General features: G+C 72.6%; 50 protein-coding genes and 1 tRNA gene (1 of these 51 only partly in view). 22 read left to right on the plus strand and 29 right to left on the minus strand.

Features of this window, described 5'->3' with window-relative positions; translation table 11 throughout:
- The first annotated feature begins 11 nt into the window (after positions 1-11).
- Together AB0L33_RS13960 and AB0L33_RS13965 are read left to right on the plus strand one after the other, a co-directional pair.
- Positions 12-611, plus strand: coding sequence for a TetR/AcrR family transcriptional regulator (locus tag AB0L33_RS13960; RefSeq protein ID WP_365680948.1), 600 nt, complete (start codon positions 12-14; stop codon positions 609-611).
- Positions 612-614: 3 nt separating this feature from the next.
- Positions 615-983 carry a DoxX family protein gene (locus AB0L33_RS13965; RefSeq protein WP_365680950.1) on the plus strand — a complete coding sequence of 123 codons (369 nt, stop codon included), beginning with the start codon at positions 615-617 and terminating at the stop codon, positions 981-983.
- A gap of 50 nt (positions 984-1033) precedes the next feature.
- On the opposite strand, the gene argJ is transcribed toward AB0L33_RS13965, so the two are convergent.
- Entirely contained in the window at positions 1034-2227 is a 1194-nt protein-coding gene (gene argJ, locus AB0L33_RS13970; protein ID WP_365680952.1) for a bifunctional glutamate N-acetyltransferase/amino-acid acetyltransferase ArgJ, read from the minus strand.
- Between the two features lie 350 nt (positions 2228-2577).
- Here argJ and AB0L33_RS13975 point away from each other — a divergent pair, with 350 nt between their 5' ends.
- The 3 genes from AB0L33_RS13975 to AB0L33_RS13985 all read left to right on the plus strand — a co-directional run bounded on the left by AB0L33_RS13975 (position 2578) and on the right by AB0L33_RS13985 (position 6572).
- Positions 2578-4377, plus strand: a complete 1800-nt coding sequence (locus tag AB0L33_RS13975) for a cellulase family glycosylhydrolase (RefSeq protein WP_365680954.1) — start codon at positions 2578-2580, stop codon at positions 4375-4377.
- A 312-nt stretch (positions 4378-4689) separates the two neighbouring features.
- On the plus strand, positions 4690-5973 hold the full coding sequence (locus AB0L33_RS13980) for a phosphatase PAP2 family protein (RefSeq protein WP_365681411.1): 1284 nt from the start codon (positions 4690-4692) through the stop codon (positions 5971-5973).
- Between the two features lie 110 nt (positions 5974-6083).
- Positions 6084-6572, plus strand: coding sequence for a flavin reductase family protein (locus AB0L33_RS13985; RefSeq protein ID WP_365680956.1), 489 nt, complete (start codon positions 6084-6086; stop codon positions 6570-6572).
- 12 nt (positions 6573-6584) lie between these two features.
- Here AB0L33_RS13985 and AB0L33_RS13990 read toward each other — a convergent pair whose 3' ends face one another.
- The gene (locus AB0L33_RS13990) at positions 6585-7016 is read right to left on the minus strand and encodes an SRPBCC family protein (RefSeq protein WP_365680958.1); all 432 of its coding nucleotides are present in this window, start codon (positions 7014-7016) and stop codon (positions 6585-6587) included.
- Between the two features lie 46 nt (positions 7017-7062).
- Positions 7063-7443 (minus strand): VOC family protein, encoded by a 381-nt coding sequence (locus AB0L33_RS13995; RefSeq protein WP_365680960.1) that lies wholly within the window; start codon positions 7441-7443, stop codon positions 7063-7065.
- 192 nt (positions 7444-7635) lie between these two features.
- Here AB0L33_RS13995 and AB0L33_RS14000 point away from each other — a divergent pair, with 192 nt between their 5' ends.
- From AB0L33_RS14000 to AB0L33_RS14015, 4 genes are all read left to right on the plus strand, one after another.
- On the plus strand, positions 7636-9351 hold the full coding sequence (locus AB0L33_RS14000; protein WP_365680964.1) for a diacylglycerol kinase family protein: 1716 nt from the start codon (positions 7636-7638) through the stop codon (positions 9349-9351).
- Positions 9351-10304, plus strand: coding sequence for a YihY/virulence factor BrkB family protein (locus tag AB0L33_RS14005; protein ID WP_365680966.1), 954 nt, complete (start codon positions 9351-9353; stop codon positions 10302-10304). Before AB0L33_RS14000 ends, AB0L33_RS14005 begins: the two co-directional genes overlap by 1 nt.
- Positions 10305-11075 (plus strand): phosphatase PAP2 family protein, encoded by a 771-nt coding sequence (locus AB0L33_RS14010; RefSeq protein ID WP_365680968.1) that lies wholly within the window; start codon positions 10305-10307, stop codon positions 11073-11075.
- 386 nt (positions 11076-11461) lie between these two features.
- Complete coding sequence (locus AB0L33_RS14015; RefSeq protein ID WP_365681413.1) at positions 11462-12310, plus strand: GH25 family lysozyme; 849 nt, start codon at positions 11462-11464, stop codon at positions 12308-12310.
- A 99-nt stretch (positions 12311-12409) separates the two neighbouring features.
- On the opposite strand, the gene AB0L33_RS14020 is transcribed toward AB0L33_RS14015, so the two are convergent.
- Together AB0L33_RS14020 and AB0L33_RS14025 are read right to left on the minus strand one after the other, a co-directional pair.
- Positions 12410-13729, minus strand: a complete 1320-nt coding sequence (locus tag AB0L33_RS14020; RefSeq protein ID WP_365680970.1) for a VWA domain-containing protein — start codon at positions 13727-13729, stop codon at positions 12410-12412.
- Between the two features lie 51 nt (positions 13730-13780).
- A complete protein-coding gene (locus AB0L33_RS14025; RefSeq protein WP_365680972.1) occupies positions 13781-14719 on the minus strand; it encodes an aminoglycoside phosphotransferase family protein in 939 nt (312 codons plus the stop codon).
- Between the two features lie 92 nt (positions 14720-14811).
- On the opposite strand from AB0L33_RS14025, the gene AB0L33_RS14030 reads away from it, so the two are divergent.
- Complete coding sequence (locus AB0L33_RS14030) at positions 14812-15624, plus strand: methyltransferase domain-containing protein (protein ID WP_365680974.1); 813 nt, start codon at positions 14812-14814, stop codon at positions 15622-15624.
- A gap of 7 nt (positions 15625-15631) precedes the next feature.
- Here the strand turns inward: AB0L33_RS14030 and AB0L33_RS14035 are convergent, their stop codons facing one another.
- From AB0L33_RS14035 to AB0L33_RS14065, 7 genes are read right to left on the minus strand one after another with little or no spacing between them, the layout of a single operon-like run.
- Positions 15632-17050 carry a condensation domain-containing protein gene (locus tag AB0L33_RS14035; protein WP_365680977.1) on the minus strand — a complete coding sequence of 473 codons (1419 nt, stop codon included), beginning with the start codon at positions 17048-17050 and terminating at the stop codon, positions 15632-15634.
- Positions 17047-17307, minus strand: a complete 261-nt coding sequence (locus AB0L33_RS14040; protein ID WP_365680979.1) for a phosphopantetheine-binding protein — start codon at positions 17305-17307, stop codon at positions 17047-17049. The genes AB0L33_RS14035 and AB0L33_RS14040 overlap by 4 nt, the downstream gene beginning before the upstream one ends.
- Complete coding sequence (locus tag AB0L33_RS14045) at positions 17304-17513, minus strand: MbtH family NRPS accessory protein (protein WP_365680981.1); 210 nt, start codon at positions 17511-17513, stop codon at positions 17304-17306. Before AB0L33_RS14045 ends, AB0L33_RS14040 begins: the two co-directional genes overlap by 4 nt.
- Positions 17510-20542, minus strand: coding sequence for an amino acid adenylation domain-containing protein (locus AB0L33_RS14050; RefSeq protein WP_365680983.1), 3033 nt, complete (start codon positions 20540-20542; stop codon positions 17510-17512). Before AB0L33_RS14050 ends, AB0L33_RS14045 begins: the two co-directional genes overlap by 4 nt.
- Positions 20539-22029 carry an AMP-binding protein gene (locus AB0L33_RS14055; protein WP_365680985.1) on the minus strand — a complete coding sequence of 497 codons (1491 nt, stop codon included), beginning with the start codon at positions 22027-22029 and terminating at the stop codon, positions 20539-20541. Before AB0L33_RS14055 ends, AB0L33_RS14050 begins: the two co-directional genes overlap by 4 nt.
- Complete coding sequence (locus tag AB0L33_RS14060; protein ID WP_365680987.1) at positions 22026-27572, minus strand: amino acid adenylation domain-containing protein; 5547 nt, start codon at positions 27570-27572, stop codon at positions 22026-22028. Before AB0L33_RS14060 ends, AB0L33_RS14055 begins: the two co-directional genes overlap by 4 nt.
- A complete protein-coding gene (locus AB0L33_RS14065; RefSeq protein WP_365680989.1) occupies positions 27569-30757 on the minus strand; it encodes an amino acid adenylation domain-containing protein in 3189 nt (1062 codons plus the stop codon). The genes AB0L33_RS14060 and AB0L33_RS14065 overlap by 4 nt, the downstream gene beginning before the upstream one ends.
- Positions 30758-31155: 398 nt before the next feature.
- Here AB0L33_RS14065 and AB0L33_RS14070 point away from each other — a divergent pair, with 398 nt between their 5' ends.
- A complete protein-coding gene (locus AB0L33_RS14070) occupies positions 31156-31758 on the plus strand; it encodes a hypothetical protein (protein ID WP_365680991.1) in 603 nt (200 codons plus the stop codon).
- Positions 31759-31837: 79 nt separating this feature from the next.
- Here AB0L33_RS14070 and AB0L33_RS14075 read toward each other — a convergent pair whose 3' ends face one another.
- Positions 31838-32041: a cold-shock protein gene (locus AB0L33_RS14075; RefSeq protein WP_018552900.1), complete on the minus strand. Its 204-nt coding sequence runs from the start codon at positions 32039-32041 to the stop codon at positions 31838-31840.
- A gap of 729 nt (positions 32042-32770) precedes the next feature.
- Between AB0L33_RS14075 and AB0L33_RS14080 the strand changes: the two genes are divergently transcribed.
- Positions 32771-33601 carry a helix-turn-helix domain-containing protein gene (locus tag AB0L33_RS14080; protein WP_365680993.1) on the plus strand — a complete coding sequence of 277 codons (831 nt, stop codon included), beginning with the start codon at positions 32771-32773 and terminating at the stop codon, positions 33599-33601.
- A gap of 111 nt (positions 33602-33712) precedes the next feature.
- Positions 33713-34762 (plus strand): PhlD, encoded by a 1050-nt coding sequence (locus AB0L33_RS14085; protein ID WP_365680996.1) that lies wholly within the window; start codon positions 33713-33715, stop codon positions 34760-34762.
- Positions 34763-34771: 9 nt separating this feature from the next.
- Here the strand turns inward: AB0L33_RS14085 and AB0L33_RS14090 are convergent, their stop codons facing one another.
- Positions 34772-35389, minus strand: coding sequence for an NUDIX domain-containing protein (locus AB0L33_RS14090; protein ID WP_365680997.1), 618 nt, complete (start codon positions 35387-35389; stop codon positions 34772-34774).
- Positions 35390-35493: 104 nt separating this feature from the next.
- On the opposite strand from AB0L33_RS14090, the gene AB0L33_RS14095 reads away from it, so the two are divergent.
- Positions 35494-35566, plus strand: a tRNA-Asp gene (locus AB0L33_RS14095).
- Positions 35567-35634: 68 nt separating this feature from the next.
- Positions 35635-36075: a GNAT family N-acetyltransferase gene (locus AB0L33_RS14100; RefSeq protein ID WP_365681000.1), complete on the plus strand. Its 441-nt coding sequence runs from the start codon at positions 35635-35637 to the stop codon at positions 36073-36075.
- A 65-nt stretch (positions 36076-36140) separates the two neighbouring features.
- On the opposite strand, the gene AB0L33_RS14105 is transcribed toward AB0L33_RS14100, so the two are convergent.
- The 4 genes from AB0L33_RS14105 to AB0L33_RS14120 all read right to left on the minus strand — a co-directional run bounded on the left by AB0L33_RS14105 (position 36141) and on the right by AB0L33_RS14120 (position 39838).
- On the minus strand, positions 36141-37289 hold the full coding sequence (locus AB0L33_RS14105; RefSeq protein WP_365681002.1) for a S1 family peptidase: 1149 nt from the start codon (positions 37287-37289) through the stop codon (positions 36141-36143).
- A gap of 189 nt (positions 37290-37478) precedes the next feature.
- Entirely contained in the window at positions 37479-38960 is a 1482-nt protein-coding gene (locus AB0L33_RS14110) for a carboxylesterase family protein (RefSeq protein WP_365681005.1), read from the minus strand.
- Positions 38961-39071: 111 nt separating this feature from the next.
- Entirely contained in the window at positions 39072-39341 is a 270-nt protein-coding gene (locus tag AB0L33_RS14115) for a hypothetical protein (RefSeq protein WP_365681008.1), read from the minus strand.
- A 35-nt stretch (positions 39342-39376) separates the two neighbouring features.
- Positions 39377-39838, minus strand: coding sequence for a MarR family winged helix-turn-helix transcriptional regulator (locus AB0L33_RS14120; protein ID WP_365681010.1), 462 nt, complete (start codon positions 39836-39838; stop codon positions 39377-39379).
- A 56-nt stretch (positions 39839-39894) separates the two neighbouring features.
- Between AB0L33_RS14120 and AB0L33_RS14125 the strand changes: the two genes are divergently transcribed.
- Positions 39895-40302 (plus strand): VOC family protein, encoded by a 408-nt coding sequence (locus tag AB0L33_RS14125; RefSeq protein ID WP_365681012.1) that lies wholly within the window; start codon positions 39895-39897, stop codon positions 40300-40302.
- 16 nt (positions 40303-40318) lie between these two features.
- Here AB0L33_RS14125 and AB0L33_RS14130 read toward each other — a convergent pair whose 3' ends face one another.
- Together AB0L33_RS14130 and AB0L33_RS14135 are read right to left on the minus strand one after the other, a co-directional pair.
- Positions 40319-40870 (minus strand): glycoside hydrolase family 25 protein, encoded by a 552-nt coding sequence (locus tag AB0L33_RS14130; RefSeq protein WP_365681013.1) that lies wholly within the window; start codon positions 40868-40870, stop codon positions 40319-40321.
- 147 nt (positions 40871-41017) lie between these two features.
- Positions 41018-41890 (minus strand): oxidoreductase, encoded by an 873-nt coding sequence (locus AB0L33_RS14135; RefSeq protein WP_365681015.1) that lies wholly within the window; start codon positions 41888-41890, stop codon positions 41018-41020.
- A gap of 115 nt (positions 41891-42005) precedes the next feature.
- Between AB0L33_RS14135 and AB0L33_RS14140 the strand changes: the two genes are divergently transcribed.
- Positions 42006-42890, plus strand: coding sequence for a LysR family transcriptional regulator (locus AB0L33_RS14140; protein WP_365681017.1), 885 nt, complete (start codon positions 42006-42008; stop codon positions 42888-42890).
- 4 nt (positions 42891-42894) lie between these two features.
- Here AB0L33_RS14140 and AB0L33_RS14145 read toward each other — a convergent pair whose 3' ends face one another.
- Positions 42895-44262: a radical SAM protein gene (locus tag AB0L33_RS14145; protein WP_365681019.1), complete on the minus strand. Its 1368-nt coding sequence runs from the start codon at positions 44260-44262 to the stop codon at positions 42895-42897.
- Positions 44263-44481: 219 nt separating this feature from the next.
- On the opposite strand from AB0L33_RS14145, the gene AB0L33_RS14150 reads away from it, so the two are divergent.
- Complete coding sequence (locus tag AB0L33_RS14150) at positions 44482-44988, plus strand: SRPBCC family protein (protein WP_365681022.1); 507 nt, start codon at positions 44482-44484, stop codon at positions 44986-44988.
- A gap of 3 nt (positions 44989-44991) precedes the next feature.
- On the opposite strand, the gene AB0L33_RS14155 is transcribed toward AB0L33_RS14150, so the two are convergent.
- Positions 44992-45846, minus strand: a complete 855-nt coding sequence (locus AB0L33_RS14155) for a pentapeptide repeat-containing protein (RefSeq protein ID WP_365681024.1) — start codon at positions 45844-45846, stop codon at positions 44992-44994.
- Between the two features lie 136 nt (positions 45847-45982).
- On the opposite strand from AB0L33_RS14155, the gene AB0L33_RS14160 reads away from it, so the two are divergent.
- The gene (locus AB0L33_RS14160; RefSeq protein WP_365681026.1) at positions 45983-46468 is read left to right on the plus strand and encodes a hypothetical protein; all 486 of its coding nucleotides are present in this window, start codon (positions 45983-45985) and stop codon (positions 46466-46468) included.
- 89 nt (positions 46469-46557) lie between these two features.
- Positions 46558-46785 carry a hypothetical protein gene (locus AB0L33_RS14165; protein WP_365681028.1) on the plus strand — a complete coding sequence of 76 codons (228 nt, stop codon included), beginning with the start codon at positions 46558-46560 and terminating at the stop codon, positions 46783-46785.
- A 36-nt stretch (positions 46786-46821) separates the two neighbouring features.
- Here AB0L33_RS14165 and AB0L33_RS14170 read toward each other — a convergent pair whose 3' ends face one another.
- Positions 46822-47892, minus strand: coding sequence for an enoyl-CoA hydratase/isomerase family protein (locus tag AB0L33_RS14170; protein WP_365681030.1), 1071 nt, complete (start codon positions 47890-47892; stop codon positions 46822-46824).
- Between the two features lie 189 nt (positions 47893-48081).
- Here AB0L33_RS14170 and AB0L33_RS14175 point away from each other — a divergent pair, with 189 nt between their 5' ends.
- Entirely contained in the window at positions 48082-50253 is a 2172-nt protein-coding gene (locus AB0L33_RS14175; protein WP_365681033.1) for a SpoIIE family protein phosphatase, read from the plus strand.
- 86 nt (positions 50254-50339) lie between these two features.
- Here the strand turns inward: AB0L33_RS14175 and AB0L33_RS14180 are convergent, their stop codons facing one another.
- From AB0L33_RS14180 to AB0L33_RS14200, 5 genes are all read right to left on the minus strand, one after another.
- Positions 50340-50969, minus strand: coding sequence for an LAETG motif-containing sortase-dependent surface protein (locus tag AB0L33_RS14180; protein ID WP_365681035.1), 630 nt, complete (start codon positions 50967-50969; stop codon positions 50340-50342).
- 176 nt (positions 50970-51145) lie between these two features.
- Complete coding sequence (locus AB0L33_RS14185) at positions 51146-51634, minus strand: GNAT family N-acetyltransferase (RefSeq protein ID WP_365681037.1); 489 nt, start codon at positions 51632-51634, stop codon at positions 51146-51148.
- Positions 51635-51664: 30 nt separating this feature from the next.
- Positions 51665-52870, minus strand: a complete 1206-nt coding sequence (locus AB0L33_RS14190) for a DUF6397 family protein (protein ID WP_365681039.1) — start codon at positions 52868-52870, stop codon at positions 51665-51667.
- Between the two features lie 122 nt (positions 52871-52992).
- Entirely contained in the window at positions 52993-53406 is a 414-nt protein-coding gene (locus tag AB0L33_RS14195) for a roadblock/LC7 domain-containing protein (RefSeq protein ID WP_365681041.1), read from the minus strand.
- A 118-nt stretch (positions 53407-53524) separates the two neighbouring features.
- Positions 53525-54925, minus strand: coding sequence for an LCP family protein (locus AB0L33_RS14200; RefSeq protein WP_365681042.1), 1401 nt, complete (start codon positions 54923-54925; stop codon positions 53525-53527).
- 443 nt (positions 54926-55368) lie between these two features.
- Between AB0L33_RS14200 and AB0L33_RS14205 the strand changes: the two genes are divergently transcribed.
- Positions 55369-55944 (plus strand): TerD family protein, encoded by a 576-nt coding sequence (locus AB0L33_RS14205; protein WP_018105010.1) that lies wholly within the window; start codon positions 55369-55371, stop codon positions 55942-55944.
- 66 nt (positions 55945-56010) lie between these two features.
- Here the strand turns inward: AB0L33_RS14205 and AB0L33_RS14210 are convergent, their stop codons facing one another.
- A protein-coding gene (locus tag AB0L33_RS14210) for an MMPL family transporter (protein WP_365681045.1) crosses the window boundary here: on the minus strand, positions 56011-56047 show its 3' portion. It continues 2075 nt past the right edge of the window; 37 of the gene's 2112 nt are visible here — the last part of the coding sequence; its start codon lies beyond the right edge, outside the window; its stop codon occupies positions 56011-56013.

Raw genomic sequence — 56047 nt, forward strand, 5'->3', positions numbered from 1 at the left:
CATTGGTGAACATGTTCGGTGAACACGTTCACTCAACCCGCGCGGAGCAGAAGCGGCGGACCACCGCCCGCATCGTCCGGAGCGCCTCCCGGCTCTTCCACGAGCGGGGGTTCCAAGACACGACGGTGCGCCAGATCGCGGCGGACGCCGAGGTCTCGGTGGGTGCGGTCATGGCGGTCGGGGACAAGGAGTCGTTGCTGGGCCTGGTGTACGACCAGGCCATCGCCGACCGCATTCCCGCCCCGCCCGAACCGGCGAAGGCCGGCGCCGCACCGCACGCCGTCGACTATCTGGCGCATTACTTCGATCCGTTCCTGGCCCTGTTCGCCGAGAACGACGACCTGGCCCGCGCGTACTTCCGGAGCCTGGCCCGGGGCAGGCCGGAGAACGCCGCCCTGGGCACACTCCGCGCCCTCTCCGAGGACAACCTCACGGCCGCGATGGTGAACGACGGGATGGGCGAGGCGCGCGCCAGGCTCGGGGCGCAGGTGATGTTCGCCGGATATCTCGGCGAACTGATGCTGCTCGCCGCCGGAACGACCGAACCCCAGCAGACGGCGGCGAGGCTCGGGGCCATCGCCGCCTTCGTCACCGAGCAGGAAGGGAACTGACCCATGTCGCTCCTCGAACTCCCCTCCCCCGTATGGCCGGTGGTGGTTCTGCTCGTCATCCAGGCCGGTGACGCGGCGATGATGCTGCGCCCGCCGAGGTTCATCGTGGACTGTCTGGAGGGCGTGCGGCTGCCGCGCGAGTGGTGGTGGGTGCTGACCACCGCCAAGACCGCCTCGGTCGCGGGTCTCGTCGTCGGTTTCTGGGTGTCCGGTGTGGCCATGACGACGACCGCGGCGATCGTGGTCTACTTCCTCGCGGCCGCCGCCGCACACATCCGCGCACGGGCGCTGAACATGACGTTCTGGGTGAACTGTCTGGGCCTGCTGGTGGTTTCGCTGGCCGTGCTGGTCGGGTGCTTCGTACGGCTGTGACCCCGTCCGTCGCCGCGGCACGCGTACACCGCGGCGACGGGGCGGGGCGGTCAGGTGGTGTAGTCGGCGTTGACGCGGATGTACTCGGCGGACAGGTCACAGCCGTACACGGTCGCCTCGCCCTCGCCGATGCCGAGCGTGACGGCGATGTCCACCTCGTCCCGCCGCATGAGCTCCACGAGTGTGTCGAGGGTGTCCGCCTCGGGCTCGTCGGGATACACCTCGGTGTCACCGAACTTCACGGTGACGCGGTCCGGGACGATGTCGGTTTCGTCGGTGTTCTTCCCGATGGCCATGAGCACGCGCCCCCAGTTGGGGTCGGCGCCATGGACGGCGGTCTTGACCAGGGGGGAGTTCACCACGCTCTTGGCGACGCGCTTCGCCTGCGCGTGGTCGCGGGCGCCGCCCACGGTGACGCGAAGGAGCTTGGTGGCGCCTTCGCCGTCGCTCGCCAGTTGCAGGGTGAGGTCCAGGCAGAGGCCGGTCAGCGCCTCGGCGAACAGCGCGGGATCGACCGGTCCGGCGGCGCCGTTGGCGATGACGGCCACGGTGTCGGAGGTGGAGGTGTCGGTGTCGACGCTCAGGCAGTTGAACGTACGGTCCACGGCTCCGCGCAGCGCGGCGTCCAGCTCGTCCGGTGACAGCGCGGCGTCGGTGAACACGTAGGCCAGCATCGTGGCCATGTTGGGCTCCAGCATGCCGACGCCCTTCGCCACGGCCACGATGCGCGCCTGCCCGACGGTGCGGGTGGCCGTCTTGGGGCGGGTGTCGGTGGTCATCATGGCGCGGGCCACGTCCTCGGGGGAGGCCGTGAACGCGTCGAGGCCCCGCTCGGCGGTCCTGTCGAAGTGCGGGAGGATGGTGGACATCGGCAGGGGGCGGCCGATGACACCCGTGGAGCCGATGAGCACGTCGCCTTCGGGGACACCGAGGATGCCGGCCACGCGCCGGACGACCTCGGCGGCGTTCTCCGCACCCCGGCGGCCGGTCGCGACGTTGGCGTTCTGGGCCAGGGTGGTCACGGCCCGGAGGGCGCGCCCCGCGGCGTGCCTGCGACTCAGCAGCACGGCCGGACCGGCGAACAGGCTCTGCGTGAACACGGCGGCACTGGTCGCCGGCAGGTCCGAGGCGACGATCGAGATGTCGTCCCCGTGTTCGCGCATCCCGCCGTGGCCGGTGTAGCCGCGAAACCCGGTGGGCCAGGTCAGCCGGCCGCCCGTCAAGAATGCATGATCATGCGTCATGTGGCATATCTTTGCAGCGCGAGGAGTCGCGCGTCCACCCCATTTCACGGCCGAACGGCGTTCGCACCACCCCTCGGACCTCCCCGCGAACAGGACGAGCCACGGGAAGCACCGACGGGCGCGCGCCCGCGTTCAACACATGAACACAGCCCGTCCATTGACATGCTCATTGCTCTATCGCTTTTATTGCGCCGGGTCGCGACCCGCCCGGCTTCGGGCGAGCGAGCGGGAGCGGCGACCCCGCACCCCCTATCCCCCATGTCACAGGCGGGGCGGCGTACGGCGCAGGATGGGAGCGCTCCCATCCCGGATCGCTCCCTACATCGCTCCCCGAGAGAGGAACCAGCACCGTGCTTCACCCTCTCCGCACCTTCCGAAGAGCCGCCAGGACCGTCGCCGTCGCCGCGGCGGCCCTGCTCCTGCCCCTCGCCGGCGCTCACGCGGCATCGGCCGACGAGGCCACCGCGACCGCCGCGGGCTCCGGCTACTGGCACACCAGCGGACGGCAGATCCTGGACGCCGGCAACCAGCCGGTCCGCATCGCCGGCATCAACTGGTTCGGCTTCGAGACCGCCAACTACGTACCCCACGGACTCTGGTCCCGCGACTACAAGAGCATGATCGACCAGATGAAGTCGCTGGGCTACAACACCATCCGGCTGCCCTACAGCGACGACATCTTCGCCGGCACCGAACCGGCGAGCATCAACTTCTCCGCCGGGATGAACACCGACCTGGCGGGCCTGAACTCGCTCCAGGTGATGGACCGCATCGTGGACCACGCGGGCAGCGTCGGCATGAAGGTCATCCTGGACCGGCACCGCCCGGACTCGGCGGGCCAGTCGGCGCTCTGGTACACCGCGGCCGTCCCCGAGTCCACCTGGCTCGCCAACCTCAAGTCGCTGGCCGCCCGGTACGCGGGCAACGACGCGGTGGTCGGCATCGACCTGCACAACGAGCCCCACGACCCCGCCTGCTGGGGCTGCGGTGACACCACGAAGGACTGGCGGCTCGCGGCGGAGCGCGGCGGCGACGCCGTGCTGTCCGCCAACCCGGACCTGCTGATCTTCGTGGAGGGCGTGCAGACCTTCGACGGCGTGTCCGGCTGGTGGGGCGGCAACCTCATGGGCGTCGGGCAGTATCCGGTGGAGCTGAGCGTGCCGCACAAGGTGGTGTACTCGGCGCACGACTACGCCACCAGCGTGGCCCAGCAGCCCTGGTTCACCGACTCCTCGTTCCCGGACAACATGCCCGGCGTCTGGGACAAGTACTGGGGCTACATCTTCAAGCAGAACATCGCCCCGGTGTGGGTCGGCGAGTTCGGTACGACGCTCCAGTCCACCACCGACCAGAAGTGGCTGAAGGCCCTGGCCGACTACCTTCGGCCCACCAGCCAGTACGGGGCCGACAGCTTCTCCTGGACCTTCTGGTCCTGGAACCCGAACTCCGGCGACACCGGCGGCATCCTCAAGGACGACTGGACCTCGGTCGACACCGTGAAGGACGGCTACCTCGCGAGCATCAAGGCGCCGGACTTCGGCAACGGCGGCAGCGGCGGCGATGACGACACCCAGGCGCCCACCGCCCCGACCGGGCTCGCCGTCACCGGGACCACCGGCACCTCCGTCTCCCTGTCGTGGAAGGCCGCGTCCGACGACACCGGCGTCACCGGCTACGACGTCTACCGGGGCTCCACCAAGGCCGGCACCGCCACCGGCACCACGTTCACCGACACGGGTGTGACGTCCGGCACCTCGTACACGTACACCGTCCGGACCCGCGACGCGGCGGGCAACACCTCCGCACCCTCCGCCTCCGTCACCGCCACCACCACGGGCTCCGCCGGCGACACCGGCTGCAAGGCCGTCTACACGGTGAACGGGGACTGGGGTAGCGGCTTCGGGGTGGACGTCACCGTGACCAACACGGGCACCGCGCCCGCCACCGGGTGGAAGCTGACCTGGACCTACGGCGGCAGCCAGAAGATCACCAACATGTGGAACGCCTCGTACACACAGAGCGGCGCTTCCGTCACCGTCACCAGCACCGGCTACAACGGCGCCCTCGCCGCGGGGGCGCACACCAGCTTCGGCTTCCAGGGCACACCGGCCGCCGGCGCCGTGCCGACCGTGAGCTGCACGCTGTCCTGACCGCTCCGTCCACACGTCCCGATCCGGAAGGAAGCGCCGTAGCCCGCCCGTCGTGGCGGGCTACGGCGCATTCGGGACACCGATTTCGAACGAGGACACGACCACCGAAATAGGCGTCGAAACCACTCGGCTAGCATGATCCCACCCCGGCGACCACCCTCATCGCCCGCACACCATGCCATGTGGCATGAAAAGCGACCTATTTGACCAAAACCCAGGACATCGGCCAGAGAATTGATATCTAGAGCATCGCGGGTGCTTTCGCGAATAGACCGCCGAATACCCTTCGCCGCATGGCGCCGGCCACGGGCGATCCTTTGGACTGCGGCCGCGGTGGTGACACTCGCGTTCCTCGTCGCACTGGAGATCGCCGCACGCCACTACGGCCTGCCGGGACCGGTCACCACCCAGGTCCAAGAGGTCGTGATCGCCCCCAAATCGGGCTTCCTGCTGTACGCCAGCATGGGTCTGATGATGGTGGTCCTCACCTGGCGTCAGCGGTTCGTCGCACTCGGTGTGGCCGCGGGCATCGACGTCGTCATCGCCTTGATCAGGCTGGTGGCCGATGCCCCCGTCAAGGAGGGACACCCCTTCGGAAACGGCGCGTTGTGGGTGATCATCGGGGTCACGGTCATCGCCCTCACCCGCCGCACGGGCCAGGAGCGCATGCTGCTCCTCAAGGGCGTCGGTCTGGGGCTGCTGCTGGTGGCCGGGCGGAAGACCGGTGACACCTGGCTGGTCATCACCTCGAAGACCCGCCCCGATGTGCTCGACCAGTACATGGCCAACGCCGACCATGCGCTCGGCAACCCGTCCTGGGTGGTCGGGCGGCTCGTCGAGGCGACCGGCTCGGTCGGCGCCCACCTCCTCAACGCCGTCTACGCGCAGCTCGCGGTCGCCGCGGTCTGCGTGGCGGTGTACCAGCTGCGCAACGTGGCCAGGGACCGGCGCTTCCCCGCCCACCACCTGGTGCGCACGTTCCTGGTGATCGGGCTGCTCGGTCCGGCCATCTACATGATCTTCCCGGTGGTCGGCCCGATCTTCGCGTTCGGCGCCGACGGCGGCCACTGGGCCGTGGCCGACATGTGGCCCGACACCGCCGTGCCGATCGGCACCCCGCACCACATGCCGTTCGACGAGATCACGCCTCGCAACTGCATGCCCAGCCTGCACACCGCGTGGGCCACCGCGATCTTCATCCACTCCCGCAAGGGACCGAAGTTCCTCCGGTACGCCGGCACCTTCTGGCTCGTCGCCACGCTCGCCGCGACCCTGGGCTTCGGCTACCACTACGGGGCGGACCTCGTCGCCGGTGTGGTGTTCACGCTGACGATCGAGACGGGCATGCGCGCGCTCGACCGCGGCTGGGACCGCCCGGCCGTCGGTCTGGTCGCCTACGGCACCGTGGTCTTCGCCGCGCTCCTGGTGTCGTACCGCTATCTGTCGCTGGAGATGGCCCACCACCCGTGGGTGTTCGGCCCGCTGGTCGTCCTGGCCATGTGCTCGGTGATCTACGCGTACGTACGCATCGACCGGCGCTGGGAGCCGAAGGAGGCGGCCGTTCCGAAGCTGGAGCCGCAGCCCGAAATGGCCTGAGCGGCCGTCCACGTCCTGGGTAACGTGTGGCCACGGAGCACCCCGCCGGTTCGCGAACCGGCGGGGTGCTGCCGTCAGAGACCCGCTAATCCGGCAAGGAGCGACCCGCCGTGCACGCATTCGACCGGTTCACCGACGCGCTGGACTATCCGATGTACGTGGTGACCGCTGAAGCGGACGGTGAGCGGGCCGGCTGCCTGGTCGGCTTCGGGTCCCAGTGCTCGATGCGGCCGCCCCGGTTCATGGTGTGGCTGTCGGAGCTGAACCGGACCTGCCGGGTCGCCGCCCGCGCCGACCGGCTCGCGGTCCATCTGCTCCGCCGCGAACAGGACGCCCTGGCCCGGCTCTTCGGCGGTGAGACCGGCGACCGCACGGACAAGTTCGCGCGGGTCGCCTGGCACCCCGGCCCCGGCGGGGTGCCGGTGCTGGACGAGGCGCCCGCGTGGTTCGTGGGCCGCGTCCTACGGCGCGTCGACGGCGGGGACCACGTCGGGCATCTGCTCGCCCCGGAAGAGATGTGCCACCCGGCGGACGGGGGTTTCCCGTTCCTGTCGGTCTCCGGGGCCATCGGCATTCCGCCGGGGCACCCCGTGGACTGAGCGCCGGGGCTATCAGAAGTCGCCCCGCGCGGTCCGCTCGGCCAGCTTCTGGAACTCGCCGAGGTCGTAATTGGCCAGCACCGAGTCCAGGTTGGTGAGGGCGCCCAGGTATTCCACAAAACCCTGCGGGTCGTACTCGATCTGGAGGGCCACCCGGCTCGTCTCGTCGTCCAGCCGGTGGAAGGTGACGACCCCGGCGTGCTGGACGCCTTCGATGGTCTTCCAGGCGATCCGGTCCTCCGGGATCACCTCGGTGAGTTCGGCGACGAACTCCTTGTCGGCACCGGGGAGGGAGAGCTGCCAGGCGAACCGGCGCGCATCCAGCGGGTCGACCCGACGGACGTGGCTCAGAAAGGCGGGCCAGCGGGCGACATCGCTCCACAGGGCCCAGCTCACGGCGACCGGGGCCTTGATGTCGACGGTTTCGACGATCGAGGAAGACATGGGAACTCCTAGTCGTAGTAGGTGTGAGTAGCGCCGCCGACACGTCCTAGGGGCGTGTCGCCAGCGTGAACGGGTGTCCGGCCGGGTCGGAGTAGAGGCGGGCGTCGCGTGCGCCGCCGTTGTTCTTCGTGTCGAGGGGACGTGCGCCGAGGCCGACGGCCTCCCGTTCCGCCTCGTCCATGTCCTCGCGGGCGACCAGGATGCGCAGGTGGGCCTGTTGCGAATCGTCGGGCCTCGGCCAGCTCGGCGGTGCATAGCCGTGGTCCGTGCGGATGGCGAGGTGGATTCCGGCCGCGCCCACCACCTCGATGACATCGAGGTCGTAGCCGGGGCGGACCTCGGCCCCGAGCAAGGCGGCGTAGAAGTCCGCCAGCTCCTGGGGTTCGGCGCAGTCCAGCACCAGCAGACCCGTCTTGGGCACCGCCATGACCGTCCTCCTGTTCGCGGTTGCTCGTTCCTCCGGACGCAGCACCGCGTACCCGCGCCGCCCTCGGTCACACCCGGTCACCGGCGGTTCCGTGGCCGGTGCCGACGGCATGCCTGCCCGGCGGATTACGGGGCAGACGGCGGTGCACCGGAAGGACCGAAGCCTTCCCTCGCCGCCGAACAGGGGGAACCCATGTCCGCCACCCAGCCCGAAAGACCCGTCCGGCCGACGGAGCACCGCACCCACGCCCGAGCGGGCCGCTCCCCCGCCCTGACGACCGGCCTCCGCACGGCGGGGCTGCGCCTCGCCGCGCTCACCGTCGGCCAGGCGGCGCTGATGGTGGGGCTCGGGCTCCTGATCACCGGGCCCGCCGGGGCGATCTGGCCGCTGAATGCCGAGGACGAGGTCAACGAGGGCTTCGAGCAGCTGCGAACGGGGCCCCTGACCGACGTGTCGTTCGTCGCGTCGGAGGCCGGCAACACCCTCACGATCATCGTGATCACGGTCCTGGTGTGCCTGGGCCTCGTGGTGCTCCCCCGGCTCCCGAGGTGGCGGCAGGCCGTCTTCCTCGCCGTCGGCGTCTCGCTCCAGTCCCTGGTCTTCCTGGTCATCACCATCTGCGTGGACCGCGACCGGCCCGACGTGGACCGGCTCGACGCCTCGCCGCCGACGGCCAGCTACACCTCCGGCCACACCGGGGCTGCGACGGCCCTCTACGCAGGGCTGGCCGTGCTGGCCCTCCTCCCCGGCGGACGCGGCCGGGGCCGCAAGGTGCTGGCCGGGCTGCTGCTGCTCATCCCGCTGCTCGTGGGGCTCGCCCGGCTCTACCGGGGGATGCACCACCCCACCGATGTGCTCGGCGGCATGCTGAACGGCGCCCTGTCGCTGCTGGTGGCGGGCCGGGCCCTGCTGGCCGAGGGCACCAGCCCGGCACCGGTCCCTTCGAGCGCCATGGAGATCGCCCAGGAGGCGGCGGCCGAGCGTGCGGAGCGGATCGAGGGCCGCACGGTGGTCGTCGTCAACCCGACGGTCACCGACGAGGAGCGGCGCGAGACGTTGCGGCTCGTCCTGGAGCAGCACGGGCGGCACGCCGCGGAGTTCGTGGAGACGACCGCCGACGATCCGGGCGGCGGGCAGGCGGCGGCAGCGGTGCGCTCGGGCGCGTCGCTGGTCGTGGTGTGCGGCGGCGACGGAACGGTCCGGGCGGCGGCCGACCGGCTGGCCGGGACGGGGGTCCCGCTGGCCGTCGTCCCGTGCGGCACGGGCAACCTGCTCGCCCGGAACCTCGGTCTGCCGGTGGGGCCCGCCGAAGCGCTGGCCGCCGCGCTGTCGGGCACCGAGCGCCGGATCGACCTCGGCCGGATCGAGGGCGACGGCCTGCCCGCCACCCACTTCACCGCGATGTCCGGGGCCGGCCTGGACGCCGCCATGCTGGAGAACACCGGCAGTGCGGCGAAGGCCGCGATCGGCTGGCCCGCCTACGTGGTCGCCGGGCTGAGGAGTCTGCGGGCGCCGCGCATGTCGGTGTCCGTCCGGCTGGACGACGGACCGGTGCTGCGTCGTACGGCGCGGATGGTGCTGCTCGCCAACATCGGGGACGTACAGGGCGGGGCCACGCTGGTCCCGTCCGCCGAGCCCGACGACGGGCTGCTGGATCTGGCGGTGTTCGACCCGCACGGCCCGGGAGGCTGGCTGCGCGCCGTCGGTGCGGTGCTGCGCGGGCGTCCGGAGCCGAGCGGTTCCGCGGGCTCAGCCGTGGAGTACTTCACCTTCCGCCGCGCCGAACTCCGTTTCGCCTCACCGCAGTCGAGGGAGCTGGACGGCGACCCGGTCGGCCGGGGCCGCCGGCTCGTCGCCGAGGTGCGTCCGGGGGCGCTCACCGTCCTCCTGCCGTCGGAGGGTGAGTGATGGGTACGGCGACCCGGGTCCCGCAGACCCGCGACATGACGGGCGACGAGCTGACCGCGGACGAGGCCCTGGCCTCGCTGCGCCGCTACGGGCGCTGGCCGCTGATCCGCGACTCGTTCGTCCGTTTCCGCTACGCCGACGGGTTCAGCCACTCGCGGGCGCTGGCGCTGCAGACGGTGCTCGCGGTCATCCCGCTGGTGATCGCGTTCGTCGGGCTCTCGGCCTCGCTGCACACCGAGGACGTGGGCAGGCTGGCGGAGCTGACGATCCACCGGATCGCGGCGGGGCCGAGCGCCGATGTGGTGGACGACGCGCTCGACCGCAGCCGCCGGCGGGCCGGTGAGGGATCCCAGCTCACGCTCTGGTTCGGCCTGTTGTTCTCGCTGGTCAACGTGACGACGGCGATGTGCCAGATAGAGCGCGGGGCCAATCGCATCTACGGGGTCGAGCGCGACCGGCCGTTCCACCAGAAGTACTTCCGGGGTCTGGTGATGTCGCTGACGGCCGGCATCCCGCTGGGGCTCGGCTTCATCCTGATGGTCGTCGGCGGCGACCTCGTCACGGCAGCCGCGACGGTGTACCACCTGAGCGACACGGCACGGACCGCCTGGGACCTGCTGCGCTGGCCGTGCGGGCTGCTCCTCGCGCTGATGTCGGCGAGCGCGATCTTCCGCCGCTCCCCGCGCCGCAACCAGCCCGGCTACACCTGGCTGGCGTTCGGCGCGGCCCTGTATCTGGTGCTGTGGACGGCGCTGACCTATCTGCTGAGCCAGTACCTCTCCCTCAGCGGTTCCTTCGACACCGTCTACGGTCCGCTGAGCGCCTTCATGTCGCTGCTGCTGTGGGCCTATCTGACCTCCATAGCCCTGTTCCTCGGGCTGTCCTTCGCGGCGCAGCTGGAAGCCGCCCGCGCCCGCCGGCCCGGTCCGATACAAGCCGATCCGGGAGCTTGAATGGTTGTACGAGCCACCACACGACTGCTGCGGGAGCACCGGCGCCGGTCGGCGGACCGCGCGTTCGGCATGCGCCTGCTCGGAGCGGCGGCCGTCGCGGCGGTGTCCGCGGTGCCGTTCGCACTGGTGCTGGTCCTCGTGGAGGGCCACTGGCGGCCGTTGCGCGCACTGGACTCGGGTGCGGCGGGCCGGCTGCACCGCACGGCCCTGGATCACCCGGCCTGGACGAGTGCCCTGCGTTTCCTGTCCGACCGGGTCTGGGACCCACTGACGCTGCGCTGCGCGGTCGCGCTGCTGACCGGCTGGCTGCTGTACCGGCGGGCCTGGCGGCTGGCGGCCTGGTCCGCCGTCACGGCGGTGGCCGGGGGCCTGACGGGCCTCCTGGTGAAGGTGGTGGTCGAGCGGGCCAGGCCGTCGTTGGAGGATCCGGTGGCGCGGGCGCCCGGCTTCTCGTTCCCGTCGGGGCACGCGATGACCGCCACGACGACGTTCGCGGTGCTGTTGCTCGTGCTGCTGCCGATGGTGCCCCGGCGCGGCCGGGTGGTGTGCTGGGCGGTGGCGGTGCTTTCGGTGCTCGGTGTCGGCTTCACCAGGGTCGCGCTGGGCGTCCACTGGTTCAGCGATGTGGTCGGCGGCTGGCTGCTGGGGCTCGCCGTGGTGGCGTGGACGGCCTGGGCCTTCGAGGCGTGGCGGGCCGAATCCGGCAGGGGACGCAGCGAGGTGACGGAAGGTCTGGAGCCCGAGCTGACGGGCTCGGCCCCAGAAGGCTGAAGCGCCGGGCCCCCGCCGTCTGCCGGGTCTGTACGCGGCCGTGGTGTCCGCCTCCCGGACCGCCGGGCGCGCGCCGGAGTTTCAGCGGAGTGAAACTTCTCACCCGGTTGGCGGTGTTGCCCCAGCTCGGCGGCTTCTTCACTGGACTGGACCACAGAGACCGATCCAAAACCCTTTACGACGCAGTGGTGTTCATGCGTCACTCGTGGCGTGCCCTCGTCAAGAGAGTCGCCCCTCCGCGCTCCGTGACAGGCCATCCCCCGCACCCGCCGCTACGCTCGGAACCGCTCCACATGCTACGCGAGTAGACCCCACCTTCGCGCCGCTCACCCCAGGAGGCTCCCGTGTTATCGATCCGCAGCCGCAGACCCGCACTCCGCAAGCTGATGGCCCTCGGAGCCGTCGGCCTCGGCATGGTGGTGGTGCCCACCGTCACCGCCGCCCCGGCCTCGGCGTCTCCGCAGCCGCCCACGTCGTCCAGTGGGGCCATCCCGCTCGGCGACGGGTACATGGGTGCCGGCTACCTCGCCGACGGCGACACGTTCGCCCCGGACGACCGACACGTGGACCTCACTCCGGAGAGCAGCGCCTCCATCCAGGCGACGACGCTCCCCGGCATCGACGTCTCGCACTACCAGGGCTCGATCAACTGGTCGTCGGTGAAGTCGGCGGGCATCAAGTTCGCCTACATCAAGGCCACCGAGGCCACCTCGTACAAGGACCCCAATTTCAACGCCAACTACCTCAACGCCTATAACGCGAAGGTGATCCGGGGCGCGTACCACTTCGCGCGGCCCAACCTGTCCAGCGGAGCGGCCCAGGCCACTTACTTCGCGGGCCACGGTGGCGCGTGGTCGCGGGACAACCTGACCCTTCCGGGGATGCTCGACCTGGAGGGCGGCTGCTACGGCAAGTCGGCCTCCGCGATGCAGTCGTGGATCCTCGACTTCTACAACACGTACAAGGCCAAGACGGGCCGCGACGTCGTCATCTACACCAGCGCGAGCTGGTGGAACTCGTGCACGGGCGGCTGGAGCGGCATGTCGGCGCGCAGCCCGCTCTTCACCGCGCACTGGACGACCGCGGCGAGCCCCACCATCCCGAAGGGCTTCCCGTACTGGACGTTCTGGCAGTACACCGACTCCGGTTCGGTGGGCGGCATTTCGGGAGCCGTGGACCGGGACCGGTTCAACGGTGACGCCAGCCGGCTGCTGGCTCTGGCCAACAACACCTGAGACACCGGCCGGAACAAGGGCGGCCACCCGGCGCGGGCTCCGGCCCGCACCGGGTGGCCGCCCTTCCGTCTACGCACCCGCACGCGTGGCCCGTACGGCTCAGCGGAGGATGCCGGCCTGCCGGGCGGCTCGCAGCCAGGACGGGAACTCCGACAGGAGCCGGTCGTACAGCTCCTGGTCGGAGAGCTGCTCGATGTCGTCCACGGCGAAGAAGCCGACGTTGTCCACCCGGCGCCCGGGCATGGTGTCGAACCGTTCCAGCACCCCGTACTGCCCCCGGCCGAGGCCGATGAACTGCCAGAAGACGGGTTCCTCGACCGCCGCGCGCAGCTCGCGCTCGATCTCGTCGTTGCGGTACACACCGCCGTCGGAGAAGAACAGCACGAGCGTCGGCGCGGGCACCGGCTCGGCTCGCACGAAGTCCCGGACCTCGGCGATGACCTTCTGCTCCTCGTTCTGGATGCCGACCGCGCGCATGTCGGCCTGACCCGGGAGCAGTCCCTTCTGGGGCTTCTTCCGCCCGAACATGCTGATCTGGCCGACCCGTACGTGCAGTCGCAGCCATTCGGGCAGTTCACCGATGGTCAGGTCGGGGAGCCTGGCCGGGGTCGAGGCGAAGGTCCACGCCTGCATCTCACCGTCGTCGTCCAGTTGGGCGGCGACGGCCGCCACGCGTTCGGTGACGCCCGCGACGGTGCCGCGCGAGTAGAGGGCGCTCATCGATCCGGAGGCGTCGAGGACGAGGATCACACGGGCGGTCAGCCGGTCCAGGCCGTGCTTGCGCAGGCTGACGGCCACCTGCTGCTTGCGCAGTGAGAGGCGCTTGCGCATGTCGACCGGCAGCCGCTCCTCGCCCTTGCTGAGGCGTGGCGCGGCGGGGGCGGCGGGGGCCGGTGCACGGCGAGGTTCGTCGACACTGATCCCGAAGTCCGTCGCCAGGCCGGCGAGCCCAGTGGCGTAACCCTGGCCCACGGCGCGGAACTTCCATCCGCCCGCCCGCCGGTAGAGCTCCCCGCACACATGGGCGGTCTCCGGTCCTGCCGCCATGTCGAAGCGGGCCAGTTCCGCACCCGACCCGGCGTCCAGCAGCCGGAGACGGAGGCCGGGCACCTGCCCGAACGTGCCGCCGTCCGCCGACGCGCACAGGGCGACCCGTGCCACGTCGGGCCCCAGCGCGGCGAGGTCGGCCTCCAGGGTGTCGGAGCCGGGCTGCTTGCCGAGGTGGCGTACGGCCCCGGAGGCGTGCCGGGGCTGGTTGTAGAAGACGAAGTCGTCGTCCGAGCGGACCCGCCCGTCCGCGCCCAGCACCAGCGCGGAGGCGTCGACGTCGGGCACGGCGGGCCCGGCCGTCCAGCTCAGCACGGCCCGGACGGCGGACGGGGCCACCGGCATGTTGGCGCCCTTGCTCAGTGTCGTCACGGCACCCAGTCTGCCTGCCGGTGTTCCGCGCGGTCGACCGGGCCCGGGTGTTCAGCCGGTGAGGGCCGCGTTGATCTGCCGGGTCGTCTGCGCGGCGACGCGCGGGTCGGTGGCGGCGTGGAAGGTGTAGGCGTTCAGGCCCGTGGCCAGGGCCCAGCCACGTCCCCGCGTCCAGGTCGCGTCGTCCGGGCCGAGCGCCGAGCGGAAGGCGGCCCTGCTGTCCGCCGACAGCAGGGTGTAGGCGATCATCATGTCGCAGGCCGGGTCTCCGAGGCCGAGCCCGCCGAAGTCGATGACGGCGCTGAGGCGACCGTCGCGGGTGAGCAGATTGCCGGTGTGGAAGTCGCCGTGCACCCAGACCGGGGGCCGGTCCCAAGCGGGGGCGTCCAGGGCCGCGTCCCACACCTTCGTCATGGCCCCGGCGTCGAACACCCCGTCCAGCGCGGTGATCGCCGCACGCGTGGCCCGGTCCCGGCCGCGCAGGGTGTCCGTGGTGCGGTCGATGTCGGGGGTGAGGGGGTGGCCGCCGGGCTCGAAGCGTCGCAGGGCGGTCAGGAATCCGGCGAGGGCCACGGCGGTTTCGCGCGAGTCGCCCAGGTCCTCGGCGGTGGCGGGCTCGCCCTCCAGCCAGCGGGTCACCGCCCAGGGCCACGGGTATCCGGACCCCGGTTCCCCCACCGCGACCGGCTCGGGCACGGCCAGCGGGAGGTGCGGGGCGAGCCGGGGCAGCCAGGTGTGCTCCTTGCGGGCCTGCCCGGTGGCACCGGCGTAGCGCGGCAGCCGTACGGAGAGCTCGCGGCCCAGCCGGTGGATCACATGGTCCGCACCGGCTCGGGTGAGCCGTTCCAGCGGCAGTCCGGCCCACTGCGGGAACTGGCTGTCGACCAGCCGCCTGACCAGCGGGGTGTCGATCGCGGGGCGGTCGCTCGTGGCTCCCAACGGCGGTTCCCTGTCCTCGGCCCGCTGCGCGCGACGGGCGGTCCGGACCATCACACGGCGCCGCGCGCCCGGCTGTCGAGCCGTTTTTCGGGGCCTGGGCCGAGCCGGTCGGCCATTTCCGGCCAGGCTGTCAGAATTGCGCCATGGCTCAGCACGCATCCGATCACGGCTATCTCCTGGACAACCAGCAGTCGGAGGCGGGCGTCCGCTTCGGCGCGCTCTCCGAACTCTTCGACCCGGTGACGTTCCGCCATGTCGACCAGCTGGGCATCGGGCCCGGCATGCGGTGCTGGGAGGTCGGTGCGGGCGGGCCGTCCGTGCCACTCGGTCTGGCCGAGCGGGTGGGACCGGACGGGACGGTGGTCGCCACCGACATCGACGTGTCGTGGACCGAGGGGATCGCCGGCGGGGTGATCGAGGTGCTGGAGCACGACGTGGCCGCCGACCCGCCGCCGGAAGGCGGTTTCGACCTGGTGCACGCGCGGCTGGTCCTGGTGCACGTCACCGACCGCGCGGAGGCGCTGCGCCGGATGGTGCGGGCGCTGCGGCCGGGGGGCGTGCTGCTGTTGGAGGACGCGGACCCGGGCCTGCAGCCGCTGCTGTGCCCGGACGAGTCGGGGCCGGAGCAGCGGCTCGCCAACCGGCTGCGCTCGGGCTTCCGGTCGCTGATGGCCGGGCGCGGCGCGGACCTGGAGTACGGCAGGACGCTGCCCCGGCTGCTGCGCGAGGCGGGCCTCGATGACGTCCGGGCGGACGCGTACTTCCCGGTGACCTCACCGGCGTGCACGGTCCTGGAGGCCGCGACGGTGCGGCAGATCCGTGGCCGGCTGGTGGCGGCGGGGCTGGCCACCGACGAGGAGATCGACCGCCATCTCGCGAACGTCGGGACCGGTCGCCTCGACCTCGCGACCGCGCCGATGATCTCCGCGTGGGGGCGCCGCCCGCAGCAGCCGTGAGCGGGCGTCAGGCGGCCGCCTCCGCGCGCGCCAGGAGGGCCGGGAGGCCGGCCAGGAGCGGGGCCTCGCCGCACGCCGACGCCACGACGACCTCCTCCAGAGCCCACAGGTGCGCCCTGATCCTGGCCGGCGGGAGGTAGGCCGTGTCGGCGGTGAGCATGACGGCGAGGACGCCCTCCTCCTCGGTGACGTGGACGCAGTACCGGCAGCCGAGCTTGTCCTCGGTGGCCGGGAAGCCGAACTCCGTACGGGCCCGTGCGGCGCGCAGCTCCGCGGCGTCCGGCGGCGGCCCGTCGTCCGGCGGGCGTACGAAGAACCGCTGGTCGTTGTAGCAGCAGTACGGGTGTACGGGGGTGCCGCGCTCCCGGCCGACGCGCTCGCGCAGGGCCTCCCAGGCGACCGGGTCGTAGGACGCGGCCCGGTAGCCCGCCAGGGCCGCGCGCCACGCCACCGGCAGGAGGTCCGTGAACCGTTCGGCGCCGGCCGTGTCGAGCAGGAAGGGCGCGTCCTGGGAGAGCATCGCCACCAGGTCCCGCCGGTCATCGGCGGCCCGGTTGGCGACGATGGGCATCATGGCCGCCGCCGGGTGCCCGCCCTCGGCGGCGACCAGGGCGGCCAGGGCGGTCATCAGGACGGTCGACCCGCTGATCCGGTGGGCGGTCGCGAGTGTGTCCGTCGCCCTCATCAGCGCCTCGGACACCAGACGGCCGCTCCAGAAGCGCGGGGTGCGCGGCTCGGCGGCCTGCCGGGGGAACATGGTCGGCGGCATGGTCCGGTAGAAGCTCTCCCACTGGGCGAGGGCCCGTTCGCTGCGACGCACGCCGGCCGGTGTGTGCTGGTCCCGGGCGAGGTCGAGAGGGTTGGTGCGCGGGGCCCGACCGGCCGAGCCCCGGCGCACCAGGAGCCTCAGGTCGCGTACCACCTGTTCGGCGGCGTGGCCGTCGGCCGCGAGGTGGCAGAGGACCAGCGCAGCGTGCGTGATCCGGCCCCGGTGGCAGACGGCAGCGACGCGCAGCGGCCACTCCCGCGCGTAGTCGAAGCGGGTGGCGGTGAGTTCGTCCAGCAGGGCGCGGGCGGTCGCCTCGGTGCGTTCCGCGTCGGGCTCGTCCACCACGGTGACCGGCAGGGCGCCGCAGTCGGTGAGCGACTGGCGGGGCTCACCGTCCTCACCGTCGTACAGCCGTGTGCGCAGCGCCTCGTGACGCTCCATCAGGGCGGTGAGCGCGGTCGCGAGCCGGCGCACGTCCGTGACCCGGCCGCGCTCGCCCAGTGGGAGCAGGCGCCCGATGTTGAAGTAGACGTCGTTGGGCGCGGTGCGCAGGATCGCGTTCCAGATCGCCCGCTGGCCCCAGGTGAGGGGTGCCGTGCCCGCCCTGCTCCCGGCGAAGGGGATGTGCAGGGTGCGGGCGGTGGCGAGGCCGTTCATCGTGTCACCAGCCGGGCCGCCAGGCTGTCGATGTCCTCCTGGTAGAACGCCGGGTCTGCGAGGTCGAGTTCCACGCCGAATTCGTCCTCGAGGGCGTCGGCGAGGCGGAGCAACGCCAGGGAGCTGACCCCCAGTTCGGTGAGGGTTCCCCGGGCGGTGAGGATGTCCGCCGCGGCGAGCTGCCCGTCCATGGCTTCGCTGATCAGCCCGGCGAGCCGTGTTCGTGCCGCGGTGGCCGGGTCCTGGGCGGTGCTCAACTGCCCTCCCCGGCGGCCAGTCGGCGGCGCAGGCTCAGGGGCCTGATGTCGGGCCACACCTGGTCGACGTGGGCCACGCACTCCTCCTCCGTACCGCTGAACCCCTCGGCCCGCCACCCGGCGGGCAGGGGGGTCTCGGCGGGCCAGAGGGCGTGCTGTTCCTCGTCGTTGACCGCCACCAGGTAGCGGAGGGCGGGTGTGTTCACTGGTTCTCCTCGATGAGTGCGGCGACGCAGGCGGCGACGCCGTGGACGGTGGGGCTGTCGAAGAAGACGTCGAAGGGCACGGCGACTCCGTACTCCTTGCGGATGCGGCTCGCGATGGCGGTGATGGTGAGGGAGTGGCCGCCGAGGTCGAAGAGGTCCTCGTCGGGCCCGAGGTCGTCGAGGTCCAGCACCTCGCGCCAGATGGCGAGAACGGTGGCCGTGATGCCTTCGTCGCCCACGTCCGCGGCTGCCTCGACGGTGGTCCGTTCGCGCGGCGGTTCGGGCAGGGCTGCCCGGTCGAGCTTGCCGTTGGGGGTGAGCGGCATCGCGTCGAGCGCGACGAACGCGTCGGGAAGGGCCGCCGCGGGCAGGGAGCGGGCGAGGTGGTCGCGCAGTGCCTGGGGCGTGGCGGGTGCGCGGTCGGGCTCGGGCACGACGTAGGCGACCAGCCGGCCGGGCTCGCCCTCCGGGGCCTCCCGCAGCACCGTCACCGCCTGCGCGACCTGCGGGTGGCTGCCCAGGGCGGCGTCGATCTCGCCGAGTTCGATGCGGTGGCCGCGCACCTTCACCTGGGTGTCCGACCGGCCCGCGAAGGCGATGCGGCCGTCGGCGGTGAGCCGGACGAGGTCGCCCGTCCGGTAGAGGCGGGCGCCGGGCGGGCCGAAGGGGTCCGGGACGAAGCGGGCCGCGGTGAGTCCGGGACGGCCCCGGTAGCCGTGGGCGACCCCGTCGCCGCCGATGTACAGCTCGCCGGTCAGCCCTTGCGGCAGCGGCTGGAGGCAGGCGTCCAGGACATAGGTGCGGGTGTTGGCCAAGGGGCGGCCGATGGTCACGGGGTCGTCGGGGCCGAGGTCGGCGGCCGTGGACCAGACCGTCGTCTCGGTCGGCCCGTACACGTTGACCAGGCGTCCGACGGCGGTGCGCAGTTCGCGGGCGAGCGCGTCGGGCAGGGCCTCTCCCCCGGTCAGCGCCACCAGGTCCGGTGCGCGGAGCCCGGCGGCGAGCATGGTGCGCCAGCCGCTGGGGGTGGCCTGTACGTGGGTGAGGCGGTGGCGTCCGACCAGCTCGGCGAGGGCCGTGCCGTCGCGGTGGCGGCCTTCCGGGACGAGGACGACGGTGCCGCCGGTGATCAGCGGCAGGAAGAGTTCGACGGTGGAGATGTCGAAGGAGAGCGAGGTGAGCCCGAGCCAGCGGCTGCCGGGCCCCGTGCCGGTGGTGTCCCGCAGGGCCGCGAGGAGATTGGCCAGGGCCGCGTGCGACACCTCGACGCCCTTGGGCACACCGGTGGAGCCGGAGGTGTACAGCACGTAGGCGGGGTCCGCGAGGGAGGGCGGCGCGGGCGCCGCAGGGGCATCGGGGAGCCGGTCCAGGTCCTCGGCCCCCGGGTCGGTGGCGGTCTCGAGAGTGATCCCGGAGTCGGCGCGGAGGAACGCCAGGCGCTCCGCCGGGTGGTCGGGGTCCAGCGGCAGGTAGGCAGCACCGGCGGTGAGCGTGCCGAGGGCGGCGACCAGTTGGGCGACGGAGCGGGGCAGGGCGATGCCGACGAGCGCGCCGGGACCGGCCCCCTGCTCGCGCAGCCGGTGGGCGCGGCGGCGGACGGCCGCGTCGAGTTCGGCGTACGTGAGGGTCGAGTCGCCCTCGATGACGGCGACGGCGTCCGGGGTCGCGGCGGCCTGGGCGGCGAACAGGGCGGGCAGGGTCGCGGGGGCGTTGCCCGGGGCCCGGGTGGTGTCGGTGAGCAGCGTCGCCCGCTCCCGGGGCGGCAGCACGGGCAGTCGGCCGAGGGCGGTGTCCGGGGCGGCCAGGGCCCCGTCGAGCAGGGTGAGGAAGTGGTCCAGGACGCGGGCGGGCGCCTCGCCCTCGAAGGCGGCGGTGCGGTACTGGAGGCTCCCTTCCAGGCTGTCGGGGGCGTCGACCAGTTGGAGGTGGGCGATGTTGCGGGCGGTGCGGGCGAAGCCGGTCCACTCGGTGCGTACGTCGAGGCCGGGGCCGAAGTCGGCGGGCCGGGAGGTGTCGCGCCGCCGGTAGCTGAGCGAGACCGGGCAGAGCGCGGTGCGTGGGGTGAGTCCACGCACCGCACGGCTGAGGGGGACGGTGCGGTGGGCGTAGAGGGCGCGCAGTCCGGCCCGGACCTCGTGGGCGAAGTCCGCGAAGGCGAGCCCCGGGCGCGGGTCGGTGAAGAGGGGCAGTTCGTTGACGTGCAGGCCGGTCTGCCGGGGTGCGCCGGGCACGCGGGTGGAGAGTTCGATCGCGGTGGCGGGGGCGGTGTTGCCGTAGCGCAGCAGCAGGGCGTGCCAGGCCGCCGTGAGGAGTTCGAACCGGGTGACGCCGAGCGTCGCGGCGGCGGTGACGAGGCGGGCGTGCCACTCCCCCTCGCGCCGGAAGCCGCAGGCGCTGCCGGGGCCCGGGGCGACGGGGTTAGCGTGGTGGGCGGTGAGGCCGGGGAGGGCGGGGGCCGGGGCGTCGCGCCAGCGGCCGGCCCAGAAGCGGGCCGCTTCGTGGACGGCCGTGTCGGAGACGGGCAGCGGGGGTGTCGGCGCCTCGGCCGCCGGGGGCTGCCGGCTCTCCCCCGTCACCACCCGGTACGCCTCTGCCAGTCCGTTGACCAGGAGGTCCTTGGACTCGCCGTCGAAGACGAGGTGGTGGGCGACCACGAGCAGCAGATGCCGGTCCGGGGCGGTGGTGAACAGCGTGGCGCGCGCCAGGGCCTCGCCCGGGGCGAATCGGGCGGCGGTCTCCTCGTCGCGGAGCTTGCCGAGGTCGCCGGGCTCGGCGGTCACCAGCCGCAGGGGCGGTGCGTCGCCCGGGAGCAGGCCGGGCCCGGCGGGATCGGTCCGGGAGGCGAGCACGGGGGTGGCCCGTACGTGGTCGCCCCAGGCCGTCGCCAGGGCGGCCGGGTCCAGCGGCCCCCGGATGTGCAGGGTGAGGCTGAGGTGGTAGGCCGAGCCGGTGTCAAGGGTCTGCTCGGTGACCCAGAGCCCGTGCTGGGCCGGGTCGAGCGGGGCCGGTGTTGCGAAGGAGGGGGTCATGGGGTCGCCTCGTCGTCCAGGAGCCGGTGGAGTTCACGTTTGAGGACCTTGCCGCCCTCGTTGCGGGGCAGGGCGGCGCGGAAGAGGATCCGGGCCGGCAGTTCGTGCGCGGCGAGCCGGTCGAGCAGGAAGGCCCGCAACCGGGCGGTGTCCGGTTCGCGGTGCCGGGGCACGACCACGGCGGCCACGACGGTGCCCAGCACGGGGTGCGGGATGCCGAAGGCGGCGGCGTCGGCGATGTCGGGGTGGGCGTGCAGGGCGTTCTCGACCTGGATCGTGGACACCTTGTGGGCGCCGGACTTGATGACGTCGCGCTCCCGGTCGAGCAGGTGGAGGTAGCCGTCCGCGTCGAGCCGTCCGATGTCACCCATGCGCACCCAGCGGCCCCGGAAGACCTCGGCGTCCGCGTCGGGGGCGCCGAGGTAGGCGCGGGGCGCGGTGGGCGAGCGCAGCCAGATGTCGCCCGGTTCACCAGTGGCCACCGGGTGCCCTTCGGCGTCGGTGATGCGCAGGTGTCCGAGGGAGGCGGGCCGGCCGGGCGAGTCGGGGTGGTCGGGGTCGAAGAGCAGGGTGATCTGGGCGGGCGCGGCCTCGGTCGAGGTGTAGTAGTTGACGATCTGCGCCCCGGGGAACGCCTGCGCGAGCCGTAGCGCGACGGGTTGCGGGAGGGCCGCCGCGGTCGAGCCGACCAGCTTGACCGTGCTGAGGTCGCGGCCGGCGAGGGCGGTGGACGCGAGCAGTTCGATGGCGGTGGCGGGCACCAGGAAGACGCTGCCGACCGCGTGCTCCTCGATGAGCCGGGCGAACCGGCGCGGGGTGAACTGCGGGGCGGCGACACCGGTGGCCGCCGTGTCGAGGCAGTTCACCAGCATCGTCTGTCCCGCGTTGGTGCCGATCGGGAAGCTGTGGAGGAAGGTGCGCGAGTGGCGCAGGGGTCTGCGGCGTTCGTCCAGGGTGCAGCCGTGGGCGAGGTTGGCGTGGGCGGCCCGGACGCCCTTGGGGAGCCCGGTGGTACCGGAGGTGTAGAGGTACTGGGCGGGTGCGGACGGGTCGGGGAACGGCAGTTCGTCCCCGGCCCCGGTCCCGAGCTCGTCGCAGGTCGCCCGCCATACGGCTTCGGGCAGCCGGGGCGGTGGCCCGCCCGCACCGTGCAGGACGCCCGCGCACCGGCTGTCCTCGACGATGTGCGCGGTGGCGGCCGGGGCCAGCCGGTCGGACAGGGGTACGGCGATGCCGCCCGCCCACTGCACCCCGCAGTAGGCGACCGCGTAGTCGGTCCACTCCGTGGCCCCGTAGCGCAGCCCGACCGGATCACCGGGGCGCAGGCCACGGGCGAGCAGGCCGTGGGCGAGGGCGGCGGCCCGGTCGCGCCAGGTGCCGAAGTCCAGGGCGCGGGGCCCGTTGCGGAGGGCGACGCGGTCCGGGTGGAGGGCGGCGCGGTGGGCCAGCAGTTCGACGAGGGAGCGCGGGGGCGCGGCGGGGCTCACCGGTCGGCCCCTGCGGGACGGGGTGCGGAGGCGGCCATGGCTGCCGCGCGTTCCCGGAGCCCGATGAGGTCGTCGGGTTCGGCGTCCGGCACGTCGCGGTCGAAGCGGGCGAGGACCGGCAGCCGCAGCGCGAGGGCCACCAAGGCCAGCATCATCAGGCAGCACAGCAGGTACATGAGCCCGATTCCGCGCCCCGGACCCGTGCCCAGCACCCGTCCCACGCTGCCCGCCAGCGCTCCGTCGTCGGCCAGCAGCGGGTCGAACAGCCGGGCGCCCAGGGGTGCGACGAGTCCGTGGCCGATGGGGAGGGTGGACCAGGCGACCATGGTGTTCAGGGCGAAGACGCGGCCGTGGAAGCGCTGCGGGACCTTCACCTGGACGATCGTCGAGTAGACCCCGTTGACCAGGGCGATGGCGCAGGACATCCCGAAGGCACCGGCACCGATCACCCAGAGGTCGGCGCGCAGCCCGGTCACCGCCCCGGCCAGGGCGAACACCCCCGCCAGCGCGAGCATGCCGCGCACCCGGTGTCTGCGGGGCCCGCCCCACACGCCCATGATCAACCCGCCCGCGACGGCCCCGGCCCCGCCCGCCGTGGCGACGGCCGCCGCCCCGTCGAGGGTGTCGAAGGACAGCACCAGCGGCGTCACCAGCAGGAACAGCGGCGACAGGAAGAGGTTGAGCGCGGCGAACCACAGGAGCATCGAACGGAAGCCCCGGTGCCGCCAGGTGTAGGCGAAGCCCTGCTTGATCTCCTCGACGACCGGTTCCCGGCGGGTCCAGGGCAGGGTGCGGGGGAACCTGACGCAGACGAGTACGGCGACCGCGACCACGTAGCTCGCGATGTCGAGGATGAGGATGCCGCGCAGACCGATGCCCGCCATCAGGGCCACCGCGACGAGCGGCACGACGAACTGAGCCGCGCCGAAGGCGAGTTGTACGACACCGTTGGCGTGGCCCAGATAGCGTTTGGGGACCAGCTGCGGGATCGCGGAGCTGTAGGCGAGGCGCTGGAAGGTGAGCGCGACCGAGAGGCTGCCGAGCAGCACGTACAGATACCAGGTGTCCAGTGCGCCGCCGAGGAGCAGCCCCAGCATGGCCACCTGGCTCAGCCCTGCCGTGAGGTCGCCCGCGAGCATGACCTTGCGCCGGTCGAACCGGTCCACGACGGCACCGGCCAGCGGGCCGACGAGGATGCCGGGCAGCATCGCCACGACGGAGTACAGCGCGAACCGGGCCAGGGAGCCGGTCTCCAGCAGGATCCAGATGGGCAGGGCGAACTCCGTGAGCGCGGAGCCCACGATCGACCCCAACTGCCCGAGCACCACGGCGAGGAAGCGTGCGGCGCCGGGTGCGGGGGCGCCCGGGTCCTCCGTGCCGGCGTCGTCCGCCGGACCGGCCTGGGTGCCGCCCGGCGGCCCGGTCTCGGCGTGGAACCACCAGGCGGCGTCCGGGGAGCGCGCGGGCAGGGTCGCGGTGGTCTCGGCGCGGATCGCCTCGTGGACGCTCGTCACCGCCTCGGCGACCTCGGCGGCCCGGTACTTCACGAAGAAGTGGCCGCCCTGGTCGATGACCGCGACCGCCGAGCGCTCGGCGAGGAGCAGCCACTCCCGGTAGCGCTCCTGGTAGAAGTCGGCGGCCGGGTCGCGGTCGCCGACGAGCGACACCAGCGGGGCGCGCAGCCTCGGGGCTCCCGCCTCGACGTCCGCGATGGCCCCCGTGAAGTACTCCTCGGCGGCCTGGCTGTCGCGGCGCATGTTGCCCACGATGAACTCGGTCTGCTCCCGGTCGAGCTGGGAGGTGTCGACGCCCATGCCCGTGAGCCAGTTGACGTACACCCGGTTTCCGAGCAGCGACTCCAGGGACGCCACCTTGGAGAGGGCGCCGAGCACCCGTCCGCGCGGCTTGGCGAACGGGAACTGCGCCCCCGCGTAGACGGCTTCGAGCTCGCGGCCCGACGCTTCGAGGAGGCGCGCGGTCGCCACGGCCAGGGCGGTGCCGACCCCGCAGTGCCCGTACACGATCAGCGGCCCCCGGACCCGCTCCCGGATCTCGGCGGCCAGGCTCTCCGCGAGCTCCCCGAACGGCAGGTGTTCTTCCGTCACACCGACGTCATGGCCCGGAATGGCGACGGACCACAGCTCGTAGCCCTCGGGCAGGAGGTCGGCGACGGGCTGGTAGACGACCGCGCTGCCCCCGCCGTACGGGACGCAGACCAGGGTGGCGCGCAGGCGCCCCGCCGGGGCCTGCGGGGTGAGGCGGTGCAGCAGTCGGCGGGGGCCCCGGGCGTCCTCGGGGGTGTCCGCCAGCGCGGCGAGGTCCCTGACGGTCCGGCAGGTGAACAGGTCCATCACGCTCACCGGCCGGGCGCCCGCCTCCGGGAGCAGCCCGCGGGCGCGGGCCACCACCTGGGTGGCGAGGAGCGAGTGTCCGCCGAGGTCGAAGAAGTCCTCGTCCGCGCCGACCTCGTCCAGCCCGAGCACATCGGCCCAGATCGCGGCGAGCACCCGTTCCGCGGGGGTCCCGGGCGCACTGGCCGCGCCGTTCGTCCGGTGGATCTGCGGGGCGGGCAGCCCGCGCCGGTCCAGCTTCCCGTTGGGGGTGAGCGGGAGGGCGGGCAGGGTGGTGAAGGAGGCGGGCACCATGTGGTCGGGCAGCACCCGCTTCAGCGCGGCGCGCAGTTCCTGCGGGTCGGGCGCGGTCTCCTCCCCGGCGGTGACGAGGTAGGCGGCGAGCCGCTTGTCGCCGGGGGTGTCCTCGCGCACGACGACGGCCGCCTCGCTCACCGGGGGCAGGGCGCGCAGGGCCGACTCGATCTCGCCCGGTTCGATGCGCAGGCCGCGCAGCTTGACCTGCTGGTCGATCCGGCCGAGGTGTTCCAGGGCCCCGTCGGGGCGCCGTCTGCCCAGGTCGCCGGTGCGGTAGAGCCGCGAGCCGGGCGGGCCGTACGGGTCGGGGACGAACCGGGAGGCGGTGAGCCCCGGCCGCCGGTGGTAGCCGAGGGCGACCCCGGTCCCGGCGATGTGGATCTCACCGGGTGCGCCCGGGGGCACCGGCCGCAGTGCCCGGTCCAGCACGTAGAGGCGGATGTTGTCGACCGGGAAGCCGATGGGGACCACGTCGGACGGCCCCTGGCACTCCCAGGCCGACACGTCGACGGCCGCTTCGGTGGGCCCGTACAGGTTGGCCAGGGCGCAGCCGGGCAGTGCCTCGTGGAAGGCGCGCGCCGTGTCGGGCGGCAGCGCCTCGCCGCTGCACACGACGCGGCGCAGGGCCGTGCACCGCCGCGCGACCTCCTCGGCGAGGAAGAGGGGCAGCATCGAGGGCACGAAGTGGGCGACGGTCACGGGTGCGGAGCGGATGAGTTCGCCCAGATAGGCGGCGTCCTTCTGGCCCCCGGGACGGGCCAGCACGAGGCGCGCGCCGGTCATCAGCGGCCAGAAGAACTCCCACACGGAGACGTCGAACCCGGCCGGCGTCTTCTGGAGCACGGAGTCCTCGGGACCGATGGGGTAGCTGCGTTGCATCCACAACAGCCGGTTGACGATGGCGCGGTGGGTGTTCGGCACGCCCTTCGGCCGGCCGGTGGAGCCGGAGGTGTAGATGAGGTAGGCGGGGTCGTCGGGCGCCGGAGTGCCCTCCGGTACCGTGGGAGCGCTCCCGCGAAAGGGCTCGTCGTCGTCCTCCTCGAGGTGGAGGACGGTGGCCCGGCAGCCTTCGGGGACGGGGAGGCCCCGCTGGGTGAGGAGCACCCGCGCACCGCTGTCGTCCAGCATGAACGCGAGACGTTCGGGCGGGTATTCGGTGTCGAGCGGGACGTAGCAGGCGCCGGTGCGCAGCACGCCGAGGAGCGCGGCGACCAGTTCGAGGGAGCGTTCCGCGCCCACCGCGACGACGTCCCCGGGGCCGGTGCCCGCCGCGGCGAGGCGGGCGGCGACGCGGTCGGCTGCGGTGTCCAGCGCGGCGTAGGTCAGGCTGCGTCCGTCGGCGGTGACGGCGGTGGCGTCGGGGGTGCGGGCGATCTGCTCGGCGATGAGGGAGACCAGCGTGGCGCCGGCAGGTACCGGCACCTCCGTCCGGTTGGATTCCTCGATCTCCAGCGCGCGTTCGCCGTCCGAGAGCAGGTCGATGCCGGACAGCGGCACGTCCGGGCGGTCGGCCACGGCGTGCAGCAGGCGGTCGAGGTGGGCGGCGAGCCGGGCGATGTCCGCCTCGGCGAAGAGGTCGGTGTTGTAGTTGAAGGCGCCGCGCAGCCCGTCCGGCCACTCCATGAGGAAGAGTTCGACGTCGAAGCGGGTGCCGGAGGCGCGCAGGCCGTAGGTCTCCACGTCCAGGCCCGGACCGGCGGTGGCCTGCCGGCCGGTGGCGTAGTTCTGGACGGCGAGCACCGCCTGGAAGACCGGGGAGCGGGAGACGTCGCGTTCCACGTTCAGCTCGGTGACCAGCTGCGCGAACGGCAACTCCTGGTGGGCGTAAGCCTCCAGGCAGGTCTCACGGGTGCGTTCCAGCAGCTCGGCGAAGGTGGGGTCGCCGTCGAGCCGGGCGCGCAGGGCCAGCACGTTGACGAACATGCCGACCAGGCCCTCCAGTTCCGGTTCGGGGCGGCCCGCGACGGGTGAACCGACGGCGAAGTCGCGCTGGCCGCTGAACCGGGCCAGGAGTTCCTGGAAGGCGGCGAGCAGCACCATGTGGAGGGTGGCGCCGTGCGCCTTGCCGAGGGCGGCGAGCCGGTCGAGGAGGTCACGCTCCACCTGGAATCCGTAGCCCGCCCCGTCGAAGGTCTGGCGCGCGGGCCGGGGCCGGGCGGTGGGCAGGACGAGCGGTTCCACTCCGGCGAGCTCGTCCGCCCAGTAGGCGACTTCGGCGGTGAGCGCGTCCCCGCTCAGCCGGTCACGCTGCCACTGGGCGAAGTCCCCGTACTGAACCGGCAGTTCGGGCAGGGGGTCGCCGTCCCCTGCGACGCGGGCCGCGTAGCAGCGCAGGATCTCGGAGATCAGGATCTCGCTGGACCAGCCGTCACTGACGCTGTGGTGGACGACCAGCAGCAGGATGTGGTCCCGGTCGGCCACGCGTACGAGCAGGGAGCGCAGCAGAGGACCGGCGGCCAGGTCGAAGGGCTCGGCCCCCGCCTCGTCCACGAGCCGGGCCGCGTGCTCCTCGTCCCGGGCCTCCACGAGGGGCAGCGGCGAGGGCGCGGGCTCCGCGATCTCCAGCAGGGGGCGGCCGTCGTCGGTCACCGGGTAGCGGGAGCGCAGCGTCTCGTGCCGGGCGGTGACGGCGTCCAGGGCGTGGGCCAGTGCCTCCCGGTCCAGTTCGCCCCGCAGTCTGCGCGCGACGGGGATGTTGTACGCGGCGGTGCCGGGCGCGAACTGCTCCATGAACCACAGGCGTTCCTGCGCGAAGGAGAGCGGCGGCACGGCGCCCTCCGGTCTCCGGGGGACGGCGGGACGGGAGGCGGCGGCGCGGCCGACCCGGAGCCGGCGGCTGAGCAGGGCGCGCTTGGCGTCGGAGAGGTCCGCGGGGGACGTGGTGGTGTCGCTCATGACGGCGTACCGGTTCCTTCCAGGGTGCCGCTGTCCGAGGCGAGAAGGGCGGCCGCCTCCTCCTCCGACAGGGCCTCGATCTCGGCCGTCAGGGCGGCCTCCACGGCCTCGGCGAAGGCCGCGACCGTGCGGTGGGTGAAGAGGGTGCGCAGGGGGACGGTGAGCTCGGCGGTGGCCCGGACGCGGGCGATGACCCGGGTGGCGAGCAGGGAGTGCCCGCCCAGGTCGAAGAAGTCGTCCAGGGCGCCGACCCGTTCGACGTCCAGCACCTCGCGCCAGATGTCGGCGACCAGTTCCTCCGCCTCGGTGCGTGGGGCCAGGTAGCTCGCGCGGAGCTCCGGGCGCTGCTCGGGGGCGGGCAGGGCCGCGCGGTCCAGCTTGCCGTTCGGGGTGAGCGGCAGCCGGTCCAGCACGACGACGGCGGCGGGCACGAGAGGGGCCGGTAGGAGCGCTCCCACGGCGCTCCGCAGGGCGGCGGGATCGAGGTCCGCGGCGGCCGGAACCACGTAGGCGACCAGGGTCTCGCGGTGGGCGACGACCACCGCCTCGGCGATCCCGGGCTGGGCGAGGAGCGCGCTCTCGGTCTCGCCGGGCTCGACGCGGTAACCGCGCACCTTGAGCTGGCCGTCCAGCCTCCCCAAGAACTCCAGGGCGCCGTCGGCCCGGCAGCGTACGAGGTCACCGGTCCGGTAGCGGCGGGAGCCCGGCGGGCCGTACGGGTCGGGGACGAAGGCGCGCGCGGTGGCGCCGGGCCGTCCGGTGTAGCCGTAGGTCACCCCCGTACCGCCGAGGAGGAGTTCGCCGGGGGTGCCGGGCGGGACCGGGCCGCCGTGCTCGTCGCACACGGTGGCGGTGACGCCGCCGATCGGGGTGCCGATGGGCGGGCGGGCGCGGGTGTCCGCGTCGCCGAGGTCGGCGGTCGTGGCGATGACGGTGGTCTCGGTGGGGCCGTAGGAGTTGACGACGCGCACCCGGTCGCCGAACCGCTCGCGCCAGGCGCCGACCGCGGCGGACTGGACCTGGTCGGCGCCCAGGATCAGCAACCGCAGCCCGCCGGGCCAGGCGACGACGTCCAGGTCGCCGACCAGGTGCTGCCAGTACGGCGTGGGCAGGTCCATGACGGTGACGTCGGCGGTGAAGTCCTCGGCCAGCTGGTCGGGCAGCGTGGCACCGGGGTCGGCCACGACGAGAGTGGCACCGGCCGCCAGCGCGGGGAACAGCTCCTCGGCGCAGGTGTCGAAGCTGAGCGAGGCACAGTGCAGGACGCGGTCCTCGGCCGTGATCCCGTACCCCTCGCGCATCCAGCGGACCCGTTCGGCCAGCGCCCGGTGCGGGACGAGGACCCCCTTGGGCTTGCCGGTCGAGCCGGAGGTGTAGACGAGGTACGCGGGGTCCTCGGGGAGCGGGGCGGTGGGGCACTCCCCCGCCGGACCGGTGTCGTCCCCGTCCTCCACGTACAGGACGCGGACGCTTCCGGGCAGCCCGGGCAGTGTGGTGTCGCGGGACGTCAGGACGGTCCGGGCGCCGCTGTCGGCGGCCATGTACGCGATCCGGGCGGGCGGGTAGTCGGGGTCCAGGGGGAGGTAGGCGGCACCGGCGCGCCAGGCGGCGAGCATCGCCACGACGGCGTGCGGTCCGCGCGGCAGCAGCACGCCGACGGTGTCCCCGCGCCGCACCCCCTGGGCGGCCAGCCGTGCGGCGAGGCTGCCCGCGCCCTGCCACAGCTCGGCGTACGAGAGCGAGGTGTCCCGCCCGCGCAGGGCCTGGCCGTCGGGGCGCTCGCGTACGGTCCGGGCGATGGCGTCGTGCACCGTGGACGGGCCGTCGGGCAGGGCGGGCCCCCGGCCGGCGGCGTCCAGGGCGGCGCGTTCGGGTTCGTCCAGCAGGGGCAGGAGGTGGACGGGGGTGTCCGGGGCGTCCGCCGCTCCGCGCAGCAGGGTCTCGAACCAGCGCGCGAGGCGGGCGACCCACTCCTCGTCCAGCAGGTCCGTGCGGTAGCCGAAGACGGCGACCACGTCCTCGCCGTCCCGGCGCACATCGAGGGTGAGGTCGAACTTGCAGGCCCGCATGGCGGGGTCCAGTTCGGTGCAGCCGAGACCGGCGAAGGACGCGTCGCGCAGCAGACCGGCGTCCTGGGTGTGGACGGTCAGCATCGTCTGGAACAGCGGGGTGCGCCCGGGGTCGCGGTCGAGGCGCAGGGATTCGGCCAGTTCCTCGAAGGGGATGCGCTCGTGGGCGAAGGCGCCGAGCACCGTGGTGCGGGCGCGGCGGAGCAGGTCGGCGAAGGTGGGCGTCCCGGCCAGGTCGGAGCGCAGGACCAGGGTGCGCGAGAAGTAGCCGATGGCCTGTTCGGCGTCGGGTCCCGAGCGGCCTGCCGTGGGTACGCCGACGCAGAAGTCGCGTTGCCCGGTGCGGCGGTGCAGGGTCGCCTGGTAGGCGGCGAGCAGCACCATGAACGGGGTGCAGCGCCGGGCCCGGGCCAGGGCGTCGATCACGGGTCCGGCGCCGGTGAGGAGCCGGGTGTGGAAGGCGCCCTCGGGCGACGGGTGTTCGGGGCGGGGGCGGTCGAGGGGCAGTTCCAGAGCGGGTGCGCCGTCCAGGCGGTCCCGCCAGTAGGCGAGGGCTTCGCGCGCCTGCTCCTCGTCCGCGTCCCTCTCCTGCCCGGCCGGGTGCGCGGGCGGGACGGGCAGGTGGGCGGTCTCGCCCCGGAGGTGTGCGGTGTAGTGCGCCGCCAGTTCCTCGCGCAGGACGTTGAGGGACCAGCCGTCGGCGACGATGTGGTGCAGGACCACGCAGAGGACGTGCTCGCTGTCTCCCGTACGGAAGAGGGCGACGCGCAGCAACGGGCCGCGGGCGAGGTCGAAGGCGCGGTTCGTGCGCTCGGCGATCAGCGGTTCGAGCCGGTCGCGTTCGCCGCGCAGGTCGTGGCGTTCCACGTCGACCGGGCCCGGCTCGGCCACCAGTGCGACCGGTTCGCCGTCCTCGGCGGGGAAGCGGCTCCGGAGCGCCTCGTGCCGGGCCGCCACCGCGTCGAAGGCAGCGCACAGGGCGGTCTCGGACAGCTCCCCCGAGAGGCGCAGGACCAGCGGGATGTTGTACGAGGCGTCGTCGGGGTCCATCTGGTGCAGGAACCACAGACGTTTCTGGCCATGCGTCAGGTACGACTGAACGGCCTGGGTACTCATCCGACTCCCTCGGCGCGCACGCCGAGCGGCGTGGTGTGCGGTTGCTTCAGGTCAATGGGGACATGTGGAGCATGTGGGGGGACGGAGCGATGCGGCGGTACGGGGATACCGCGGCGGGCCGAACGGTCTCGCCACCGGCGAGATCCGGTCATTCACGGCTTCAGGTGTTGCGATGTTATGAACAGCACACGCATGCGTCAATGCAAGACCTGTACACACAAACGGAGTTGAGAAATCCGACTCGCGTCTCCGGGCGGTCCGACGAGATCACCCCGGCCCCGGCCGTGCGTTCATCCCTTCGGCTGGATCTTGGGCACAAATTACGCCTTTCGCGCCCTTCCGGGTGGTGAATGGGGGCGTGCGACAGCAAACCCCCGGCCCGAGGAGCGTGGACCATCATGAACAACGCGGACAGTGCGGCGCAGAGCGTACGGACGATGTACGCCGAGCGGTTCGCCACCGATCTCACCGACAACCGTGCGGAGCAGCAGGAGCTCAGCTCGCAGATCGAGCGACTGCGGGCCCGCCTGGAACAGCTCAGGGCGGACGAGACCTGGCTGACCGGAATGCAGGCCGCGCTTCCGGGAGAGACGGCACCCCCGAGGCCGCGCCGCGCGCCGCGGACCGGCGAGAAGCCGGCGGAGGGTGACACGTCCGCCGGCACGCCCGTCCCGGGCCCTCGGCCCGCCGGGCGCGCCAAAGCGAGGCCGTCCCGGGCGAGGACGGGCGGCAAGAAGGCGACGGCCCCGGCGGCCGCCCCGCTGCACCAGCTCATCCGGGCCCTGATGCCCCTGGGCGAACCGCGTCTGGTGCGCGAGGTCCACGCGGATCTGACCGAGGCGCACCCGGAGCGCGGCACCTCGGTTCAGGTGGTGCGCAACACCCTGGAGACCCTGGTGAAGCGAGGCGTCGTCGGCAAGGGCATCCAGAAGGGCACGGCCATGTACACCGCGACCGAACCGGTGCCGTCCGAGAACGAGAACGCCCCGGCGACCGACTGAGCGGCGGCACGAGGCCCGTCTCACGCGTCCGGCCCCCGGGGAGCGTGCTCCCCGGGGGCCGGACGGTGGTACTGCGGCGTCAGGCGGCCGTGATGTTCTCCGCCTGCGGGCCCTTCTGGCCCTGCGTGATGTCGAAGGTCACCGCCTGGCCCTCCTGGAGCTCACGGAAGCCGGTGGCGTTGATGTTCGAGTAGTGAGCGAAGACGTCCGGCCCGCCGCCGTCCTGCTGGATGAAGCCGAAACCCTTTTCGGCGTTGAACCACTTGACGGTTCCGCTGGCCATGCCGGTGCCTCTCAGTCGATATCGGGAGCCGCACCACGCGGTCCCAGTGGTGTCCCGGTCCGCCCCCTGCACAGCAAGGCGCCCGCGCCGGAGCACGGGCGGTTTCGGCGAACCACGACTTCCGGCAGTGACGCTACATGGCGAAACCCCTCTCCACCAGAGAGCAACGACTTCGCGTCGTGCCGGATGCGGGGGAAAGCCCCTGATGGGGCCGTACTCACGGGCAACCGACGGGTGGTGGCGACCGGGACATCGCTGACGACATCACCGGACCGGAGCACCGGAGGGGGACGGCGGGGCTCCGGATGGAGCAGTGCCCGCCGGGATGAGAATGGTGCGGCCGGCAGGGGGGCTGCCGACCGCACCGAGTACCGCCCCGCCTCGGCCCGGGAGACCGAGGTGGGTGACGGAAAGAGCCAGATCAGCGGACCGTGGTCGCAGTCCGCCCCACCGGGGGGACGAAATACGGTCTGCTGGTCAAGCCCTTCCCGCCACCGTTCTGAACGGGTGCGGAATTCCGGCTGCGAACATTGCCAGGAGAGGACAGCAGGAAGACCGCACGTCAGGCGCGGGCTCACCGCCCCGAAGAGCCGCGGTCCGCCGCCTCACGGGCTCCAGCATGGAAGGTAAACAGACTGTTTTCTACGTCCAGTTTTTAGCGCTAAGCCACGTCGCGCCAATTAGGCTCACGCCCGCGCAACCGGGCCCATACGCGGGGGATTTGATCGCATGACCAATACGGACAAGACGGCACTGCGGACACTGCTCCGAGTCCGTCGTGCACTGATCGACCCCACCGGGCACGGTTTCCACCGTTCGTCCCGCCAGGGTCGCCGCGCACCCGGCCTTTCCCAGCATCAGGTCGACCAGCTGCTGCACCGCACCCCCGGGACCTACCGCCGGCTGGAGTCCGGCGCCTGGCCGAGGCCGGACACCGGCTTCCTCCGTGATGTGGCGATGCTCTTCGCCCTCAACGAACAGGAGTGGGTGTCGCTGTGCCGGTACGCCGGAATAGGCGACCCGCCGGGTCCGCTCACCGCCCGCTCGGGCAAGGAGGTGCCGGGTGTGTGGCAGGAGGCCATCGACGGGATGACCCATCCCGCGTACGTCACCGACGCCTCCTGGGAGCTCATCGCGCACAACGACGAGTTCGCGCGGCTGTTCCCCGGCGGGAACGTCCCCGGGAACACGATGCGGTGGATGCTCCTCGACGAGCAGGGACGCGACATGCTCATCGACTGGGACACCGCCTGGGCGCCGCTGGTCGTGCCACAGCTGCGGGCCGCGCTCGCCAGCCGGCCCGACGACGAGGTGCTCCGCCGCCTCGAGAAGGACGTGCTGGCCGATCCGCAGTGTGCGCCGATCTGGGAGTCGGGCGGCGCGCACATCCATCCCGACGGCGACGAGCGGCCCATCCGCCACGCCATCGACGGTCCGGGGTGGGTGACGATGTGCGCCGCGCAGCCCATGGCCGCTCCGGGGGCGCGCATGATCGTTCTCGTCTTCCACGCGGGGGCACGGCGCGCGCACACCCGCGTTCCGGTGCTGCGCGCCCCGTAAAAGCTTCCCTCCCCGGTTCCGCGGTGTTGTGATCAGGGCGGCACGGCCGTTTGTGGCTTAGGTTGTGCCCACCCCCACATCGCCGCCGCACCGTGCCCGCCGGAGGATGTCGTGCCTGCCTACATAGCCCGCCCCACCACCGTGTTCCCCGCCCACAAAGTGACCACCGCCGAGATCGCGGACGACATCCGTGCCCATCACCCGGACCACCCGCGGCTCGCCGCGATCCTCCGCATCGTGGCCAACACCGGGGTGCGCAGCAGGTACTTCACCCGGCCGCTGGCGGCGCCGACCGTGTCGGGGGACGCCGGTGTCACGGCTCGGAGCGGGGCGGCCTTCACCGACGCGCTGGACATGGCGGAGCAGGCGGCGCGGGGCGTGCTCGGGGCGTACGGGCTGGGGCCGGGCGATGTGGACGCGATCATCACCACGCACTCGACCGGCTGGTCCGTCCCCAACATGGACATCCACCTCATCGACCGGCTGGGCCTGCGGCCGGACGTCCGCCGGATCGCCCTGACGACACTGGCGTGCGCGGGCGGCACCCAGGCGCTGATCCGGGCCGTCGACCTGCTGGCCGCGAGACCGGGGGCGACCGTCCTGGTGGTCGCCGCCGAGGTCATCTCCTCCGTGTACAACCATCAGGACGACGCCGTCGAGCACATGATCTACAAGGTGCTGTTCGGGGACAGCGCTGCGGCCACCCTCGTCACCGACGCCCCGCTGGGCCCGGGCTTCCGGGTGGGTTCCCCGGCCGACACCTACGAGCACGCGCTGCCGGACAGCCTCACCCGGTACGCCGGCCGCGTCGATCCGGCCGGGTTCCACTTCGACAGTACGAAGGAGGCGCTGAGCGCGGCGGACGACGTGCTGCCGAGCCTGCTGCAGTGGCTCGGCCGGCCCTCCGTCGGTTTCGGGGTCATCCATCCCGGCAGCGCGCGCATCATCAGCGACACCGCGGCGGCCCTCGGTCTCGACGCCCACGACACCCGGCACTCCACCGCGACCCTGGCCGACGAGGGCAATCTCGGTGGTGTCTCCGTGCTCCGCATCCTCGAACGCACCCACGCGGAGCCGCCGCCGGCCGGCGCCGAGGGGATCACCGTCGCGTACGGGCCGGGCTTCGCCACGGCGGCGCTGCGCGGGACCTGGGCGGCCTGAGGGGCGGGCTCAGGCCCGGCCGGCCGTGCGGGTGTCCGCCGGGGCGGGGCCGTGGGCGTTGAGGAGCGCGAGCGCCGCGAGGGTGATGCCGCAGGTGATCCGCCCCTCGGCCAGCCACCCGGGCAGTTCCCCGGCCGTGACCCAGACCGGTTCGGTGAGGGATTCCATCGCCTCGGGCTGTGCCGGCCCCGCGGTCGCCACGTCCACCTCGGCGACGTACACCTGGATCGGAGCGGCCAGGATGCCGGTGTCGGCGTGGATGACGCCGAGGGACCGCAGCGATGCGCAGACGAGCCCCGTCTCCTCGCGCAGTTCGCGCGCGGCGGCCGCCGCCAGCCCTTCCCCGTCCTCGCTCGAACCCCGGGGGAACTCCAGGGAGGCGGCCTGGATCGGGTAGCGGTAGTTCGACACGAAGGCGTACCCGGCCGGGCCGACCGGCACGACGACGGCCCCCTCCTTGCGCGCCTGCCAGCGCAGGTAGTGCCCGGTGGCCCCGGACGGGGCCACGACGTCGTCGTTGTACAAGGTGCCGAAGCGGCTGCGGAAGACGGGCACTTCGCGCACCCGCCGGATGGGTGCCGCCTCGGCACCGGTCCGCGCGGAACCGGGTCCGGTCACTGTGGTCACTGGAACCTCCTCGGGTATCTCCCGCACCATGAAGGTGCGTTGAGGGCCCGGGGTGTGACGTCGCCGGAGTTCGGGGCGGCCCGGTCGGTACACTGCCTGCGGGGTGGGCCGTAGCGCAGAGGTCGTCGCGCCTTCACATCATGTAGGAGCACGCCGGTTCGAATCCGGTCGGCCTGCCCCGTCCCGCCCGGCCACGCGTCCGGCCGCCGTTTGACGCGCGCGCCCGGGACCGGTTTCCTGACGCGATGACCGATCTTCGTATCGAGCGGGTGGACGCCGAAGCCTCGCTCCTGGACTGGCAGTCCGTCCACAACGCCATCATTCCCACGGCCCCCTTGTCGTTTGCGGAAGTGACGGAGCGCGCGGGGCGAAACCAGTTGTGCGTCGCGTACGCGGGGGACGTCCTGGTGGGTTGCTCCACGGTGCGACCGCCCGGCGCGAACAACCCGGTGGGGACCGTGATCGCCCGCATCCTGCCCGAGCACCGGGGCCGGGGCTTCGGTGGGCAGCTGTACGCGCACGGTCTGGAGCTGGCCAGGGAGCTCGGCGCCGAGGTCATCGAGACGTGTGTCCTGGAGTCGAACCCCGAGGGGCTGCGGTTCGCGTTGCGGAACGGTTTCGTGGAGACCGAGCGGTACGTCCTGCCGGGCGACACCGTGCCGTTCATCGACCTCCGGCTCGCCTGACCCGTCACGCACGGCACCGGGGCCCGCCGTCCCGCTCGGCAGGCCCCGGGTCACGCGGAACGCCGTCAGGCGGTGTGGAGCGTCAGCCCGTACCGGTTCAGGATCTCGTTGATGGGCTGGTGCCAGGTCTCCCCGCCGGAGCTGCAGTTGCCCCAGCCGCCGGAGGTGACGCCCTGCGCCTGGTCACCGCTGATGAAGGAGCCGCCGGAGTCACCGCCCTCCGCGCAGACGCTGGTCTTGGTCATCTGGTAGACCGCGCCCTGGGCGTAGTTGACCGTGTCGTTCGTCGCCAGGACATTGCCGCAGTGCCAGTGCGAGGTGGAGCCGGAGCGGCAGATCGAGGCACCGATCGGGGCGACGTTCGAGCCCCGGACCAGCTGGTCCGAGACGGTGCCCCAGCCGAGCACGACGGGGACCGTCCACCAGCCGTTGCCCACACTGACCCACGCGTAGTCGTCGCCCGGGAACGACGAGCCCTGGAAGTTGCCGATGAAGGAGCCGTCCCAGCCGCTGACCCCGGCGCCCGCCCGGCCGCAGTGGCCGGCCGTGACGAAGCCGCCGTAGACGGAGAAGCCGATGGAGCAGCGTACGTTCCCCGTGTAGTACGGGTCACCGCCCACGGTCCCGGCCGAGAACGTCCGGGGCGCTTCGGCTGTCTGCTCCACGGTGACGGGACCGGCCGCCCGGGCCTTCCGCACGAAGGCCTGGACATCGTTGTCAGAACGCTGCGAGGTGACGACGTCCACGACGACCGAGTTGGTGCGCGGGTCGACGTGCCAGCTGCTGACGCCCTGCGGTGCGTTCAGGGCGTCAAGCTTCGCCTTGACCGAGTCGAGGCGCTTCTCGGTGTGGGTCACCATGCGCACCGCGGCGCCCGTGGCCCGTACGGCGTCGGCCTGTTCTGCGTCGGTGACGGCCACGGTCAGACCGCCGGTCGCCGGGTCGAACCAGGAGCCGCCGTATGCCGCCCCGGCGGCGCGGCGGGCCTTCGGCTGCAGCGCGGTGGCGGTCTTCTCCTGGGCGAGCCGCGCCCTGGCCTGGCTCGCCGTCAGGCCGAGGTCCCGCTGCATCGCGGTGAGCAGGCCGTCGGAAGCGGGCGCGGGGGCGGCGGCGGGCGTGTCGGCGGCGGAGGCCGAGGGGAAGCCCGCGCCCGCCCATGCTCCGACGAGGAGTACGGCGGAGAGTGCGGTTCTCAAGGCTGTGGAGCGTCTCAAGGTCTTGGCCCTTCTGTTGTTCCGGCTTGGGTGGGGGAGGAACAGCAGGCGTCCGAGGCGTCCTCCTTTGAGAGCGCTCTCAGAGTGTGCCGTTCCGGACTGTAGCGGAGAACTCATTAGCAGGTCCATGCCAATGCATGAAGGACCGCACGCCCGCCCGCCGCTGTTGCCCCCGTTCCAGACCCCGCGTCAGGCGCGGGCCGGCCGGTAGGTGTACGCGTCCCAGAGCGCCCGGACCGCGTCGCTGTCCCGCCAGTGGCCGGAGACCGCAGCTCGGTCCGGCGTGCCCCACACCCTGATGTGCCCGGCGCCCGGCTCCCAGCCCGGGTCGCCGCCGGCCGCGAACCCCGCCCAGGCCGCGGTCATCCGGTCCGCAAGGGCACGGTCCTCGCGAGTGGGGGCGGCGCCCCCGATGAGGAACCGGATGGCCTCCTCGTCCACGTTGCCGAAGGCGAAGGGCACGTCGGCGCAGTGCCAGGCGCGCGCTCCCCCGCTCCGGCGGTCGAACCGGGACAGGAAGGCGCGGCCGCCCGCCGCGGTGTGGGCCTCGGCGAGCCTGCTGCTGTACTCGCCGAACATCAGGTCCCCGTAGACGGCGAGGTGGATCTCGTACGGTCCGGCGCCGGGCAGGAGTGCGCGGTACCCGTCGATGAGCCGGGCCGGAAGGGCGAAGTCGGCCGCGAAGCGCCCCAGCCGCTCGTCCGTGGGCACGTCGCAGGCGCTGCCGACGGCGTCCATCAGCCAGTACTCCTCGGTCGTGTGGCAGACGAGCAGGTCGACGCCCCGGCCTGCCCCGGCGGCGACGAGGGCGAGAGGGTCGTCGCGCAGTACCTCACCGTCGGCGACCGGTCCGTAGATGACCGGGTCCCAGTGCAGCGCCCCGGACCCGGGGTCCTCGCGGCATTCCTCGACGACCCGGTCCGAAGCCCTCAGCAGCTCCTGCGGGGCGGTCGCGTTCAGGGGCCTTCCCGTGGCGGCGGCGATGCGGGCCGTGACCCGCTCGGCCATCTCCGGCGCGAAGACGGGGCCCACCGCGCTGTGTGCGATCACCCGCCGGAAGAGCCCGTGCGCGCGGTCCATCACCATCAGGCAGACCGCGGACGTCGCTCCGGCCGACTGTCCGGCCAGGGTGACGTTGTCCGGGTCTCCCCCGAAGGCGGCGATGTTGTCGCGGACCCATTCGAGAGCGGCGATCTGGTCGAGAAGGCCCCGGTTGGGCGGGCAGGCGTCGTCCGGGACGTGGCCGAAGCCCTCGAAGCCGAGGCGGTAGTTCAGGGTGACGACGACGAGGCCGGTGCGGGCCAGCGCCGTACCGTCGAAGTCCGGCTGGGCGCTCGATCCGAAGGTGTAGGCGCCGCCGTGGATCCATACCAGCACCGGCAGCGGGCCCGACGCGGTCGCGGGCGTCCAGACGTTGAGGCTCAGGACGTCCTCGTCGCCGGGCGACCACGTGGGCGCCCCCGGCAGTTCGGCGGACTGGGGCGGGACGGGGCCGAACTCCGTGCAGTCGCGGACTCCGGGCCATGGGGCGCGCGGGCGCGGCGCCCGAAGTCGGTTCTCGCCGAACGGCGGCTCCGCGTAAGGGATTCCGAGGACGGCGACGACGCCCTTGTGCGGCGCTCGTCCGCGTACCCGACCGCTTGCCGTCCCGTACACACCGCTGTCCGTCAACGCGCCCCAACCGTCCTTCGGTCACCGCTCCCCGGCCGGGAGCGGTGATCAGGATGGCTCACTTCCGGCGGGGGCGCGACGGAGATCCGGCGGAAGTGATCGGGGAGCCGGTCAGCCGGCCTGTCCGATGGCGCTGCGGAGCATGGCCACGGTGGTCGCCGCGGCGGCCCGCTCCGCCTCGTCCTGCGTGGCGCGCACCCGTTCCTCCAGCAGCACCACCGCCGCCTGGAGCACGCCGACGCGGACCGGTACGGTCCGCATGGCGGTCAGTACGGCCGCCGCCTGTTCGGCCGGTGTGGCCGGCGCGGCCTGCGGGATGAGGGTGGTGATGCCGCGCCCGAGCGCACGGTCACGAGGCGGCTGGGCCGCGGGTGTGGTCACCGGGGAATTCTGCCGCACGCGGTGCCCCGAATGGGTCAGCGACCTGGCCGTGCCGGTGCGTTCTCCCGCGCCCCGTCGTGGATGCGGAGCAACAGGGCGGTCAGCTGGGCCCGTTCGCGGGTCGTCAGGGGCGCGAGCACATCGTCCTGCACGGCCAGTGCCTCGGCCTTGAGGCTTTCCAGCAGGGCGCGGCCTGCCGGTGTGACGGTGACCGTGACGCGTCGCCGGTCGGCGGTGTCGCGAGCCCGGTCCACCAGTCCGGAGGCGCCGAGCCCGTCCACGATCTTCACGACGTCGCTGCGGTCGATCGAGAGTCGTGCGGCGAGTTCGCGCTGCACATGGGGGCCGAAGTCGGCCAGCGCGGCGAGGACCGCCATGTGCCAGAGCCTCAGACCGCGTTCGGCCAGCCGGTCCGCGAGCAGTCCGCGAGCCGCCTTGCCGGTCTTGGACATGAGGTAGGTCGTGAGGCCCAGGAGACTGGGAGGTGTTTCGTTCATCAGGTATATCGTAGGGCCAACCCAATGATGGGTGCACACCTACTGAAGGAGTCTCCGTGGACGCGCTGCATCCCCGCCTGCTGGTCGACCGCTTCGCCGACTGCTTCCGCTTCTACGACGCCGTGCTGCCGGAGCTGATCGGAGCCGTGCGCGCCAGTGGCAACGAGGCGGGTCCGTACGCCCATTGGGACGTCGAGGGCCAGGGCGTGCTGGTGCTGTTCGACCGGAGCGCGATGGCGGCGGTCGCCGGTACGAAGCACCTGCCCGCGGACCCGGCCCCGGCCCAGGACCGGTCGATGTTCGTCCTGCGGGTGGCGGACGTCGACGCGGGGCTGGCCCTCTGCCTCGGCCACGGCGCCGAATTGACCGCGGCCGCGTGCGACCGCCCGGAGTGGGGGCCCGGGCTGCGCACCGCCCATGTGCGCGACCCCGAGGGGCATCTCGTGGAGCTCCAGTCCTACTGACCGGCGTCCCTCGACGTCACTTCCGGGCCCAGGCGCGCATGGCGGAACGGGAGGAGAAGTCGGCGACGTCCTTGTCGAGCGGCCGGTCGGTGTACTGGTGGATGCGCCAGGACGCCTTGATGCGCGGATGGCCCGCCTTCACGTAGTCGGCGATCCAGAGCCCGTCCCCGGCGTACGACGTGGTGTCGTGGTTCAGCCAGAAGTAACGGTTGCAGTAGAGCAGGACCCGGTGGTGGGGCCGCAGGCGTTTCACCTCGCGGATGAAGCGGTCCTTCTCGGCGTTGCTCGGCCGGGTGCCCTCGCCGTTCTGCTCCCAGTCGACGGCGAGCAGGTCACCGGCCTTCTCGGGGGCCTTGCTCAGGAAGTATTCGGCCTGCGCCGCGATGTTTCCGGGCCACAGGAAGTGGTAGAAGCCGACGACGCACTCGGCGTCGCGGGCCCGTTTCGTCTGGTCGGTCAGGCGTGGATTGACGTACGAACGGCCCTCGGTGGCCTTGATGAAGACGAAGTCCAGTCCCTCCGTGTCGAACGAGGACTGATAGGCGCTGACATCGACACCGTGCAGCATGGGCGCCGCCTTTACAATCGGGGTGCTCTCTTCCGCTTACCTTCCCCGATCGCCCGCTCCCCACCCTCACCTGAAGCACGTGTGCGCGTGTGTGCCGGGGCGCACGCTCCGGCACACACGCGCGGGCGGGCACGCGCCCGCTGTCCGTCACCCGTCGAAGCCGGTGGAGCGGCTGACCTTCTCCCAGGCCAGCGTTTCGGCGCGGGATGCGTCGAGCGCCGCGAGCACGGCGTCCGTGGCGTCGTTGCCGAGCGGCAGCCGCAGCGGGGTGTCCTCGGCGGCCAGTGCGGTCAGGATGGCCGCGGCGGCCTTGGCGGGGTCGCCCTCCTGCTTTCCGTCCGAGTCGGGAAGGCTGCTGCGGACCGGGCCGACGGAGTCCGCGTAGGCGTCCAGGGGCGCGGACTGGCGCAGGACGCCGCCGCCGGCGAACCCGGTCCGGAAGGAGCCGGGTTCCACGATCAGGACCTTGATGCCGTGCGGGGCCACCTCGGCGGCCAGCGCTTCGGACAGGCCCTCCAGGGCGAACTTCGTCGCGGAGTAGCCGCCGACGCCGGGGAAGGTGAACCGGCCGCCCATGCTGCTCATCTGCACCACGGCGCCCGAACCGTTGCGGCGCATGTGCGGCAGGACGGCCCGGACCAGGGCCGCGGGGCCGAAGAAGTGGAGGTCCATGAGGTCGCGCAGCTCGCGGTCACTGGTCTCCTCGACCGCGCCGACGAGCCCCATGCCGGCGTTGTTCACGAGCACGTCGATCCGGCCGTACCAGAGCACGGTGTCCGCGACGACGTCGGCGATGCGGGCGGTGTCGGTGACGTCGAGCTGGACGGCGACCGCGCGGTCGGGGTGTGCGGCGACGAGGGCGTCGAGCGCTTCGGGTCGGCGTGCCGTGGCGACGACCGTGTCCCCCGCGGCGAGGGCGGCCTCGGCGATGGACCGGCCGAAGCCGGAGGAGGCGCCGGTGATGAGCCAGACGCGGCCGCGGGCGATGTCGCGGGCAGGGGTCGCGGGTGCGGTGTTCATGTCCAACTCCGTTTTTCTGTCGGCGCGTTGCGGTGTTCCAGTTATGTCATCCGCACCCAGGAACGGTCCAAGACATGGATTCTCCGGAGCGATAAAGACGACTTATGATCGCGCCATGGAACTGCGCCAGCTGCACTACCTCACGGTGATGGCCGAGGAGGAGAACCTGGGCCGGGCCGCCCGCCGGCTGTTCGTCAGCCAACCGGCCCTCTCGTACGCGCTCAAGAGTCTGGAGGCGGAGCTCGGCGTGAAGCTCTTCGACCGCCACGCGGGCGGGATATCGGCCACCCCGGCAGGCCGCGATGTGATCGCCGAGGCGCTGCTCACCGTACGCCAGGCCGAGCGTGTGACCGCGGCGGCCGAGCGGCACAGCCGGGGCGAGACCGGGGTGCTGCGGGTGGGGTTCGAGGCGAGCGGGGCTGGCGAACTGACCACCAGGGCACGGGCGGAGTTCGCCCGCCTCCATCCCGGGGTGCGGATGGCGCCCAAGCGCTACGACTGGGGGCAGGAGGCCGACGCGCTGCGGGACGGCCTCGCGGACGTGGCGTTCGTCTGGCTGCCGAACGACCTGACGGGGCTGACGTACGAGCCGGTGCACACCGAGTCCCGCGTGGTCGGTCTGCCCACCGGGCACCCGCTGGCGTCCCGTCCGGGCGTCTCCGTCCTGGAGGTCAAGGACGAACCACTCCTGTGGACGCGGCGGGCGCCCCGGCAGTGGGTGGACTGGTGGGCCGTCAACCCGCGCCCCGACGGGTCGGCCCCGGTCTGGGGGCCGACCAACGACAACGTCGAGGAGATGCTGGAGCAGGTGGCGCAGGGGTCCGCGATCTGCTTCGCACCCGAGAGCATGGCCCGTTACTACGCGCGCCCCGACCTGTGCTGGGTGCCGCTCACCGATGTCGAGCCGCTGCGCGTGGTCCTGGCCTGGGCGGAGGGCGCGGACACCCCGCTGATACGGGGTTTCGCCCGTGTGGTGCGGGAGCTCGCCTCGGAGGCGTGAGTGCTCACTGCGCCGCGGGGGCGTCCTCCGGGGCGGCCGGCAGGCTGTCCATGAACGAGCTGACGGAGAACACCGCGTTCCCCGCGCCGGGCGGGCCGTAGCCGGGAGGCGAGCTGAGCCCGAACTCCTCCATCGTCGCCCGGTAGGACTCCAGGAGCCGGATGTGGTATTCCAGCGGTGCCCCGTCCGGGTTCGTCCTGCCGAGCGGGGTCGTCGGCTCCGGGCACCAGGTGGTGAAGCGCGGGGTGATGCCGTGCGACATGAAGAAGCGCAGGCCCTCGGTGGTCGAGTCGATGGCCTCCTTCACCGTGGTGAAACCGAACGGCTCGGCCATCTCCACTCCGGCCACGAAGTTCGGGATGACGTTGCGGGCGCCGAAGACGTCCGCGGAGTCGAGGATGCGGCGATGCCATTCGTCCCGGCCGACGTAGCGCTCCTTGCCGGGGCAGTACAGCTCGAAGAGGCGGCGGTCCCACACCTCGTAGTTGGGGTGGTAGATCTGCACCCCATAGTCGTGGAAGCGCTGCACGTCGGCCTTGGGCAGGGCCTGGGCGACGACCTTCCCGATCCAGCGGCCCGGGAAACGCTCCTCGATGGCCTTGGCATACTGGCCGTAGAAGTCCGCCTCGTCCCGGCCGCCGATGTGCGAGGTGATGGCGCCGCCGGTGAGGGTGTACGCGGTGGAGGTCTTCGCCGTGTCGTACCGGTCGATGATCTCCAGCGCCTCCAGCACCTCCTCGACGGGCTTCACTCCGGTGTACGGACGGCCCGCCGCCTTGTGCTGGCGCCAGTTGTGGTTGATGTCGCAGTACTGGCACTCCTCCTTCGCACCGAAGTACTGGCAGACGCGGAAGACGGTGAGGTAGACGAGATAGCCCCACTGGATGGTCGGGGCGACCTCCATCACGGACTTCCCGTTGGCGAGCGTGTGCCGGTAGTAGTCGGGCATCGGGGGCAGCCCGACGTCGGAGATGCGCCTGCCGTCGAGGTAGAGCCCGAGCATCCCGTCGGCGTCCGCCGCGACGCGGTACGGGGACGCGGGGTTGACGCGCACGGAGACGACGGTGCGCCGCAACTCGTACGGACCGCCGGTGAGCACGATCTCCTCGGGCGGGCGGCGCAGGGCGGCCGCGCCCAGCTCGGGCAGGGTGCCGTGGTCGAAGGAGAAGATGAAGTACGACTTCGGCTTGACGTCACCGCCCTCGTTGTCGCTGAGCGCGGACTCGTCGAAGGCGACGCCGCCGCGCAGCAGGTCCTCCTTGATGACGGCCTCGCGCGGCACGTGCGGGAACTGCTCCATCAGCCGTTCGACGAGCCGGGTGCGGTCTGCGGTGCCGGGCTCGGTGCGGCTGGTGTCGGTACGGCCTTGCATGTGCGGGCTCCTCGGTCGGTCGTCGGCGTGTTCCGGATGCGACGTCTGTGCAACGAACCACGGCCGCGGGGCGTTCTCGTCCCGGCCGCCGGATGCGTCACTCCCCGCTTCCGAATCCTATGTGACCGGTAAGTAGGGTGTGCGGGCGGGAGCCCGTCGGCCGTGCGGCCGGTCCGACGCCCGCTGGTCACCGCAGCCGGCCGCGGAACGGAGTGCCCCATGCCCCGCACCATGTCCGTGTCGGACAGCGTCGTCGTGCACACCGGTCCGCTGGAGGTCTACGCCCGGCTGAGCGACCCCACCGCGATGGGCCGCTGGAGCCCGGAGAACCTGGGGGCGCGGGTGCTGGGGGAACGCCGCGAGGCGTACGTCGGCATGGTCTTCGACGGGCGCAACAAGCGCGGGCCGGTGAGCTGGACGACCCGGTGCACGGTGACGGCGGCCGACCCGGGGCTGCGCTTCGCGTTCCGGGTCCACGCGATCGGTGCGCGGCGGCCGTTGCTGCGCGGGCCGATCGCCACGTGGGAGTACCGCTTCGAGGCGGTGGAGGGCGGGACCCGCGTCACGGAGACCTGGACGGACGACCGCCGCGCCTGGCCGGACGTCGTGGCCAACGCCTTCGACCGGGTGGCGACCCGGGGGCACACCTTCGCCGTGTTCCAGCGCCGGAACATCCGCACCACGCTCGAACGCCTCAAGGCGGCTCTGGAGTCGCCGGACGCCTGACGGTCACGCCGCCCAGTGCGCGGGGCGGCTCAGCGACGACGGGAGCCGGGTGGCGGCGCTCCCCCGGGCGGCGTTCACCTGCGCCTGTGTCAGGAACAGCGCCCCGGTCAGGTCGGCGCCCGACAGATCCGCGTCCCGGAAGTCCGCGCCGATGACGTCCGCGAGGCGCAGGTCCGCGCCGCCGAGGTCCGCCGCGATGAGGTAGGCGCCGCGCAGATCGGCGCCCCGCAGGTCCGCCTTCCTGAGCCGGGCGCCCACGAGGTCGCCGCCCCGGTGGCCGCGCTTCTTGCGGCCGGGGGCCGTGGCGCGTACGAGTTCGCTCACGCGGCCGAGGAGCACGGCGACCTCGCCCCGGTGGGCGGCCACGTCGAGCTCCGCCAGGGCGGCGGCGTCGAGGCGGGTCAGGGCTTCGGTCGCTTCGAGGGTGCGCCGGATCTCGGGACGCAGGGCGCGGGCGGGGGCGAGGGCGGCCGCTTCCGTCAGGTACCAGAGCAGTTCGTGGAGTTGCCGGACGACCGGGAAGACCTCGAACATCAGCTGCGCGGTCTCCGGTGCGCCGCGCCAGTCCCGGCCCCCGAAGATCTCCACCGACACCTTCTGACCGGCCCCGAAGCAGTCGTAGACGGTGCAGCCGGGAAAGCCCTCGGTGCGCAGCCGCGCGTGGATGCCGCAGCGGAAGTCGTCCCGGAGGTTCCGGCAGGGCGTGCCCGCCGCCTTGTTGACGGCGAAGTCGGCGGAGCGCGTGAGCGTCAGGGCAACGCAGCACAGGGCGAAGCAACTGCCGCAGTCGGCGCGCAGGGCGTCACGGCCGTCTCCGTGCCGGCGGTCGGTGCCGGAGGGTCGGTCGGTGTCGGGCACGGTGGGTGAATCCTCCGGGGCGCGGTGTTCGTGAGCAGCACCGGAGCTTATCGGCTCGTGTCCGGTCGGCCGTTGTCGGTGGGGCGACGCACACTGGCAGCAGTGCGTCATGGGGACGGGACGGAGGGGGTCGCGGATGCGCGGCGAGGAGGAGAGCGGGTTCGAACCGGCGACCGGGGACGGCCCCCCGGTCCCCGGGGATGCGCGGGCGCGCGCCGCTGCGGTGCGGTCGGCGCTGGCCGGGCTGGTGCAGATCAGACGGCTGGTGAACAGCGGCCGGGCCGATCCGGAGTCGGTGCCCGCGCCCTGGGAACTGCACCGTCCGGTACGGGCGGTGGCCCTGGCCCTGGAGGCCGCGGGGCTGCCCGCCTCGGCCGTCGGCCCGTCAGGCGGGCGTACGGGAAAGGGTTACCGCGTGACGGCGGGACCGTCGCCGGGGACGGTGCGGGTGGAGTGGCTGGGCCCGGCCGGGAGCGGGGCGGCGTACGAGGAGGAGAGCGAGCTGCCCCGGTGCGCGGAGGCGCTGCGGGAGTTGGGCTGGACCGCGCTGTTGTACCGGGGGCCGCGCGGTCGCCGGTTCCTGGAGGTCGAGCCGCCGGCGGGTCGGCCGGACGGCCGATAGTGGTCGTGCCGTGCCACTCGCCGGCCGTCGTTGTCAGACCCATGGGGGATGCTGGTGGGGTCCGACACCTCTGACCGGGAGATGCTGAGATGCGCAAGGACGAGCTCGCGGCGGCGCAGGCGTATGTCCGTTTACTGGAGGCCACCCGGGCTGCCCTGTCCGACCCGGACGAGGCCCCGTTGTATCTGCCGTTGCTCACGTCGCCGATGGAGGAGGCGGACGGGGCGCTCCGGCGCGCCGGGTTCGCGGGCAACGAGACGCGGTTCTTCGAACTGGTCGGGGCGCTCCGGCCGAGCCTGACGGGCAGCGACCGCTGAGGAGGCCGCCGGGGCGGGCGTCCCCGGCGGGGGGCCTCAGCCCGCCTCGGGGAGTGGCGCGAGGCCGAGTTCGCGATCGCCCAGGAGCGCGAAGTGGCGGGCCACGTCCTCGTCGGTGACCTGGGCGAGCTCTGCCGGGTGCCAGCGGGGGTTGCGGTCCTTGTCCACGATCTGGGCGCGGACGCCCTCCACCAGGTCGGGCCCCGCGAAGGCGGCGGTCGAGACCCGGTATTCCTGGTCGAGTACCGCTTCGAGCCCGCCGAGGCGGCGCGCCCGGCGCACCGCTTCGAGCGTCACCTTGAGCGAGGTGGGCGCCTTGGCCAGGATGGTCGCCGCGGCCTGCTTGGCGGCCGGGTCCCCATGGCCGGCGAGGTGGTCCACGATCTCCTCGACGGTGTCCGCCGCGTAGCAGGAGTCGATCCAGGCGCGGTGCGCGTCGAGCTCGCCTCCGGGGGCGGGGCGGGCGTGGTCCGCGACGGTCGCGGTGACGGCCTCGGCGCTCCCGCAGTCGGCCAGGGCGGCGACGAGGCGGGCGAGCCCTTCGGCGGGCACGAAGTGGTCGGCGAGTCCGCAGAGCAGGGCGTCGGCCGCGCCGACCGACTCGCCGGTGAGCGCGAGGTGTGTGCCGAGTTCGCCGGGTGCGGCGCCCAGCAGGTACGTTCCGCCGACGTCCGGGACGAATCCGATGCCGGTCTCCGGCATGGCGACGCGGGAGCGCTCCGTGACGATGCGCACGGAGCCGTGGGCCGAGACTCCGACGCCGCCGCCCATCACGATGCCGTCCATCAGGGCGACGTACGGCTTCGGGAAGCGGGCGATCCGTGCGTTGAGCCGGTACTCGTCCCGCCAGAAGTCCAGCGAGGTGGCGCCTCCGGACAGGGCGTCGTCGCGGACGGCACGGATGTCGCCGCCCGCGCAGAGGCCGCGCTCCCCCGCACCGGTGAGCAGCACGGCGACGACGGACTCGTCGCCTTCGGCCGCGTCGAGCGCGTCGGCCATGAGCCGCACCATGGCGTGGTTGAGCGCGTTCAGGGCGCGGGGCCGGTTGAGCGTGAGGTGGCGGACGCGTCCTTCGGTGTGCAGCAGGACGGGGTCCTCGTGGTTCATGCGTGTGCTCCGCTCAGCCCGGGTGCCGTGCCGTCCGCCGGTGTGGGGACGGTGCTCCGCTGCCATTGTGCGCGGGCCCTCCGGGGGTGGGCGGTGCGGGGTGGTCTCCGCTGTGGCAGGCGTGCCGGACCGGCCGGACAATTGAGACACGCCGTACGGCGGACTCGCCGGACGATCCTCGGAGCTGGAATGACCGATCAGAACCGGCCGCCGGTCGTCCCGGGACCGCACGGCCGGCCGGAGGGCACGGCGCCGGCCGGCGAGACCGGTACGGCGGAGCGGCTGGCCATGAACCGGACGGGGAGCTTCGACTGGGACCTGGACGCCTGGACCCTGGACGTGGACGAGGCGGGGCTGATGGTGTTCGGTCTGGACCCGGCCGCCTTCGACGCGCGCCCGGAGTCCCTGGCGGAGCTGCTGGACCCGGAGGAGCGTGCGCGGCTGGGTGTGGCGACCGACGAGGCGCTGAAGGGCTCGGGCAGCTCGTACAGCGTCCATTTCCGGATGCCGCTCGCCGATGGCCGGGAGCAGTGGACGCACGTCCAGGGGCGCATCCTGCGGGACGAGAACGGGAGGGCGCGCCGGGTGATCGGCCTGGTGCGGGACGCGACCGCCGAGGTCACCCATTCGGACTTCGTGCTGCAACTGGAAAAGCGCCGGCGCCGCCAGACCGACATTGTCGAACGCACGACGAGCGCCTTGTCGCGCGCGGTGACGGTGGACGATGTGACCGCCGCCCTGACCGGTCCGGGCGGGCTGGCGCGGCTGGGCGCGGACGGGCTGGCCCTCGGGCTGCTGGACAACGCGGCACTGAACGTCATCGCGCTGAGCGGTGAGTCCCTGGAGATCCTGGACGACCTGAGTTCGGGCCGGCTCGACCCGGCATATCCGCTGGCCGACACCGTGCTCAGCGGGCGCCCCCGCTTCCTCGGTTCACCGGCGACGCTGACGCGGCGCTATCCGGTGCTCGAGCCTCACATGGACCGGCTGAAGTTCCGGGCGGCGGCCTATCTGCCGCTCGTCGCCCAGGCGAGGACCCTCGGCGGCCTGGCCCTCTTCTACAAGCAGCACACCGCCTTCACGGCCGACGAGCGGAATCTGTGCCTCGGCCTCGCCGCGATCGTCGCCCAGTCGCTTCAGCGGGCCAAGCTGTTCGACGAGGAGCGCGAGTTCGCCACGGGGCTGCAGGCTGCGATGCTGCCGCGCCGCATCCACGACATCGAGGGCGGCGAGATCGCGGTCCGCTACCACGCGGCGTGGAGCGGTCGGCAGGTCGGCGGTGACTGGTACGACGTGATCGCCCTGCCCAAGGGGCGGTTCGGGGTCGTGGTGGGCGACGTCCAGGGGCACGACACCCACGCGGCGGCGATCATGGGGCAGCTCCGGATCGCGTTGCGCGCGTACGCCGCCGAGGGGCATCCGCCCTCGACGGTCCTGGCCCGCGCCTCACGCTTCCTCGCCGAGCTGGACACGGACCGGTTCGCGACGTGCGCCTATGCGCAGGTCGATCTGGCGACCGGGACGGTCCGGGTGGTGCGGGCCGGCCATTTCGGGCCGCTGATCCGCCACATGGACGGCCGCGTCGGCAGCCCTCGGGTGCGCGGCGGCATGCCGCTGGGCATCTCGACCGACTTCGGCGACGAGGAGTATCCGGAGACCCGGCTCGACCTGGTGCCGGGCGAGACGCTGGTGCTGTACACCGATGGGCTGGTGGAGGAGCCGGGCGCCGACATCGACGCGGGGGTGCGCACCCTGATCACCGAGGTCAGCGCGGGACCGGCGGGCGCGGAGGCGCTGGCCGACCATCTGTCGGACCGGCTGTGGGAGCGGTGGGGCTCCGGGGACGACGTCGCGCTGCTGGTGCTGCGCCGCAGTCCCGACGTCGGGTCGCCGCGCGCGCCGAGGCTCCACCAGTACATCCACCAGGCCGACCCGGAAGGGCTGTCCGAGGCGCGGACCATCGTGCGCCAGGCCCTGACCGACTGGGGCATGGCCGAACTGGCGGACGACGCCGAGCTGGTGACCGGGGAGCTGCTGGTGAACGTGCTGCTCCACACGGAGGGCGGGGCCGTCCTGACCCTGGAGGTGCTGCCCGAGCCGGTCCGCCGGGTTCGGCTGTCGGTGCAGGACCGCTCCAGCGCCTGGCCCCGCCGCCGGTCACCGGGCGAGACCGCGACGTCCGGCCGGGGGCTGCTGCTGCTCGACGCCGTCTCCACGCGCTGGGGCATCGAGCCCCGCGGCGACGGCAAGGCGGTCTGGTGCGAGATCGGACCGGGCGCGCCGCCCACCACACCCCCCGTCCACCGGCACGCCGCGAAACCGCTCGGGCGCGGCCCGGGAGGCGGGGGCGCGCAACGGTGAGGGGCGCATCGCCACGTCGCGCGTGACGGTGCGCCCCTCGGCCCCGCCGCCCCTCCGCTGTGCGCGTCCGGGCGGCGGGGTCTACGTCAGTGCTGCGCGGTGCGGCGCTTGCGCACCGACCACATGATGCCGCCGCCGGCCAGCAGCACGGCCACCGCCGCCCCACCGATGATCGGCGTGGCGGACGAGGAACCGGTCTCGGCCAGGTCCGGCGAGCTGGGGCTCGGGGTCGCCGCGGCGGGCGCGGCCGCCGAGACGGTCTGGCTCGGCTTGTCGCTCGGGCTGGGCGATGCCGTGGTGGGCGTCTGGGACGGCTTCGTCTCCGACGGGGTCGGCGTCGGCTTCGACGGCGGGGCGCCCTCACACACCGGCGCCTGCTTGGTCTCTTCCTTCGAGTACTGGTCGCCGTCCCCGGCCTTGACGACGAGGTAGACCGTCAGCGGCTGGTCGTGCTCCGGCAGCGCGAGCTTCTTCTCGAAGTTCCTGCCGAACTTCTCCGTCGGCAGCAGGGGGTTGCCGTCCACCGTGACGGTCACCTCGTTGGTGACGTCGGCGTTGTACTGAGTGAGGTGCAGGCTCACTTCGTCACAGGTCACGTCCCAGGTGGGGGTGTGAGCTGCGGCCGGACCGGCGGTGAGGACCGCGCCGGAGAGGCCGACCACCGTGGCGGCGGCGAGAGTCCCCGCTGCGCGCCACAGTCTCCTGGGTATGGTCATGGATATTTCCTCCGCAGATGTTTCGCGCCCGTATGGGCGGTGCAGCGCACAGTACTGCCCCCTTCGCTCCTGTGTGCACCCGCCCCACAGTCGTTTCCGCGTCACAACAACCCCCACACCGGCGCCGGTTGGGACATGCCGGACAGGGTCCTGGCCGCCCCGGCGGCGTCCCGCGTTCAGAGTCGGCGGTGCATGATGTGGAGTCCTACGAAGCCCTCGACCGGGTGGTCGAACCCTTCGGGCAGAGTGCCCAGGATGTCGAAGCCCAGTGAGCGGTACAGCTTCACCGCAGCGGTGTTGGTCTCCACCACCGCGTTGAACTGCATGGCCCGGTACCCGGCCGTGCGGGCCCAGTCGATGCTGTACTCGCACAGGGCGCGCCCGACACCGCGCCCGGAGTGCCCGGGGTCGACCATGTAACTGGCACTGGCGATGTGCGATCCGTTGCCCATGTGGTTCTTGTTCATCTTCGCCGTGCCGAGGACGGTCCCGTCGTCGGCGACCGCGACCACGGTCCGGTTGGGCGGCTTGAGGAGCCACCAGTCGGCGGCGTCCGCCTCCTGAAGGTCGAGGGGGTAGGTGAAGGTCTCGCCGGCGGCGACGATTTCGTGGAAGAACGGCCAGATGGCGGGCCAGTCCTCGGGGGTGGCTTCCCTGATCAGCATGGCGCACAGAATGCCTGGTCGGCGCCGCGATCACCAGCGGTTATCCGCAGCGTCCCGTACCTCCCCGCACCGCCCCGCCCCGCGTACGCGCCGGTCCTGCCCCGGCCTTCCGGCGCCCGCCGGCCGCGGTACGCCCGGCTGCCCGACCGGCCGCGGCCGCCGGAGCCCCAACCCCCGGAACGCACGCCCCCGCAACCGGGCCAGCAACCGCGGCGGTCTTCCGGGCCGGGCGTGCCGGCCGACGCCTCCCCCCGGCTCCGAGTCCTCCGGCCCGGGCCCCGCCGGGTCCGGGCCCGGCGCGGCGGGTTCGCCCGGCGCGGTGGCCCCGTCGGGCGCTTGGGGCCGCACGGAGGCAGTCGACCCGGCGAGCACCGCGTCCGCAGCATCTCTTGGCCCGTCCCCCGGCCGTGGCGCCGGCCGCGCCTCCCGAGCGGCGTCCAACTCGGTGATCAGGCTGATCCGGCGCCACAGGATCTCGTCCGGTTCGTCGGCGGGCATCAGCCGCGCCATCGCGTCGCGGCCGGCGACCGACCCCTGTCGCCCGAACGCCGCCTCCGGCCTGACCCTGGTGAAGTGCGCCCGCTCGTAGGGGTCGTCCACGATCTCCGCCAACTGGACCGGATCCAGCCCCTGGGCAACGATCGCCGCGCGCACCCATGGGTCGTCCGTGAGCGCGAGCAAGCGCTCGATCCGTCGGGAGCGCCAGTTGCGCGGCCGCAAGTCCGACCCGGCGTCCAGCCGACTCCGCATCCAGGGCGGGCTGTTGCCCACCAGGAGCTCAGGCGACCGGGAGGCGAACGTTTCTAGCTCCTGGGCGAGATAGACCCACACCACCGCACGGTACCGGTTGAGGTAGAAGGCTACGGGCGTGATGCATCCGGCCCGGGCGAGCCGGGTGAAGCGGACCGGGCTGATCCCGAGCAGTTGGGCCCCCTCGGCGGTCCCCACCGTGCGCACCCGTTCACGCAGGGCACCGGCGGAATCCTCGTGGGCCCGCAGGCGCTCGATCTCCTCGCGGTCGATCCTGGGGCGGCCGTCCGGCCCACTCCTCACCCGGACGGCGCCCAGGTACACGGCGAGATCGAACTCGTGCCGTTTGAGGCCGAGTTCCGTAGCGGCGCGGGCCGGGCCGAAGGTACACCCGGCATCGTCACGCACGGTGCCGGGCACCGCGCCCCCTCCACGCGCCGAATTGCCACCCACAGCCACGTTCTTCGGCTGTTCTCTCGTCGTCATGACATCACTCCCCGCACCCTATGATTACTCTCTGCAATCAGAGTAGTCCGAGAATGTCAACCGCCGCCGGGCCTGTGGACAACTCCACGGACCCGGCGGCGGCCGGCAGTGCGCCCAGCGCGTCAGAGCCGGTCGACGCCCCCGGCGCCGTTCTGCCGCGAGTCCACACCGAGGTGCTGTCCCACCCTGTTGACGAGCAGCGTCATCTCGTACGCCACCTGACCGACGTCCGACTCCGCCTCACTCAGCACGCACAGGCAGCTGCCTTCCCCCGCCGCCGTCACAAAGAGCAGTGCCTCGTCGAACTCCACCATGGTCTGCCGGGCCTTCCCGGCACGGAAGTGCCGGCCCGACCCGCGGGCCAGGCTGTGCAGCCCCGACGAGACGGCCGCCAGATGCTCGGCGTCCTCGCGGGCGAGCCCGGTGCTCGCGCCGGTCACCAGACCGTCGTTCGACAACACCAGGGCGTGCCGTATGTGCGCCACCCGCTTGGTGAGGTCGTCCAGGAGCCAGTCGAGTCCCCTGTCCATCGTCATTCCGTTTCCTCCCCGTTCACGCGTTCCCCGTCCCTCGCTCGTGGGCAAGCCTTGCGCACGGGTCACGTAGGGGCAAGCACCCCACTCCCGGCACAGGTCGGGATGCGGCCACCTCCGCTCAGCCGTAGGAGAGGTTCTCGCACGGGTCGTCGTCCGCAGACCGGGCCTCGTCGGCGATCGCGGCCGGCACCTCCGGCGTGGCGGACGCGCCGCCGGGCGTGGCCGAGGGGTTGTCCGCGTAGTCCTGCCCGACAGTGACCTGGATGCCGCTTCCCGCGTCGGCGGACTCGATGATCCGCGCGCCGGGGAAGAGCCCGGCCGTGCCGCGGGCCTCGTCCCGCAGGCCGGGACCGTACGTGACGACGGTCGTGGAGCGGGTCTGGTCCTGCGCGGTGGCCGTGTTCGTGACGGTGAAGCCGTGTTCCCGCAGGAGCCCGGCCGCCTCGGCCGCGAGTCCGGGCACCGTGGTGCCGTTGTAGACCGCGACCTGGATGCCCGCACCCGAGACGGGCGACCGTGAAGCCTTGGGAGACGCCGTGGCGCCCGCCTTGGCGTCGAGGGGGCGGTCACCCTTCAGCGCGGCCCACAGCGCGTCGGCATCGAGCTCCACGACGGCGACGCGCTCGCCCTCGTAACGCCACGGAACGGTGATGAACTTGGTGTTGTGCAGGTCGATGTTCTTCATCGAGAGGGCGAAGGAGAGCAGCTTGTCGGCCGAGCCGAGTCCGGGGTCGACGGTCATCGCGTCGGTGGCGGCGTCGGCCAGCGGCAGGAGGGTCGTGGGATTCATGCCGCGCGACTTGATCTTCTTGACGAGGGAGGCGACGAATGCCTGCTGCCGCTTGATCCGCCCTATGTCCGAGCCGTCACCGATGCCGTGGCGCAGCCGTACGTAGTCGAGGGCGCGTTGGCCCGAAACCGTCTGCGGGCCCTTCTCGAAGACGAGGGCGCCACGGGTCGTCCGCTTGGGGTTCAGGTCGCGCTGGTACACGTCGTTCGGCAGGCACACCGGCACTCCGCCGACGGCGGACGTCAGCGCGGAGAACCCCGCGAAGTCGATGACGACGGTGTGGTCGACGCGCAGTCCGGTCAGCTGCTCCACGGTGTTCTGGGTGCAGGCCGGGTTGCCCTCGACGGTCTCCCCGACCGAGAACGCTCCGTTGAACTGGCTGTGGTGGCGCGGGGCGGTCCAACTCCCGTCGGGCTTCCGGCAGGCCGGGATGTCGACCATGGCATCACGGGGAACCGATACGGCCACGGCATGTTTGCGATCGGCGTAAACATGCAGCAGGAGCACGGTGTCCGAGCGGCCGACCTCGCCGGTGGCTCCGGCCAGCCCCTTGTTCTTGCCCGAGCGGGTGTCCGACCCGATGACGAGGACGTTCTGCCCCCCGGAGGAGCCGGGCGGCCGGTCGCCGGATACGCCGTCGGCGCTGAACGTGTCGATATTGCCGGTGAGTTTCAGATATCCCCAGCCGATCCCGGCGACCAGCAGGACGAGGAAGGACAGCGCGGACACCGCCGTACGCCGCAGCCGGCTTCCCCTCCTCCCCGCCCCTGTCGCTCTGTTCCTGCTTGCCATGGGCCACCCCGTTCGTACGGCTGCCGCGCGGGGACGCCTCCCGGCGGCGCCCGCACGGTCGTGCGGTTGTGCGGTTTTCTGGTCGTGACGTGCGATGACTTCGTGCGCCCCGGACCTGACCATCGTCAGTCCGATGCCCCCTCCCCACAGGGCCAAGTGAAAGTTTGACCGGAAGACGCCGGAAGCCGACGGGTCGAAGGGCGTCTTCCCCGCCCGCGCCGTGATGAATCGGACGGGACGCCGTCGCGCCCTGGGCAAAACCTCGCGTTTCCTGAAGAGTGAGGGAACAGCCGCCGTCCGTTCCGGGCGACGGCCGGACGGCGGACCGCCGGAACGGGCGGGGCGCGGTCGGTGAACCACTGGATCATTGGAGGAAGTTCATGGGTGTGACCCTGGCCAAGGGCGGCAACGTCTCCTTGTCGAAGGAGGCGCCCGGCCTGACCGCGGTGACGGTCGGCCTGGGCTGGGACGTACGCACGACGACGGGGGCCGACTACGACCTCGACGCCAGTGCGCTGCTGTGCGCGGATCACGGAAAGGTGGTCTCCGACCTGCACTTCGTCTTCTACAACAACCTCAACAGCCCGGACGGCTCCGTCCAGCACACCGGGGACAACCTGACGGGTGAGGGCGAGGGCGACGACGAGTCCATCAACGTGAACCTGTCGGCGGTACCCGCCGATGTGGCGAAGATAGTCTTCCCAGTCTCCATCCATGACGCGCAGAGCCGGGGGCAGAGTTTCGGCCAGGTGCGCAACGCGTTCATCCGCGTCGTGAACCAGGCCAACGGCGTCGAGCTCGCCCGGTACGACCTCAGCGAGGACGCTTCGACGGAGACCGCGATGGTGTTCGGCGAGTTGTACCGGCACGGCGGCGAGTGGAAGTTCCGTGCGGTCGGCCAGGGGTACGCCTCCGGCCTGGCGGGCATCGCGAAGGACTTCGGCGTGAACGTCTGAGGGTGACCGCCCCACCGGCCCGGCTCCGCGTCCGCGGTGGCCGGGCCGGCTCCGTCCGGGCGGCCGTCAGCCGGAGTGCGACGGCTCCCCTTCGCGCGCGGTA

Source organism: Streptomyces sp. NPDC052299 (assembly GCF_040679335.1).
In the GTDB taxonomy this organism is placed as follows: domain Bacteria; phylum Actinomycetota; class Actinomycetes; order Streptomycetales; family Streptomycetaceae; genus Streptomyces.

What these genes read in the sequence shown, in the direction of transcription:
- AB0L33_RS13960 (WP_365680948.1), top strand. Translation starts at nt 12, where the DNA reads ATGTTCGGTGAACACGTTCACTCAACCCGCGCGGAGCAGAAGCGGCGG.
- AB0L33_RS13965 (WP_365680950.1), top strand. Translation starts at nt 615, where the DNA reads ATGTCGCTCCTCGAACTCCCCTCCCCCGTATGGCCGGTGGTGGTTCTG.
- argJ (WP_365680952.1), bottom strand. Translation starts at nt 2,227, where the DNA reads ATGACGCATGATCATGCATTCTTGACGGGCGGCCGGCTGACCTGGCCC.
- AB0L33_RS13990 (WP_365680958.1), bottom strand. Translation starts at nt 7,016, where the DNA reads ATGTCTTCCTCGATCGTCGAAACCGTCGACATCAAGGCCCCGGTCGCC.
- AB0L33_RS13995 (WP_365680960.1), bottom strand. Translation starts at nt 7,443, where the DNA reads ATGGCGGTGCCCAAGACGGGTCTGCTGGTGCTGGACTGCGCCGAACCC.
- AB0L33_RS14000 (WP_365680964.1), top strand. Translation starts at nt 7,636, where the DNA reads ATGTCCGCCACCCAGCCCGAAAGACCCGTCCGGCCGACGGAGCACCGC.
- AB0L33_RS14005 (WP_365680966.1), top strand. Translation starts at nt 9,351, where the DNA reads ATGGGTACGGCGACCCGGGTCCCGCAGACCCGCGACATGACGGGCGAC.
- AB0L33_RS14010 (WP_365680968.1), top strand. Translation starts at nt 10,305, where the DNA reads ATGGTTGTACGAGCCACCACACGACTGCTGCGGGAGCACCGGCGCCGG.
- AB0L33_RS14015 (WP_365681413.1), top strand. Translation starts at nt 11,462, where the DNA reads ATGGCCCTCGGAGCCGTCGGCCTCGGCATGGTGGTGGTGCCCACCGTC.
- AB0L33_RS14025 (WP_365680972.1), bottom strand. Translation starts at nt 14,719, where the DNA reads ATGGTCCGGACCGCCCGTCGCGCGCAGCGGGCCGAGGACAGGGAACCG.
- AB0L33_RS14030 (WP_365680974.1), top strand. Translation starts at nt 14,812, where the DNA reads ATGGCTCAGCACGCATCCGATCACGGCTATCTCCTGGACAACCAGCAG.
- AB0L33_RS14035 (WP_365680977.1), bottom strand. Translation starts at nt 17,050, where the DNA reads ATGAACGGCCTCGCCACCGCCCGCACCCTGCACATCCCCTTCGCCGGG.
- AB0L33_RS14050 (WP_365680983.1), bottom strand. Translation starts at nt 20,542, where the DNA reads ATGACCCCCTCCTTCGCAACACCGGCCCCGCTCGACCCGGCCCAGCAC.
- AB0L33_RS14060 (WP_365680987.1), bottom strand. Translation starts at nt 27,572, where the DNA reads ATGAGCGACACCACCACGTCCCCCGCGGACCTCTCCGACGCCAAGCGC.
- AB0L33_RS14065 (WP_365680989.1), bottom strand. Translation starts at nt 30,757, where the DNA reads ATGAGTACCCAGGCCGTTCAGTCGTACCTGACGCATGGCCAGAAACGT.
- AB0L33_RS14070 (WP_365680991.1), top strand. Translation starts at nt 31,156, where the DNA reads ATGAACAACGCGGACAGTGCGGCGCAGAGCGTACGGACGATGTACGCC.
- AB0L33_RS14075 (WP_018552900.1), bottom strand. Translation starts at nt 32,041, where the DNA reads ATGGCCAGCGGAACCGTCAAGTGGTTCAACGCCGAAAAGGGTTTCGGC.
- AB0L33_RS14080 (WP_365680993.1), top strand. Translation starts at nt 32,771, where the DNA reads ATGACCAATACGGACAAGACGGCACTGCGGACACTGCTCCGAGTCCGT.
- AB0L33_RS14100 (WP_365681000.1), top strand. Translation starts at nt 35,635, where the DNA reads ATGACCGATCTTCGTATCGAGCGGGTGGACGCCGAAGCCTCGCTCCTG.
- AB0L33_RS14120 (WP_365681010.1), bottom strand. Translation starts at nt 39,838, where the DNA reads ATGAACGAAACACCTCCCAGTCTCCTGGGCCTCACGACCTACCTCATG.
- AB0L33_RS14130 (WP_365681013.1), bottom strand. Translation starts at nt 40,870, where the DNA reads ATGCTGCACGGTGTCGATGTCAGCGCCTATCAGTCCTCGTTCGACACG.
- AB0L33_RS14135 (WP_365681015.1), bottom strand. Translation starts at nt 41,890, where the DNA reads ATGAACACCGCACCCGCGACCCCTGCCCGCGACATCGCCCGCGGCCGC.
- AB0L33_RS14140 (WP_365681017.1), top strand. Translation starts at nt 42,006, where the DNA reads ATGGAACTGCGCCAGCTGCACTACCTCACGGTGATGGCCGAGGAGGAG.
- AB0L33_RS14145 (WP_365681019.1), bottom strand. Translation starts at nt 44,262, where the DNA reads ATGCAAGGCCGTACCGACACCAGCCGCACCGAGCCCGGCACCGCAGAC.
- AB0L33_RS14150 (WP_365681022.1), top strand. Translation starts at nt 44,482, where the DNA reads ATGCCCCGCACCATGTCCGTGTCGGACAGCGTCGTCGTGCACACCGGT.
- AB0L33_RS14160 (WP_365681026.1), top strand. Translation starts at nt 45,983, where the DNA reads ATGCGCGGCGAGGAGGAGAGCGGGTTCGAACCGGCGACCGGGGACGGC.
- AB0L33_RS14165 (WP_365681028.1), top strand. Translation starts at nt 46,558, where the DNA reads ATGCGCAAGGACGAGCTCGCGGCGGCGCAGGCGTATGTCCGTTTACTG.
- AB0L33_RS14170 (WP_365681030.1), bottom strand. Translation starts at nt 47,892, where the DNA reads ATGAACCACGAGGACCCCGTCCTGCTGCACACCGAAGGACGCGTCCGC.
- AB0L33_RS14175 (WP_365681033.1), top strand. Translation starts at nt 48,082, where the DNA reads ATGACCGATCAGAACCGGCCGCCGGTCGTCCCGGGACCGCACGGCCGG.
- AB0L33_RS14180 (WP_365681035.1), bottom strand. Translation starts at nt 50,969, where the DNA reads ATGACCATACCCAGGAGACTGTGGCGCGCAGCGGGGACTCTCGCCGCC.
- AB0L33_RS14185 (WP_365681037.1), bottom strand. Translation starts at nt 51,634, where the DNA reads ATGCTGATCAGGGAAGCCACCCCCGAGGACTGGCCCGCCATCTGGCCG.
- AB0L33_RS14190 (WP_365681039.1), bottom strand. Translation starts at nt 52,870, where the DNA reads ATGACGACGAGAGAACAGCCGAAGAACGTGGCTGTGGGTGGCAATTCG.
- AB0L33_RS14195 (WP_365681041.1), bottom strand. Translation starts at nt 53,406, where the DNA reads ATGACGATGGACAGGGGACTCGACTGGCTCCTGGACGACCTCACCAAG.
- AB0L33_RS14205 (WP_018105010.1), top strand. Translation starts at nt 55,369, where the DNA reads ATGGGTGTGACCCTGGCCAAGGGCGGCAACGTCTCCTTGTCGAAGGAG.